This window comes from Acinetobacter colistiniresistens, assembly GCF_024582815.1.
Lineage (GTDB): Bacteria > Pseudomonadota > Gammaproteobacteria > Pseudomonadales > Moraxellaceae > Acinetobacter.
Genome location: NZ_CP102099.1, coordinates 576106 through 633776 on the forward strand (window position 1 = coordinate 576106; position 57671 = coordinate 633776).

The following is a 57671-nucleotide window of genomic DNA, read 5'->3' on the forward strand; positions in this document are numbered from 1 at the left end:
TGTGACTTGGAAACCTTCTGGAATCGCACTGACTTTATCGCCATGACTCATCCACACATGTAACTGGTTTTCACGGTCTTGCAAGTGACCAATCAATTTATCACGAACTAGAATATCAACTTCTGCATAACCAAACTCATGTACTGTACCCGGCTCTACTTTACCGCCAAGCTGTTCAGACATGGTTTGTAAGCCATAACAGATACCCAAAACTGGTACGCCTAATTCAAATACAACTTGCGGCGCGCGTGGGCTTCCTTCTTCATGTACGCTCTCAGGTCCACCTGACAAAATAATCCCGTTCGGATTAAACGCACGAATGTCTTCTTCAGACATATCGAATGCATACATTTCAGAATAGACACCCGCTTCACGTACACGACGTGCAATCAGCTGGCTATATTGAGAGCCGAAATCCAAAATAAGGATACGATCTTCAGTAATTTGAGTATTGGTCGTCATGGTTCATCATAAAGGCAAATGAATTAAGCGCCATATTCTAACATTTTTCACGCTTTGGCGCATCGCAATTCATCATCTATCTCGTTTTTTCCTTAGGCATGTCAATGGGCACTGATATTTAAACTAAAATTCTCAAGTCAAGCACAAAATAAGGAGCGTTCAATCAACAATTCTTGCCCATTCTGCTCAACACAAAGCAAAAATTGGTGCTAAGATGACGAATCGAAAAGGTATTACCAAGGAAAGGTATGCTCTCGGCTACATCGTTGCCTTTTATACGATGCTATGTCCTCACCCAAAGGAATAAATCAAAAGGCAACTACAACTCTAAAGGCCTTGGCTTATCGTCAATGCCCTAAAATATTTTACTATCATCTAACGCTTGCCCGACCACGAGCAACAATTAGGACTTGAAGGACCAATAAAATAATGTTTCAAGAAATGATTGCGGATTTTCAACAGAATTTCTGGTTGTATATTTCAATCCCTTTTATCAGTGGCTTTATTGGTTATGTAACCAAAGTCATTGCCATTCAAATGATGTTTTCACCACTTGAATTTAAAGGATTGCGCTTATTTGGTCTTCCACTCGGATGGCAAGGGATTGTTCCCCGTAAAGCAGAGAAGATGGCCACCACGGCTGTGGAGTTGATGACCTCCAAGCTGATCAAACCCGAAGAAATTTTTGCCCGACTCGACCCCAAACGGATTGCCCAAGAAATTGAAAAACCATTAATGGCAGCCGCTGAGGACATTACCCGCGAAGTGGCACAGCAATACCAACCTGGCTTATGGGAAGGTATGCCGGAGTTTGCACGACAGAAACTAATTAAACGTGTTCAGGCCAAAGCGCCAGAAATTGTTGAACATATCATGAGTGAAGTACAGAAGGATGTTGCCAAGTACTTTGATATCAAACATATGGTGATCAACAATCTGCTCAAAGACAAACGCCTGCTCAATGAAATCTTTAAGAAAGTTGGCAAACAGGAATTCAAATTCTTTAGTAACGTCGGTTTCGTGTTTGGTTTTGCGATTGGTGTAGTGCAAATGCTGTGCTGGATCGTGACTCAAGGTAAATATCCATGGATGCTGCCAATGTTCGGTGGCTTTGTCGGCTTCTTTAGCGACTGGATGGCCTTACAAATGATGTTCCGCCCGTTATACCCAAAAAAGATCATGGGCTACACTTGGCAGGGTTTGTTCATCAAACGTCAGAATGAAGTTGCTGCCGACTATGCTGCATTGATTTCCAAACAATTACTGACTTCACGCAATATGATGGAAGAATTGTTTTCAGGCACACATTCGGACAAAGTCATTGAATTGGTCAGCCGCCAGGTAAAACAAGAAATTGACTTACAGGCAGGTATTGTGCGTCCATTGGTGGTCTATGCCATTGGCGGCGAGAAATATCAGAACCTGAAAGCCGAAGTCGCAGAGCGTATTCTGAAACAGCTTCCAGATACCATGCGCTATGTTGAGTCTTATGCTGAAGATGCCATGAATGTGCGCAATACACTGGTTGAACGTATGCAGAAACTCAGCCCGGAAGAGTTTGAAGGGATGTTACGCCCTGCCTTCAAAGAAGATGAATGGTCACTGATTATTGTTGGTGCGGTGTTGGGTTTCCTCGTTGGGGAAATGCAGATTCATTTTATGCTCTAAACATCTGAGTGATAAAAAAGGAAGCATCTGCTTCCTTTTTTATGCTTTTATCGAGATGTATATTTTTCAATTTTAATCACTTCAATATCGGTTGCTTTATAACGATGGGTATCTACCTCACCCACCAAACGCACATGATCACCGACTTTTAGCCCTGCCTGACGCCAAAGATCATCATCAATTTCTACACTGATCGTACCACTCCGATCTTTAAATTCATAATGATCACTTTGCAGATGCTTTGTGATCTGGCCTGTCAGCGTGACACCCGTTTCATCTGCCAATTTCGCCACTTGGCTCACGGTCACCATATTCTTTGTCGCTTCCTGTAGCAATACATGATCATCCTTACCCGCCCATGTCAGCGTCGAAAGACCAGTGAACACTACGATCCCGCAACCCAAAAGCACTTTTTTCATTATCATGTCCTATTTGTTTTCACCAATTATGATCTAAACAGAAATAAGCACAGATGTCGGCTTTTGTTTGTAAGCAAGCAAATACGATCGGCAAAATTTAGCCCCACTATTCACAGTGGGGCATTAATAGCGGCCTATAGTTTATTTTTCAATCAAATGATCAAGACTAATACGACCTGCACCATAAAGCATTAACATGAAGAAACCACCTGCCATGGCAAAGTTTTTCATAAAGTTAATGGCATCCTCTGCACCACCATGGAAGATAAAGGCGGTGATAATACTAAAAATACCTAAGCCTAAAGATGCAAAACGTGTTTGGAAACCAAACAATAAGGCTAAACCACCACCAAACTCAACCAAGATTACTAGGGGTAACAACGCGCCTGGAACACCCATTGATTCCATATAACCAGCCGTGCCTGCATAGCCCACGATCTTGCCCCATCCAGCAACAAGAAAAATATAAGCCAACAACAAACGCGCAATCAAAGTTACGACATTAGCCACACCAGACTGTGTTACGATATTTTTTACAACAACATTTGGATTAAACATAATCAATTTCCACACTGTTCGTTTTTTAACATGTTAGCAAGTTTATGCATCTTTAATTTTGCAATAAAGTCCTATTTAGTTAACATATCGTTCCTATTTTGCAACAATAACACTATTTTTCTCGCGTCAATCTCCTCTGAATATGTGCTGAAAAGTTACCAATTAATTTGCTTTTTATACTGACTTTCTACAGATGCACTGCTAGGATTTAGTCCACATTCATAGTGTTAACACCTTCATGGAACTGATTGATTTTATTCTGCACGTTGACGAACATCTTTTAGAATTTATTACCAATTATGGTGTATGGATTTATGCCATTTTATTCCTGATTATTTTTGTTGAAACCGGTTTGGTAGTAATGCCTTTCTTACCTGGCGATAGTTTATTATTTGCTGCAGGTGCATTGGCTGCTTCAACAGGTGCAATGGATCCATGGATATTGGGTATTTTACTCTTTCTTGCTGCGGTACTGGGTGATACCTTAAACTATCATATTGGGCGTTATATCGGGCCACGTGTGTTCGAAATTAACTCGCGTTTTATTAATAAACAACATCTTATTAAAACCCAGCAATTCTTTGAACGCCATGGAGGTAAGACCATTATCTTCGCGCGCTTTGTTCCATTTGCACGTACTTTTGCCCCATTTGTTGCGGGTGCAGGTAGTATGAATTATAAGTACTTCCTTAGCTATAATGTCGTTGGTGCATTCTGCTGGATCGCCTCCTTCATCACGCTTGGTTATTTATTTGGTAATATGCCAATCGTGAAAGATAATTTCACCCATCTGATTTTCGGTATTATTATTATCAGTATCTTACCAGGCGTGATTGGCTTTATCCGCCAGAAAATGAAGGGCACGAAAGCCCAATAAGTCGAGCGTTCTGTTAAAAGAAACGTAAGATCATAGGCAGCATACAAATCAGTAATAGCATGGCCGACCCTTTATACAAATGGTCGGCTTTAATTCCAATCAAACTTCCCGCCAGCAATGCACGTCCAAATAACATCCAGAAAATACTAACCGGGATCAGAATAAGACTAAAAATGGCAAAAACCAAAGCAGCTTGCTCAATCGAATTCCACGTTTCACTCGGAAAAACCCCTGAAGCCAGCAGTACTGTTTTTGGATTTTTTAAAGTCGATAAGAATAGCTGTCTTTTACGAATTTGCTGATGATGCTGATCGTGCTTTTGTAGATGTGAACCTTTCCAGAGATGAAAAGCCATCCACAATACGTAGAGTAAACTGAGCGTATGTAAAATCGCGCCAATCGCAGGCCAGATCGGATCAAATAAATGAATGAATAGCGCCCATAAACTAATCCCGTAGAGATAGCCCAACCACTCAATTGGAATAAACGTGATGGTTTTAGGAACACCGTGTTGGTGTGTTGCACTGGCAAGCAAAGCATTGGTTGGACCAGGTATCAATAACACCGCCAACATCGCCAAAACAAAAAACCAACTCTCAATCATAGATATACCGAACAACTAGACATGGGCGCCACCTTAAACGAATTTAGGGCAAAAATACAAATTTGAGCGAGATGCAGGCAAGGGAAAAATCAATGATTTAGTGGATATAATTTTTTAATATATTGAATTTTTTTATTATTTTACGAAACATTTTGCCATAATTTAGTTGCTGACCATCATCCTGACAGATGACGGTCAGTTGTCAAAATCTATGATTTTGGACGTTGTTTGACAATAATCGGGCAGCCTTTAAATTTTGCTGCCTGTACAATCGCATCTTGTTGACCCAGTACATTGGCCAACTCAGTGTTCTTGGTATTCATTGACTGTCCCATATTGAGTGAGATCGATGGGCCAAAGCCCCAACCCCTCTGCCCCAGCCCCCACCAAGCCCAACACCAACGCCCATACCTGTACGTTTTGGCGTTTGTACACCATTTTCAATATAAAGCTGAATACGGTTGTATTCTGCTTGTAACTGTTGGCAATTCAATGCTTGATATTGTGTAGGCGACACATAAGCGGGTTTAACCGTTGATGCACATGCACCCAATAACAGACTCGCTGCCAAAACAGGCATCCAATATAAGCGTTTCATAAGATTCTCTTATTTATTTCTTTGATTCAATCTCATTGAACAGGGTCACATAAGCGACGGTCAATTTATGGTCAGATGCCAAATGAATCAAGGGTAAATTCTTTTGATGTGATTCTTTCATCAAGATCGAGGGGGGTAACATGCTCTCTAGCACTGGTAAACCTTCATCTTTGAGTTGTTGAACCACTTCACGGGGTAGTTTTGCCTGAGATTGGAACTGATTGACCACAATTCCTTCAATCTCCAAGCGATCATTATGATCATCTTGGGTTTCGAGCACATTTTCAATCAAAGTTTGTAACGCACGTTTTGAGAACACATCACAATCGAATGGAATTAATACCCGATCCGCAGAGATCAAAGCAGATAAAGTAAAGAAATTAAATGCAGGGGGTGTATCAATAAAAATCCGGTCATAACGTGCACTCAAGGATTGGATCGAGTCACGCAATTTATAGATTTTATGCTTGCTTTCCAGTGCATGTTCAAGAGCCCCCAAACTTGGACTGGCAGGAATCACATCCAGATTATCAAAAGTAGTACGATGCACATAACTGTCCAAACCTTTACCGCGCGGTGCTTTCAGAATGGAGCCAATAGCATTGCCAAGCAGTCCTTTTTGCTGCGTACTGCCTAAAATATCCTCGAAGAAATTTTCGATGTTTGGCTCTAATGCGGCTTTATCGGCAGAATAGGTTGCATCTTCACCCAAAAGATACTGGCTTGAATTTGCTTGCGGGTCCAGATCAATCACCAAGGTTCTTAAACCTTGCTGCGCACTAATGGCCGCTAAATTCACGGTAATACTTGATTTCCCCACACCGCCTTTCTGGTTAAACACCACACGCGTTAACATAATTTCCCTCTAAATATTTTTGTAAACTGCATGCAGTTTAACCTAGCGCTATAACTATTACTTACACAATGTGTCAAACAATCAGGTAAAAACCGGCTGAATCATGACAAGGCCTAAAATACCGACCAGAGCAACCGTTCCGATTAATAAACCTGCGCGACGTTGTACCAATAAAATGCTGCTGTCCTGCTTGTAGGTTTTGATCAATGAAGACCAGAACACAAAGAACAAAATCACTTTGGCATAGAACCAAGGCTGTACTTCAAAATTGTTCATGCTGAGCAAGATTGCACCCGTCACAATAATCAAGGTCAAAGACAAATGTTGTAAACCAACCAGACCTTTACGGGCTTTCGCATTGGGTTGCTGATCCTGCACACCTACAAATAAAGTCGAAGCACGTAATACAAAAGCAATGATCAATAAGCTCACTGCTGAGATATGCACAATTTTAGTAAGTAAATGAATGTCCATCATCGATTGTTAACCTTTGGGTGCATGTGCGCATTCCGGACTGGCAGGTGCCTCACCCTGCCACTCACTCGGCACATAGGCATGAATCGCTAGCGCGTGGATGCGGCCCGGGCTCATTAACTCAGCAGCAACCGCATAAATTTTTTGATGACGCTGTACCAGACGTAGGCCTTGGAATTCTTCACTGACCACAATCACTTTAAAGTGTGACTCTTTACCAGGAAAATAACCGCCATGTCCTGCCGACTCATTGATTACTTCAAGATGGCTGGGTGCAAGCGTGTTTAAACGTTCAATCAACTGTTGTTCTAAGTTCATCGGTCACTCTGTAAGGTCAGATTGAGATAGCTCATTAGTATACATGAGCGCAATCTGAGGGAAACTTTTGTACAAAAATTTGCTATATCCTGCTCTTTTTGCATGAAAGTGCTTTAATTTTATGCAAATAATCAATTTCTTTGCATAAAATTATTGACCCTATTTTTGCATAATGTATTATACACGGCATGCGGGAATAGCTCAGTTGGTAGAGCATAACCTTGCCAAGGTTGGGGTCGGGAGTTCGAGTCTCCTTTCCCGCTCAAATTTTTTAGTGTAAGTTTTCGTAAAAACTGCTCAATAAGCGGGAATAGCTCAGTTGGTAGAGCATAACCTTGCCAAGGTTGGGGTCGGGAGTTCGAGTCTCCTTTCCCGCTCCAGATTCAAAAAAGCCCTAGTCGAAAGATTAGGGCTTTTTTCTTGTGTTTTACTTCATACCTTATTTTAAATCACGGGTTTATTCGCCTCTACCCACGCTTTAAATCCAGCATCTAGATGTATATCACATTGCGATGCCCTAAAACCTGTACGTCTTCGCCGCTAACGCCGAATGTCTATTAATTTTCTGGGTAACGTCATTCAGAATACTAGCGCATCTTGATGTCAATAAATGGGCATAAATACAATTTAGAGCCAAGATTAATAATGAATCACTCAAACAATCACTAAAATTGAATGCTCCACGTGGAACCTTTTAAATCCTTCAAAAGATTAGATATGGGTTAAGACGTCATAAATGAAAAATATCCATAGAACACCTCTGTTGTTATTTCAAAGAGAAGCTGGATTATATTTTTGATAGTCAAGGACAGCTTGAGATAAATTGTAAACTCCTGCATTAATCTGATGAGCTGGTATTGAGCCAATTCCCAACCTTAAAAAATGTTGATGCTGATTTTCAGCAAAGAAAAACGGCTGTCCTGCTTCTATCAGCACACCAACATTCGCCGCATATTTCGCTAACAGAGCACAATCCATATCACTTTGCGTGTCAATCCAGCATGCAGCTCCCCCATTTAAAGAATAAGGTCTCCATGTAGGGCAGTATTGCTGCAGTGCATGCATCAACTCTGCCCCTCGGTGCTGATGTAATTGAAACTGCCGCCTTAACATTGCATGGTAATAACCTTGGTCTATAAAAAAAGCGAAGACGCGTTGGTTAAATACATTCGGATGTCGTAACATCAAACGACGTAAATGACGTAATTCAACGATTAACTCGGGTGCAGCAACAATGTAGCCAAGCCTTAGCCCAGGTGCTAATGGCTTAGATAAACTCCCGATGTACACCACTCTGCCATGTCGATCTAAGCTTTTTAATGCAGGAATTGTCGTATTTTGAACCAGGATTTGCGCATCATATTCATCCTCAATAATGATGCTATCCTGCTGTTCAGCCAATTGCAGAAGCTTATTACGGCGAGAAGGAGACAATGTGACACCCGTAGGGCACTGCCTTCCAGGCGTCACGTAAATATAATCACAATCGATAGCTTGAGTTAAGGTTACCCCCTCAAGATCAACGTCAAGCGGAACGATATGTGATGTGTGCAGTCTAAAAATATTACGAGCGTCTGGATAGCCTGGATTTTCAACCCCAACGACTTGCTCTCCATGCATGAGTAACCGTGCCAACATATACAATGCATGCTGGCTTCCGACCGTCAGGAGAATTTCATTTTCTCGAGCCAGAATTCCTCGTGTTGGTAAGATATGCTGTCGTATCGCATTAATAAGGTATAGATCATCTCCTTGTTGTGTCATATCCCTTGCCCAAATAGAGGCATCTTTTGCCGATAAAGCTTTAACCGCACACTCACGCCATGCCGAGACCGGAAAAGTTTCCACATCAGGCTGTCCATATATAAATGGATAAGCATAATCCATCCAGTCAATCGGCTTAGTAAGATGTCTTTGCGTAGATGGACGAAGCTGAAAACGAGAATTCCACGAAGTTGCTTTGGATGTTGTTGTGACTGTTTTACTTTCACTACGATCCATCTGGAAACTAGGGTGCACGAAGTGAGCACTTCTTTGCCTAGATTCTAAGATACGCTCAGTCACCAATTGTTGATACGCAATGGTGACCGTATTACGCCCAAGCCCGAGTTGAGTCGCTAAGTATCGAGTGGATGGAACAGCCATTCCCGGTTTTAGATATCCCTGAACCAAAGCGGTAAACATCATCCGACAAATTCGGCCTTGCAAATTTAGACCACTATTTGCAGTATCAGCAAACAAAGCTTCCCATATCTGTGGTGCTAGTGAATTTGTCACTCGTTTGTCCTTTTTGTTAGTGCAATTTATGAGCTAATTTGAAGCCATCATCCTTAAAGTGGTGCTTTTTAGAGATAGAAAAGCTGCATTTCTTTTAATCTGGCATCATTAAAAACTAAGCAAAACACATTCCATAATTAAAATTTATAATTAATCAATATAAAACAATAAATTAAACCAAAAAATATCTGGCTCCATCAAAACCTCAGTTCTGGTACTACGTCGAACACAATGATTTACGTACAGTCCAATCATCAGCCGAGATCTTTAAATATTTGGAGCTATCTAATGAATCCAACTGCACTTCTACAACTCATTACCGAGTTTTCTGCTGCCTGGAACAAACATGATGTTGAAGCCTTAATGGCCTGTATGCATCACGACTGTTGCTTTGAAACGGTTGCAGGCAGTGATGTATTTGGTACTCGCATTCAAGGCTTTGATGCGGTCCGACAAGCATTTGAAAATACCTTTCAATCTTTCCCTGATGCCCAATGGCTGAATGCTAAACACTGGTTAAGTGAAGATGCGCAATTTGGTATTTCAGAAACGACTTTTACTGCAACTGCACCAGATGGTGGACATATTGAAGCCAACATGGTCGATGTCTTTACCTTCAAAGATGGAAAAATCCTAATTAAAAATGCATTCCGTAAAAATCGGCCCGTACAGGTCGCTGCATAAAGGAGCTTGTCTATGAATCAATCGATACAGCATTTGATTGGCGATTCGGATCAGCACATCCCTCCCATTCAAAATGTATTCAATACGTACAATACAAAGTTTGATCCTTTAATCGATCAAGGATTAAAAGGTAATGAACAATATGCCCCCACCTATTGGGTTGCAACTGCTGGCACTCCACCAGAAGATGACGGTCCGCTTCTAGGTGACATCGATGCAGATATTGTGATCATTGGTGGTGGTTTTACTGGTCTTTCTACTGCGCTCACCTTAGCTGAAAAATTTGGAACTGCGCCCTTGGTACTAGAAGCCAATCGTACCGCATGGGGGTGTACTAGCCGTAATGGTGGTCAAGGACAAAATGCGTCTGGTCGCCTCTATCGCTCACAATGGATTGATAAATGGGGACTAGATACTGCAAAACGTCTCGACGCTGAAATCAGAGAGGGTTTTGATTATTTCAAGGAACTCGTGAGTGGTATTGACTGTGATGCACAAGATGGTGGGCATTTATATATTGCTCATCGTGCAAAGAAAATGGCCTTTCTTGAAAATGAGGGCAAAGTCATGCGTGAGGCCTTCGGATATCAAACACGAATATTGGGTCGAGAGCAGCTCCATGAAGAATTCGTAGCAGATCAAGAGGCTGCGGGGGCATTATTCGAACCTGAGGGTGTTGGTGTACACCCATTAAAATTAGCTTTTGGTTATTTAAAGCGTGCCCGTGCAGCAGGTGCAAAAGTACATACATCGACGCCTGTGCTCAATTGGGAAACACGCAACGGTATCCATTACTTACAGACGCCATATGGCATCGTCAAAGCAAAACGTGTTGCTGTTGCGACAGGTGGATATACACCGAATGGTTTACACCCAAGTTTGTCTGGCAAAATCATGCCGATTTTATCTAATTCGATCGTGACTCGACCTTTAACAACACAAGAACTCAAACAGGCTGGATTAAACAGTACAACTTTTATTACGGATACACGCACCTTAAGACACTACTACCGCTTACTCCCAGATGGTTCAGTACAATGTGGCAGCAGAAGTGCGCTTACGGGTGCTGATGCCAACAATCCTGCACACCTTGAAAGATTAAAGGAGGGTCTTTACCGTAAATTTCCTAGCTTACGTGGTATACCGATTGCATATTCTTGGTGGGGGTGGGTTGATGTCAGCCATGACATGATGCCTCGGATCGTACAACCAAATCCTGATGAAACCATTTATTACGCCATCGGTTATGGTGGTAATGGTGTCTCATTTTCAGCAATGGCAGGTCATCGTTTGGCAGAGCGAATCATGGGTATTCAACGTCCTCAATTCGAATTACCTATTTACCAATCACCACTACCATCACATTTATTTCGTCCCTTTAGACGACTGGGTCAAGCCTTGTTATATCGCTGGTATTACTTAAAGGACGAGATGCTTTGAGTGCTATTTCGCAATCAGGCGAACAGTCACGATATAAAAAATTATGAGGGATATGCAGTTATGTATGATTCAAATTCTAATCAAGATTTAAAAAGCACATTGAAGCCTCGGCATGTACAAATGATGGCTCTCGGTGGTGTGATTGGTATGGGCTTATTCGTGGGGAGTTCAGTTGTCATTCAAGCTGCTGGCCCAGCAGCTATTTTGTCATTTTTGATCACAGGTATTTTGATCATTCTGGTCATGAGAATGCTTGGTGAGCTAGCAACCGCTTCTCCCGTTACAGGGTCTTTTTATGCTTATGCCCGTTATGCCTTTAAAGACTCTCCATTTTTATCTCGATTGGCTGGCTTTATGACGGGGTGGATGTATTGGTATTTTTGGGTGATTGTAATCGCGCTTGAAGCCATCGTCGGTGCAAAACTGCTTGCGTATTGGATGCCTGATTTACCTCAATGGATTGTCAGTCTAGTTCTGTTGATCTTACTGACAGCCACCAATCTGTTTTCTGTTCGCTCTTTTGGTGAGTTTGAATTCTGGTTTTCCTCAATTAAAGTTGCTGCGATTACAGTCTTTATTTTCTTGTGTTCTATTTACTTATTCGGCTGGTGGCCAAATCATCAAGCTTCAGGATTTGGAGAGCTCTTCAAACATGGCGGTTTTATGCCAAACGGCTGGGGGCCTGTCTTATCAGGCGCTGTAGCTGCAACAGCGTTCTATTTTGGCGCAGAGATTGTCACCATTGCAGCGGCCGAAACCAAGAATCCCGAAGAATCCGTTGCGAAAGCGACTCAATCTGTTATCACACGGGTTTTGATCTTCTATGTTTGTTCTATTTTCCTCGTGGTTTGTATTGTCCCTTGGAATAGCACTGCGATTGCAACACCTTATGTCAGTGCCTTACAGATATTAAATATTCCCTATGTTGCGGACATTATGAACGGCGTGATTTTAGTTGCGGTGCTCAGCTGTCTAAACTCTGGCGTTTATGCCGCAAGCCGTATGTTATTTGCTTTAACAAAAAATGGGGATGCGCCTCGTAGCCTAACCAAGCTGTCAAAAAATGGAGTTCCTATCCGTGCCATTTTATTTAGCACTCTATTTGGTTATTTTTCGATCTTAGCCTCCTACTTTTCTCCAGACGGCGTATTTCCTTTTCTCGTTGAATCGTATGGAACCGTCGCGCTATTTGTTTATATCATTATTGCCTTTTCTCAAATTCGTTTACGCCGTCATTTAGAACGCGTCGCGCCTGAACGCTTGAAAGTTCGGATGTGGTGTTTTCCTTATCTCAGCTACCTTGCGATCATCGGTATGTTATGTATTTTTGCTGCCATGGCATTTTTACCAAACCTACAGAAAGCCTTTTGGTTCGGGATCGCAAGTGCTGTAATGATGTTCTGTATCTTTATGATTCGTGACTACTTTGAACTACTCAAGCTACGTCATCGTTATCCCCAATTAGATACGTTCATCACCACAAAAAATCACAAAATCTAAGCTCGCTGTCTCTCAACGACCTGCTTCATCGTAGGTCGTCTTGATCAGGAATTCTTTATGTTACTAAAAGATAAGCTCGCTGCTTTGGCAGTGGTGTTCATCTGGGGTATTAACTTTTATTTCATGAAAGTTGGTATAAGTGAAATCAGCCCGATGATGCTTGGATGCCTACGCTATATATTAGTGTTATTGCCAGCCTTGTTTCTTATTCGCATTCCGCAAGTCGGTTGGAAATGGCTTCTGCTTTATGGGCTGATCAGTAACTTTTCCCAATTTGCATTTATGTTTAGTGCAATTGCTACGGGCATGCCTACAGGGTTGGTGGCTTTAGTGGTGCAATCCCAAGCCTTCTTTACTGTCATCATCGCTACTTTTTTTCTCAAAGAGCAGGCGTCTTGGAATCAGTGGTTGGCTATCGTGATAGCGTCATTCGGCTTAGGATTGATTGCTTTAGGACAACAACATAGCCATGTCCCTTTGCTCGGTTTGCTCTTGGTTCTATGTTCAGCTTTCTCTTGGGCATGTGGAAATATTGTCGTCAAACGTATGAAGTCTGTTCATCCAATTGGGTTGGTGGTTTGGGGAAACCTACTCACACCCCTTTGGTTTTTATTATTGGCTATCCAGACCACAGGTTGGCAAGGAGTCATTGCAGATTGGTATGCTTTAAGTTGGAGAGGATTCGGCGCAGCAGCTTTTCTAGCCTATTTTGCAACAATCGTTGGTTATGGTTTATGGATTTATTTATTAACTCGCTATCCTGCGGCAAAAATCAGCCCTCTCTCGCTCTGGGTGCCTGTAATTAGTATGATTTTCGCTTATCTTGTACTCGATGAACATCTGAATGGTTGGCAATGGTTAGGCTCAATCATTGTAATGCTGAGCTTAATGGTTCATTTACTTGGACAAAAGATCAAGGTGTCTTCTATTCGTAGAAAGATGCTACAAAGTTAAATTTGTTCATTGTTCTTTACACAACTTCTTTTCCCCATATCAAGCCGCCTAATAAATTTTAGATTGCTTGATATAAGGTGAGGGTAGATAAAAATCCTATTCGGCAAGACGATTACAAAGGGTCCGTGGCATTCTTATCAAGCTTTAAACGATCTTTACTTTGATAAGGTTGATCTAGTCCGACGCTCTGATCCCGTGGCATAAAGGTGGTAGAGATAATCGCAATCACTGCCATACTGCCAATATATATCATAATCAAATGCGGACTACCGTCACCCACACTCAACAGTTTGGTGGCAATCAGTGGTGCAAGTCCTCCTCCCAACACACCTGCCAACTGTACCGAGATGGAGATACCGCTATAACGGATTTCTGCTGGGAACTGCCGCGCAAACAATTGTGCTTGTGGCGCATACATAATCGGGAACACTACGCCAATCGCCAACACGATTGCAGTCCAGACCAACACAGGGTCTTTGGTATTCAACATGCTAAAAAATGGATAGCTATATAGTGCCAGTACACATAAGCCGAACATGAACATATTGCGTTGCCCGACTTTATCAGACAAATGTCCACATAATGGGGTCATAAACATAATCACAATGGCCCCACAAATAGTGGCAAAGAGGATCTCTTGTCTGGCAATCCCGAGCTGTGTGGTGGTGTAGGCCAAAGTAAAGGTCGAAGCAATATAAAACCAGGCATTTTCAGCCGCGCGCGCCACAATAATGCTGATCAGTTGCTTTGGATGCTTTTTAAAGACCTGTAAAGCAGGGACTTTAACTTTGTCTGCTTGCTGCTTCACTTTTTCAAAATCGGGCGACTCAGGCACTTTAACCCGAATATACCAACCGACTGCCAGTAACACGATACTGGCAAGGAACGGAATCCGCCAACCCCAACTAAACAAAGCCTGCTCAGGCAATAAAGATACCAATCCCAATGCAATCGAAGCCAGCATTAAGCCACCGCCAGTACTGGCTTGAGGCAGACTGCCCCAAAACCCCTTTTTACCTTCTGGCGCATGTTCCACCGCCATCAGTATGGCACCGCCCCACTCGCCTCCCATCGCCATACCTTGCACAAAGCGCAAGATCACCAAACAGATGGCAGCCCAGTAACCGATTGATTCATAGGTCGGTAACAGACCAATCAGGACGGTGGGAATCCCCATCAGCATCAGGGTTAGCAGCAACATCGATTTTCGCCCGATCTTGTCACCAAAATGCCCAAACACCAAACCGCCCAACGGTCGACCGATAAATCCCACCGCATAGGTGGCAAATGCGGCAAGCACACCCGTTAACGGATCAAGGTTAGGGAAAAACAATTTATTAAAAATTAAAGCTGCCGCAGCACCGTAGATAAAAAAGTCATACCACTCAATCGTAGTGCCCACCATACTTGAGATACCCGCCAAGCGATGAGATGACTTTTTAGCAGATGAACCGTTTCCATGTATTGTTTGCATCATCATGTTCCTTTCTTGGATTTTCTTGTTTTATATTCTTTGCGGACCATCAGTCCTGATCATCCGCATTTCAGACGGTTTAATCCTCCTTAGATAAGTCAATATGCATGATTGGATTTAGCTGAGTTTTTCCAGAATCTGTTCCAGCTCTAGATTCCGTTGTTGCCATTGCGGCTGTTTGTCTTTGTCTACAATCAGGGCACGTACCCCTTCAATAAAATCGCCATGATCAAACCAGATATCTTGTAGATCCCGTTCCAGTTGCATACATTGTGCTAAAGACAGGCCACGGCCTAAATGTTGCAGCTTTAAACTGGTTTGTTTGGCAATAGATGACCGCTGCTGCAAGATGCCGAGCATTTTTTCTGCCCAAGGTCGCAACTGTTCATCCTGTTCTTGTGCCAGACTATGTTCAATTTCATCCACATGCTGAAAACCGAAATGCTTGCGTATGCCATCTGCCAACGGTTTCAGTTCACTTTCAGCCGGTCGGGTAATAAAGCAAGCGACAATATGCTCAATATTCTGTTTGCTTAAATTCGGCTCATTGATCAGTGCCTGTTGCAAAGCCTCTAATTTGTCACTCGGCACATGGTAGTCAATCAAGTCCAAATAAAGCGCATCACTGCTGCTGATCTGCTCGCCTGTAAGCGCCAGATACACGCCGATGTCATCCAGTCGAGACAGGAAATGGGTGGCACCAACATCTGGGAAAAAACCAATCGCTGTTTCAGGCATGGCAAATCGAGATTTTTCACTGCTCACCACAATATGACAGGCTTGTGCCAAACCAAAACCACCGCCCAGTACATAACCATCCAGCACAACAACGATAGGTTTTTCATATTCACGCAGCAGGTTCAGCATTTTATATTCGGCGCTAAAATAGCCCGTATAATCAGCCGTATCATTTTTATAACTGTCATACAGATAGCGAATATCGCCACCTGCACAGAAGGCTTTGGGGCTATTCGACTTAATCAAAACCGCTTGAATCGACGCATCATCGCGCCACAATTCCAGTTGATTACAAATGCCCTCAATCATCTCGAGAGACAGTGCATTTAAATGTTTGACACGATCTAAGCTCATCAGGCCAAGACCACCTTTTTGCTCAATCATTAACTGCTGTTCGATATTCATTTTATTGATCTCTTATCGATGATTAAATTTGGCCTGACGTTTTTCCACAAAGGCCTGCATGCCTTCTTTCTGATCGGATGTGGCAAAAATGGAGTGAAACATACGTCGTTCAAAACGTAAGCCTTCGGTCAAATTGACTTCAAAGGCACGATTAATGCTTTCTTTCAGCATCATATTGGCGGTTAAAGAGCGCGCAGCAATGCTTTCTGCGGCTTGCAAGGTCTGTTGCAATAATTCGTGTTTATCAAACACCCGTGCGACCAAACCACTTTGCTCGGCTTCAACCGCACTCATTTGCCGTGCAGTGAGGCACATTTCCATGGCTTTGGCTTTGCCAATCGCATGGGTTAAACGCTGTGTACCGCCAATCCCGGGAATCACCCCCAAGGTAATTTCAGGCAAACCGAACTTGGCATTGTCCGCACAATAGATAAAGTCGCACATCAATGCCAACTCACAGCCGCCACCCAATGCATAACCACTGACTGCAGCAATCAACGGTTTACGGCGTTGCGCAATACGATCGGCCAGATGAAAAAAATCATCAAAATAAATATCGGGAAAGTTGAGCTCGGCCATTTCCTTAATATCAGCCCCTGCAGCAAAGGCTTTTTCTGAACCTGCCAACACCATACAGCCAATCTCGCGATCTTTTTCTAATTCATCTAAAGCCTGATTAACTTCACTGATCAACTCAGTATTTAAGGCATTGAGAGCTTGGGGACGATTCAGGGTAATCAATCCCACGCCATTGCGTTTTTCGAATAAGATGGTTTGCCACTGCATCATGGATTCCTTGTTATATTGTTATAAGCTACGTGCGATCACTAAGCGTTGAATATCGCTAGTGCCTTCATAAATCTGGCAAATTCGGGCATCTCGATAGATCCGTTCAATCGGGAAATCTTTCAGATAGCCATAGCCACCAAACACCTGTAGCGCGGCCGAACAGACACGTTCGGTCATTTCCGAAGCAAATAGCTTGGCCATGGAAGCCTCATTCAAACAAGGTTGCCCTGCTTCTTTAAGACGTGCAGCATAATGCACCAATTGTCGTGCTGCTTCGATCTCGGTCGCCATACTGGCCAGACGGAAAGCGAGTGCCTGATGCTCAAAAATTGGTTTGCCAAAGGTCAGACGCTCTTTGGCGTAGCGCGTGGCTTCTTCCAGTGCTGCACGTGCCAAACCCACCGCCTGTGCCGCAATGCCGATACGTCCGCCTTCCAGATTGGCAAGGGCAATTTTCAGCCCCTCACCTTCCGCACCCAACATCAGGCTTTGATGAATACGCACATCAGTCAGCGCAATCTGGCAAGTATCTGAGGCATGTAAACCCAGTTTCTCTTCGACCCGAATCACTTCGTATCCCGCTGTATCACGTGGCACGAGAAAAGCACTAATACCTTTCTTGCCTGCATTGGGATCAGTCACGGCAAATACGATAATCACCCCAGCATTGTCCCCCGAGGTAATAAACTGCTTGGCGCCATTGAGAATATAGTCATCGCCGTCTTTGACAGCACGGGTTTTAATCGCTGCGGCATCTGAACCGGTATGCGGCTCAGTCAGGGCAAAGGCACCAATCATTTCACCTTGTGCCAAGGGTTTTAAAAAGCGTTCTTTCTGTTCATCGGTACCAAATTTTAAAATCGGCACACAGCCCACCGAGTTATGCACACTCATGATGGTTGAAGTGGCACCATCGGCTGCGGCCACTTCCTCAAGCGCCAGTACATAAGCAAGATTGCCTGTATCGGAACCACCCCATTGTTCAGGAATCAGCATGCCCATAAAGCCAAGCTGTCCCATCTGTGCCAGTGCTGCTCTTGGGAAAGTACCATGCCGATCCCAGTCACTGGCATTCGGTTTAATCTGTTCTTGGGCAAAGCTTTTCGCCATATCTCGAATGAGACCTTGTTCTTCAGTCAATTGCATCTTGTCTTCCCTATCCTACTTTGGCTTGCTGTTTCGCAATTTCCTGATTGCGCAATAAAAAGCGCTGAATTTTGCCGCTTGGGGTTTTTGGCAGTTCAGTGACGAACTCGACCAGTCGCGGATAGGCATGCGCAGACAGACGTTTTTTCACAAACTGACTCAGTTCTTCCGCCAGTTGTTCCAAGGGCTGAATCCCTGCCGATAAAATCACAAACGCTTTCACCACCTCGGTCCGCTCTGGGTCAGGTACTCCAATCACCGCCGCCTCAACCACCGCATCATGTTCCAGCAAGGCACTTTCCACATCAAAAGGGCCAATCCGATAGCCCGAGGTGGTGATCACATCATCACTGCGTCCGACAAAACTCATGCTGCCATCGGCATGCAACTCGGCAGTATCACCCGTCAAATAGTACTGGCCAATAAACGGTGATTTACGGGTTTCATGATAGCCACCAAACCACATCATCGGGGATTGGCTGATATCCACGGCTAAAATCCCCGGCGTATCTGCAGGCAATTCTTCACCCTGTTCATTGACCACGGCTACCCGATAACCTGCACTGGCAAAACCTGCAGAACCAACGCGAACCTCATGGCTTAAGCCATGATGATTACACACCACCATGCCGACTTCAGTTTGCCCATAATGATCATAGATCGGCGCATCCAACACCTGTTTAAACCAGCGGATCACTTCTGGATTCAACGGCTCTCCTGCACTGCTGACCACGCGGAACTGGCCTTTCAGTGCTGCCATCTGGGCAGGATCTGCCGCCATCATCATGCGGTAAGCTGTAGGTGCCCCCGCCAGATTGGTAATCTGATAATCCTTGACAATCTGACACAAACTGTCGGTGCTAAAACCACCGTCATAAAACAAGATGGCATGACCCAAAAATAACGGCCCAGTAATACCGAAGTACAAGCCATATGCCCAACCCGGATCAGCAATATTCCAGAATGAATCCTCTTCCCTTAGACCAACCGCATCTTGCATATAACGCGCAAAGGCCAGCAAGGCTTTTAACGGCACTTCTAATGGTTTGGCGGGGCCCGTGGTTCCCGAGGTAAACATCAATAAAAATGGATCTTGCAGGGTTCGCATCACCAAGTCACAGTGCTCAGGTTGCTGCTGTACTTCATCCCAGAAATTAAAGTCTTCTGGGTTTAACGGTGTGGCTTGCTGATCTGCAACCGTGACAATTGCTGGACAACACTCAACTTCATCGAGTTTGCTGCGGTTACCCATATCCGTCACCACCAACTTACTTTGTGCCAGTTGTAGACGATGCTCGATTGCCTTGGGGCCAAATGCAGTAAACAAAGGTTGATATACCGCACCAATCCGCCATGCCGCGAAAATCGTCACCAACAGCTCAGGTGTTCTCGGCAATAATCCTGAAATACGATCACCTGCTTTTACACCCTGCGATTTTAAGAAATTGGCAAATTGACTCGACCATTGTTGTAACTGGCGAAAGGTATATTGTTCTTTACGACCATCTTTGCCTTGCCAATACAAGGCGATCTTGTCGCCTTGTGCATGGCGATCACAACATTCATAACAGGCATTCAATGCATCGACTGAACCTGACAACATCTGTGTTGCTGTACTTTGCAGATCAAAAGCCTGTACCGCCTCTTGATAATTCAACATCTATATTCCCTCAGTCTGGTTTGATTGTTATTCATGACAGGGTTTAATTTATGGATCAGCCATCCTTTGGCTGTTAGTTTTATGCCTCTGGCGGCAGGTACTGTTGAATAATGCTGGAAAAATCGAGATGCGCGTTACCACGCATGCACATTTGCTGATACAGCTGTTGCACCATCCCACCCAGCACAATCGGTTGTTGAACTTGCCCTGCTGCTTCAACTGCGAGACCTAAATCTTTCAACATCAACTGAGTGGCAAAACCATCTTGATAGCCACGTGAAGCGGGTGCATTTTCGTTAATCTGCGGCCATGGATTACAGACTTCCGAACTCCAGCAGCGACCACTTGAGGTGTTAATCACACCAGCCAAGGCTTTTGGATCAATACCGAGTTTGGCACCGAGTGCCATGCCTTCGGCGACCGCAGCCATAGAGATCCCAAGAATCAGGTTATTGCAGATTTTGGCAATTTGACCTGCACCCACTTCACCACAATGCACCACGTTTTTGCCCATGTGACTGAGTACGGGTTTCACTTCATCAAAAGTCTGATCATTGGCGCCGACCATGAATGTCAAGGTCCCCGCTTGTGCGCCGATGGTACCGCCTGACACAGGCGCATCACAAATATGAATATTTTTACTCTGCGCAACTGTGGCAATGTCTTTGATGGTTTGCGGGTCAATGGTGCTGCTGTCAATACATAAGCTGCCCGCTTTCAGTACGTCCAACACGCCATTTTCACCGAGATAGACTTCTTTGACATGTTTCGCCGCAGGTAACATGCTGATCAGCACATCGGCTTGTTTGGCCGCTGCTTGTGGGCTGTCGCACACTACACCACCCGCCTCGGCAAAGTGCTGAATGGCCACTTCGCTGAGGTCATAACCATAGACTGTAAGTCCGGCTTTAAGCAGGTTGTGGGCCATTCTGCCGCCCATATTGCCTAGACCGATAAAGGCGATATTCATCCATGATCCCCTTAACGTAAATTGATGGTGGTGTTGACACTGCCCACTTCGTGACTGTCTTCAAACCAGCGGCTGGTAATGGTTTTGGTTTGGGTATAGAACTGCACCGCCTGTTTACCATAAGGGCCCAAATCACCCAGTTTAGAACCACGTGAACCGGTAAAGCTAAAGAACGGTACAGGCACAGGAATTGGAATATTAATCCCCACCTGACCGATATCAATCAGGTTCTGGAAAGTACGCGCAGTCGCACCACTTTGCGTAAATAAGCCGACACCGTTACCAAATGGATTGGCATTGATCAGTGCAATTGCCTGTTCCAGCGTATCAACAGAAATAATCGCCAGTACAGGTCCAAAGATTTCTTCTTTATAAATGCGCATATCCGTGCTTACACCACTGAAAATGGTCGCACCGACAAAATTACCGTCCTCATAACCCAACACCTGAACATCACGACCATCCAGCAACAGTTCCGCACCTTGCTCGACTCCGCTATTGATCAAATCCAGTACACGGGCTTTGGCACGTTTTGAAATTACAGGGCCAATATCGGTATTGGGTTCATGCCCTGCATTCACAGTTAGGGTTTTGGCTTTTTCAACCAACTCGGGAATCCAGTGTTTACTTTCACCAACCATCACAGCGACCGACAGTGCCATACAACGTTGCCCTGCGGCACCAAAAGCAGCTCCGACCAAAGCATTTAAGGTTTGTTCTTTATTGGCATCGGGCATCACTGCCACATGGTTTTTCGCCCCCATCATCGACTGCACACGTTTGCCATGCTGCCCTGCAAGGTTATACACATGGGTGCCCACTGCGGTCGAACCAACAAAGGAAATGGCTTTAATATCTGGATGGGTACACAGCCGATCAACCACTTCTTTACCGCCATGCACCACATTCAGCACCCCTGCTGGAATACCGGCCTGAATCGCAAGTTCCACCAACATCATGGTCGAAAGCGGATCTTGTTCAGAAGGCTTCAACACAAAGGTATTGCCACAGACGATCGCCATCGGGAACATCCACAGCGGAATCATGGCGGGGAAATTAAATGGGGTTATCCCCGCACATACGCCCAAAGGCTGCTGTACCGTATAGGTATCAACGCCACGCGCCACACCTTCAACGTATTCACCCATCTGCAAAGTGCCAATCGAACAGGCATGCTCAACCACTTCCAGACCACGTTGAATATCGCCTTCAGCATCGGCCAAGGTCTTACCCTGTTCAGCGGTCAGCACCTGTGCAATCGCTTTCATATTGGCACGAATCAAATCTTGCAGTTTCAGCATGATGCGCATGCGCGCCTGGATCGGGGTTTGACGCCAAGAAGCAAATGCTGCTTGTGCAGACTGAATTGCTGCATCAACTTCTTGCACCGTCGCAAATGGCACACGACCAATCACTTCCTGCGTTGCAGGATTAATAATGTCTTGCCATTGTTGGGTCTCAGATTCGATAAAACTGCCATTAATGAGTAACTTGGCTGTTTCCAATTGAATATTTTGGATTGTGTTCATAACCTCTCCATAGGCCGTATTTTTATTGTGTTCAATGTTCAGAAAATATCGATCGTCGTATTTTCTTTATTCAGGTTTTATTCGAGACTAGCAAAGAAAGCTTTGACCACCAACGCAAATTAATGCACGATCGTTGTGCAAATATGCACATGGACGACCATAACAATGAAAGTGGATTGGGATCATCTACAGTTTTTTTTAGTACTGGCACGTACCAAAACCTTGACCAATGCGGCACGGATCATCGGGGTGGAACACAGTACCGTGGCACGGCGGATTCAGGCCTTAGAGCAAACTTTAGGGGTGACTTTATTTAAGCGTGAAGCCTCGGGTTATGAACTCACGCTGGAAGGCTTGGCGTTGGTGCCACGGGTTGAGCAAATGGAATATGCCTTCTTACAAATTGAAAAGCCTGATCAACCTTTGCAAGGTCGTGTGCGAATTGGCACACCTGAGGGCTTTGGTACCGCCTTTCTGGCACGCTTGTTAGCGGAATTTTCCATACAGTATCCCTCACTCACCATTGACCTGATTCCCGTACCGAAAATGATCAAGCTGTCGCATCGTGAAGCCGATATTGTGGTCTCCATTGAACGACCAACCTCAGGTCCCTATATCATTACGCGACTCTCGGATTATTGTTTAAAAATTTATGGCAGCAAAAGCTATCTGTCTCAGCATCCACCGATTCGGCATTTGCAGGATTTAACTCCACATCGCTTTGTCAATTATATTGATGATCTGGTGTATAGCCCCGAGTTGTACTGTCTGGAACGTTTACCGTTAAAACTGAATGCCAACTTTCGCAGCAGTAGTATTTTAGCGCAGCAAATTGCCGTGAGTGCAGGTGCTGGGCTAGCAATTTTGCCCAAGTTTCTGGCTGATGATAAACCTGAACTGGAGACCGTATTAGAGCAACAGGTACGCTACACGCATACCTTCTGGATGCTGACCTTTGTCGATTTGCAGCATGAACCCCGCATTAAACTGGTCTGGGATTATCTACGCAAACAGGCCGATCAATATCAGCACTTATTGGTGGATTAAACAGAATGACCAGAACATAAAAAAACCGATCAATGGAGATCGGTTTTTTACTCAATAGACATGAACTATTGTGCCAATTCACGCCCCAATTTTTTCATGCGGGGTTTATACATCAGCTGGTAGGTCACTGCCAAAATAACCACCCACAATGGGCTAACATACAGTGCTTTTAAGGTATCTGGTTCAAGTGCCAAAATCACCAATGCAAATAACAAGAAGGCAATCACGATATAAGACATGAATACCCCACCCGGCATTTTAAACTTGGATTGAGCATGTAATTCTGGACGTAATTTACGGTAGCGCAGATAGCACACCATGATCAGACTCCAGACACTAATGAATAGAATCACGCACAGTGAACTGGCTAAAGTGAAAGCCTCAAGGGTATTCGGCACAAAGTATTGCAACACCGCCCCGCCCATGATGAACACACACGAGAAGATCAGACCATTGGCAGGCACAGCACTTTTCGATAAACGACCAAAGGCATTGGGTGCCTGACCATCTTTAGATAAACCAAACAGCATCCGACTGGTCGAGAACACGCCACTGTTCATAGAAGACATCACCGAAGACAATACCACCAAATTCATGATGATCGCTGAGGTCACAATCCCTGCATTCAGGAACAACTCCACAAATGGACTCTTATCGGCACGGATAATGTTCCAAGGTGTCACTGACATCACCACCAATAAGGCCAAGACATAGAACAAAATAATCCGAATCGGAATCGCATTAATGGCCTTTGGCAAATTCTTATGCGGATCTTTGGTTTCAGCAGCGGTAGTTCCTATCAACTCCACACCGACAAAGGCAAAGACTGCGATCTGAAAACCAGCCAAGAAGCCATCCAAACCTTTTGGAAACATACCACCATGCGACCAAACATTACTGAGCGAAGCGACAGCACCATGAGGTGCCTGAAAATGGCTAAAGATCATATAACCACCAACACCAATCAAACCGATAATCGCTAAAATCTTGATCAGGGCAAACCAGAATTCAATTTCACCAAATAGGCGCACGGTGAGCAGGTTTAAGAACAGCACAAACAGCACGCAGCCGGCACTAATGGCGGCCTGTCCGATGGGAGTAAACATGGTGCCTTCGGGCAACCAAAAGGTGAGATAATTAATCACGGCAGCCAGATCGGCAATCCCGACCAGCACCCAGCCCAACCAATAGGTCCAGCCCATGTAATAGCCTGCCCATGGCCCAATCAGGTCATGCGCCATATCGACAAAGGATTTGTAATGCAGGTTGGCAAGTAATAACTCACCCAGTGCGCGCATTAAAAAGAAAAACATGCCACCAATGATCATGTAAATAAACAGAATCGATGGGCCTGCCAAAGAGATGGTTTTGCCTGAGCCCATGAATAGGCCCGTACCAATGGCACCGCCAATGGCGATTAACTGCAAATGGCGATTGGAGAGTTTACGTTGTAAGTCTTGGGGCGACTGTTCGCCTTCTGACTGATGAGATGTAACCGTCATATAAAGTTCCTTTTACTTTTTTCCTAAATGAGTCAGCACTTGATTTATACGCCATACCCGAGCTGTCTTTTAAAGACGGCTGACTCATTTCGATTGCAAGAAAATACGTATCTGACTACGTTTTATCTACTGCAAATACGTTACTTTTCTTCTTTTTATATTTTTAAACAAAAATAAAGCGAATCGCTTTATTTTTGAGCTGCAACGACTGCAATTTCGATTAACCACTTCGGATTGACCAAATCTGCCTGAATGGTGGCACGCGAAGGTGCAACATGGCCTTTTAACCAGTCAATCCAGATAGTATTCACCACAGGGAAATCGGCAAGGTCTTTAATAAATAATTGTGCAGACAATAAACGTGATTTATCTGTTCCTGCGGAAGCCAAAAGTTGTTCAATGGTTGCCAGCACTTCACGGGTTTGCCCTTCAATATCCAGTTCGGCATTTTTAGGCACCTGACCTGATAAATACACCACCTGATTGAATACTGTTACAGCACTCATGACTTCATTGGTATTGAGCTTTTGAATATCTGAATGAGACATAAGAAATCCTTATTCCTGAGTAATAAATGAAACACGTGCAGTCACGCCACACATCAGTTCATAACCGATGGTGCCTGAACCTGCTGCCACCTCATCAATGGCTAAAACTGTACCTGAACTGGACTGGCCCCAAAGTACCACTTCACTGCCAACATCGGCATCGCTGATCGGGCTGAGGTCGACGGCCAACATATCCATGCTGACCCGTCCAATGATTTGGGTGCGAATCCCATTGACCAAAACTGGGGTTCCTGTTGCTGAAATGCGTTGATAACCATCGGCATAGCCACAGGCCACAATTCCGATTCGGATCGGTTGCTCGGCTACATAACTGGAACCATAGCCGACACTTTCCTGCGCATCGAGCTGTTGCACGGCGATAATTTCACTGCGCAAGCTCATGCCCGGAGCAAGGCCCCAGTCCTGAATGGTATGTTTGGGATAATCGGGAGAACTGCCGTACAGCATGATGCCGCCACGTACATAGTCCGATTGTAATTGGGTCTGATATCTTAAAATTGCAGCACTGTTACTGACCGATCTTTCGCCAGGCAAACCTGCAATCGCGGCGTCGAACTGCTGCAGTTGATAGTCAATGCCGGTTTCACCAAAACGGTCACCATCAGCGTCGGAGAAATGCATCATATGAGTGATGCTGGCAATGTTGTCCGACTGGCTCAGCTGCTGCCAAATGTCCCGATATTGTTGCGGCTTGAAACCTAAACGGTTCATACCACTGTTCATTTTCAGGAAAATATCGAACTGGGCTGGATAAGCATGCTGCTGTATCCACGCCACCTGTTGCGTATTGTGCACGGTAAAACTGAGTTGGTATTGGGCACAATCAAACAGGTCTTGGGCCGAGAAAATTCCTTCCAGCAATAGAATTGGGCCTGTCCAACCCAGAGCCCGCAGACGTTTTGCTTCGTCCAGATCGAGCAAGGCAAAGCCATCCGCACTTTTAAAAGATTCGTAAACACGTTCAATGCCATGCCCATAAGCATTGGCTTTAACCACCGCAAACACTTTGCTGTTTGGCATTGCTTGCCTTACCACCGCAAGATTTTGGCGTAAGGCTTGGGCATGGATCACCGCAGTAATTGGACGAGGCATAATTCACTTCCCTGTCTGTGCAATTAAGCAGCGTGTGAATAACGTTGAATCGACAAACCATCCGTGCTGATGTCAGGACGGTGGTTCATGACCAGATCACTGATCAATTTGCCTGAACCACAAGCCATGGTCCAACCTAAAGTCCCGTGTCCCGTATTCAGGAACAGGTTCTTGTACTGGGTTGCACCAATAATCGGCGTGCTGTCTGGGGTCATTGGACGTAGGCCTGTCCAGAATGAAGCTTGAGCTAAATCCCCACCCGGGAACAAGTCCTGTGTCACCATCTCTAAAGTGGCACGACGATCTTCTTTTAAGCCTAGATTAAAACCACTGAGTTCTGCCATGCCCCCAACGCGAATCCGTTGGTCAAAACGTGTCAGTGCGACTTTGTAGGTTTCGTCCAGTACCGTTGATTGTGGTGCAAATTTTGGCTCGACAATCGGAATGGTCAGTGAATACCCTTTCACAGGGTAAACTGGTAAATTCAGTTGCAGTGGTTTTAAGAAATCACGAGAATAGCTACCAAAGGCCAAGACATAACGATCCGCTGTGAGGATTTCACCATTAACCTTGACGCCTTTGATCTCATCGCCTTCAACAATCAGGTTTTCGACATTCTGATCGAACTTAAATTCCACACCCAAATCTTGGGCCAGTTTTGCCAAGGCATTGGTAAATAAATAGCAATCTCCCGTTTCATCATTGGGTAAATGGAGGCCACCGACCAATTTATCGGTATACCCTAAAGCAGGTTCAACACTGGCCAATTCTTGCGCATTGAGTAAAGCGAAGTCGACACCACATTCTTGCAACACTTGAATATCACGTTGTACCGCTTCAAGTTGCGCCTCGCTACGAAACACTTGTAAGGTGCCCTTAGAGCGGTTTTCGTAGTTGATGCCAGTTTGTGCTCTTAAATCACGCAAACAGTCACGACTGTATTCTGCCACACGCATCATGCGTTCTTTGTTCACGGCATAGCTGTGTGGGTTACAGTTTTTCAGCATCTGTGCCATCCACTGCAACTGCCACATACTGCCATCAATATTGATCGCCAATGGCGCATGATGCTGGAACATCCACTTCACGGCTTTGAATGGAATGCCCGGCGCTGCCCACGGGGTTGAATATCCTGGAGAGATTTGGCCTGCATTACCAAAACTGGTTTCTTTGGCAGGCCCTGATTGACGGTCAAGTACCGTCACTTGCGCACCTTGTTGTGCAAGATAATAGGCACTTGCCACACCAATGACGCCACTTCCTAAAACAATTACGCGCATAATAGATCCCTCAAGCACACACTAGGTTATTTAACTAGTATATTTTTGGATCAATAGTTTTTTTCACTGATTTTATCGCTATAATCTAGGTAATTTAATGTTTTCGTCACGGAAAAATTAAAATAAAAGGGAATAAATGATGCGTAAATTAGACCGTATTGATCGCCTGATTTTGGACATTTTGCAACGTGAAGGCCGGATTGCCATCAGTGAATTGGCGTCACGGGTCAACTTATCCACCACGCCTTGCTCAGAGCGGGTCAAGCGTTTGGAACGTGAAGGCATCATCATGGGCTATTACGCCCGTCTCAATCCAGAATATGTGGATCGCAACTTGTTGGTGTTTTTGGAGATCAAACTTTCAGCTAAATCGGGTGATGTATTTGATCAGGTGGCTCGGGATTTAGTCGATATCCCCGAAGTACTGGAATGCCATCTGATCTCAGGTGAGTTTGATTATCTGGTCAAAGCCCGTCTTAAAGAAATGAGTGCCTATCGCCGCCTATTAGGGGATTTACTGAAAAAACTGCCTGCCTCTGCATCCTCGCATAGTTATGTGGTGATGGAAGAGGTGAAAGAGTCGTTATATCTGGATATGGGCGTTTAAAGTCATCTCCCTTACAATAAAAAGCCCGAAATTCCGGGCTTTTTAAATAGCAAAAGGGATTATTCATCTTCATCGTAAATATAGCTCATACAGCCCCAGCCATCATATTCGCCATTAAACTCTTTCGCGATCTTGGTCATCCATTCTTCCAGATCAGCGATGTCTTCATATTCCAGCGTCATATTGACATGAATATTCAGCACCCACAGATCAGACCCGTCCGAGTGCTGCTCTTCCTGAAACAAGGAAATTTTCTGTTCTTGATGTAAAAGATGTAAGGCACATTTTTCAATTTGTTCCTGTTTTTCAAAAACAATGGAAAATTCAACCTCATGTGGCTCATTCAGGTCATTGCCATCTTCAACCATCTGCCACAGTACATTGCCATTATCGTTGTCTGGAAATTGCTCATAGTCACGTGTCATATGCATATCCTTTGTTGTGTTTTGGAATTGGTATTTGGCTATAGAGTAACCGATTTTTATTGCAGTTTTTAGACGTGTGAATAGCAATATTGTAGTCAAAAAATAATCAAGCTAAAACATCCGCTCGCGGCTGTTTAAGATAAACCGATGGAAAGTACCACTTGGTCGAGACAACGAATGCCATTTTCATACATCGGTGTTGGGTAATCTTTAAAAACATCTGGCTCGATATGGGACAGACGGAAGCCACATTTCTGATACAACGCCAATTGGTCCAGACTCGAGTTGCCCGTTTTCACCCATAGGGTCTGGATATTGAGCAGTTTGGCGCTTTCAATGACCTGCTGAATCAATACCTTGGCTAAGCCCTGCCCTTGATAGTGTGGATCTACAGCCAGATTTTTAATTTCAGCTTGCTCATCATCACTTTGCCATAAACAGAGCTGGGCAATTATGTGTGCCTGATCATTCAACATGATAAAGAGCTTTGACTGGAACAGATAGCGCGACACCTGCTCCCAGCTTGGATCGGCATCTAATAAAAGTGCCTTGAGTTGTAGTTGCTGTATCTCGGAGAGTGTTGACCATTCAGCTTGTTGAGGTGCATACATGGACTTGCCTATTGATGGTTCGATTTAGAACTTTACCTGAGAATGAATTTCAACATCATGCAATTTTAACGGATGCTTGAAGGCCAGATAAGCCGCATGCAGCGCCATACGTGTTAAATGGAACTTGGCAGGTTCTGGATGATAAAGCTTATCGCCCATGATCGGATGACCGATATGCATCATATGTACCCGTAATTGATGAGAACGTCCTGTCACCGGCTCTAAACGCACACGGCTCTGGTCAGTTGCTGCATCATATGCCATACACTGAAATAGCGTTTTGGCGGGCTTGCCCAATTCAAAATGCACCATCTGACGCGGACGGTTTTCCCAATCCGTAATCAAGGGTACTTCCACACAGCCTTCTGTCTGAATCTGACCCTGCACCAGTGCTTGATAATATTTTTTGACAGTCCGTGCCTGAAACATTTTACTGATCGCCACTTCCGCATCGCGATGTTTGGCAAACATCAATAGGCCTGAGGTTGCCATATCCAGTCGATGCGTGACTTTGGCCGCAGGATACTGTTCCAAAACCCGTAAATAAGCACTGTCCTGATGTTCTGGTAAACGCCCCATCACCGACAATAGCCCAGCAGGCTTATTGATCACCAGCAAATCTTCATCTTCATAGACGATCTCAAGGGGTGTTTGCGGGGGTGCATAAACAAAGTTGTCATTTAAAGGCATGAGTGCAGCATACATTGAATCAGGTTCTGGATGGGGAACGATTATAGTAGTGTCATTGGCTTTCGCAACATCTCATTTCAATGCGATACCCGCACAATCAAGAGGCTGTCTTTACCCCTTTGCTCAGACCTTGTTGATAATGCTGTTCCAGTGTTGCAATATCCTGATTTAAAAAAGCAATCAGATAATCTTTAACTCGTGCAAGACTCAGTTGTTTAAACGAAATATGCTCTTTACTTTTACGTGTCAGCAAACCAAATAGATCTTTTTTCGCAATGATGGTGGGAATATCACTGTCCAATTTAAATTCAAGCTGTTGTGATTTGGCATAGGCATCCAGAGTAATCACACAGGTCTGTTCAGTACGGTGATCTGTCACAATAAAATGGGTATCTACACCATTGAGTTGCAATTGACGCACCAACTGCTGACGCCACGTCATCTCGTCAAATTTGGTTAAAATGGTTGCCAAATCGAATCTGCCCACATGATCGATTTCATTGTGATTCATTTGATGCGGATAGCGGATTTTAAGCTCGAACTGATTCATCATGCTGTGACCTATTGCTGTCATTTTTTTAATTTTTAAATACGAAGTAATTATATCATTTTGTTTTTTAATATAAAAATATCGACTTATATTCACAATGGCAGGATTTCAGGATTCATTTCACATTCATTTTTATTTTATTGATACAGTTTTTATTATTTAGGTCTGATTATTCTTTTCTATTTACTTAAATTTTTAGGGTATCAAGGGAAAACAGAGGTTGTTTACTTCAACACCTATGACTTTGTAAGCCATAACCTTTGCCTATAAACTTTTGATCTATAGCGTCCTAAGCCGAATCGAGACCTTTTGGGTTCGTACACACTTGCTTTATAAGCGTCGGTGCATGCTACTCTTTTCGATCCCTTTCACACCCTTGAGACATAGTTTAGGCAGATCACGGCGGGATTGTTTTCCTAAAAACAGCTATTTTCGATTATCAATGAAATAATTTTGCACACTGATTGCTAAAAGTTGAAATATTTTCCATATCCAATAAAAACTACGATTTATATTCCGATAAATTCAAATTTACATGTGTATTTTTTCAAATACGGCTTTTAGTTTAGGCCCAAATCACCATAATAGCCGCCACGATCACCAGCCATAGACCTAAATGATCGGTCTTGGCGAGTTTTTCTTTAAAGAAAAAAGCTGAAATCAACAAACTAAATAAAATTTCCACCTGACCCAGCGTTTTGACAATTGCCACGGTCTGCATACTCATGGCACTAAACCAGCCCACTGAAGCCAAAAAGCTACAGATACTGACTCTTAAAGTTAAACCCACACGCTGCCACATTTTATACAGGGTCGGTCGGCTAAAAAATCCGAGATAGATCAACAGTACAATACATTGGAAGCTGATCAAACTGCACAACACCCATGCAGCGCGGTGCAAGAATGGCAATACGCTCAGTTCTAGACTGGCTTCACGCACCAATAGAGAAGTAATGGCAAAACACAGCCCACTACCCAGTCCAATCATCAAGGTTTTCAAGGAGAGATCAGACTGCTGTTTTCCTTTACTCAGTAAAAATACCGCAAATGCACCTATCACCACGCCGACCCAACCCCACGCACTGAGATGTTCCTGTAAGAACAAAACAGCGACCAAAGCCGCCAAAATCGCTTCACTTTTGGCAAGTCCAACCCCAATGGCATAATTTTTTTGTTGAAACAGTCTGACCATCAAGGCCGTGGCATAAATCTGGCTAATCCCGGCAATCACAATATACAGCCAGAATTTATCAGAGAAATGCACGGGTACTGTGACAGGCTGACGCCAATACAGAAAGGCCAAATAACTAAAAGCAAAGATCGGTGAAAAGATAAATCTTGCCAGTGTGGTGCCATAGACATCCACGCTGGTACTGAGTTGTTTTTGAAATGCATTGCGCCAAGCCTGCATAAATGCAGCCATGAGGGTAAATAAAATCCAAGTAAGCATCATAAGCTTGAACGCAATATTGTCAGTGCCGCTAATTTACGCTGTTCTGCTTATTTTTTCGATGGCCATCTTCAGACTCTGCTGTGGTACAGCATATTTTTGGCAAGCAATCCGCCACACCAGACGATGTTGATTCCATCCATCATCTAGAGTTTCTTTTTGCTCATTTCAGCCAGTAAGTCGAGCTGTATTTCCTGAATTTTTGCCAATCGATCCCATTGATGCATCAAAAGGTGATCCATTTTTTCATGTAAATTATGAATTTCCAGTTCTGCTTTAAGATTCACCTTATAGTCATTTTCTGAACGTAAACGGTCTTTGGCTTCCTGACGATTTTGACTCATCATAATAATCGGGGCCTGCACTGCGGCCAAGCAGGACAAAATCAGGTTCAACAGAATAAAGGGATATGGGTCTGCGGGATGTTTCACCATCACAACCGTATTCACTAAAACCCAAATAACCAAAAAACCAGCAAAACAAATCAGGAAGGTCCAACTGCCACCAAATGAGGCGATTTTATCTGCCAATCGTTCGCCAAAGGTCCAGTTTTGATCAAATTTACTTTCTATATTCTTATTAATTAAATCATGGTGTTGCATACTTTGCAGGACATCGTACTCTAAATTTGAAACCTCACCTTGTTCTGAATTTAACAGTGACTGGACATATTGCATACGATACTTGGTTAAATCAGGCAGGCAAATATAGTCTTGCGAACTCCATTCAGGAAACTCCTGTGCAATTTCCTCAGTAATCACCTTACGTATCGTCCCGATTGGGATCAAATTTTTAATAGGAAAACTTTTTTTACAAACGAGGCAAATCCGACATTCTGTTTTTCCATTCATGCTTTATCCTCTCTTTGTGAGATTTATTCATTTATCTGGTTATTGTTATTCAATTTTATCCTGCGGCATCGGGCTGACCGGTGATGCTTTTGTAATCTCAAGTCAAAAATCGTATTTTAGAGTAGCTTTAAGGCAAGATAAAGGGCGAGACCGAATAATAAGATACCGATTTTATACACCGCCATCCCGCCATAATGAATCGCATCAAACTGCTGTTCGGATAAGTTGAACCATTGCCCATGTAGTCGTTTGACCGAGCCTTTTGCAAAGATAAAAGCCAAGAACCAGATGATTAAAACGATATAGTTAAAGAGCGTCATGTAAAGAAAAAACTGTGTGAGCTGGAAAGTGTTCATGACTGTTTCCCTCCATTGGTTATTGTTGTTATTTTAAGCGGTTTTTATGATCTGAAACTTAAAATACTTAGCGCAAATCAATCTCTTTCTCTTGGCAGTTTGAGCGGTGCCAGTGCATGGCAGCAATCATCAAAATAATCACCCGCTCTTAAAAACTTAAATCATCAAAGTCTTTCACTTTGGATAGATAGATCGGTGCCTGATTGATTTTGCTCCATGTTTCTTTAAAGCTTGGATCTTGTTCTGGGTCTTGGCTTAAATTTTCACGAAAAACTTTTTTGCCTGTTAAAAAATTAATACTGGTTTGGCTTTGAATGAGAGGCCCATGATTGCTTGAATCATCATAACCAATCAGGCGTAGGTCTTTGTCTTCCAAGCGAAATAGATAACGCCAATAGCCATAACGTCCATGTGAATAATAAATACTGAGTAAGTTATTTTTAATTTCCATCCATAGCTCAGGTGGAAAATAGACGCCGCCATCTTCATTTTCAGAGCTAAAACAGCTGAGGTTACTGACAATAGGTATGTATTTACCTTTTTCATTGAATAAAACAATGACGCCACGGCGGTTACGATCTAACTGTCCATAATATTCATGATCGACAAAGGCTTTGGGGTCAGTGGCTTTGACAATCAGCACCACATCCTTTAAGCCGTCTTTATTTAGGTCGCCTTCAATGGCTTTAAAAAGTTGGTATTTTGCAGGGAGATAAGCTTTATAGGTGACTTTGTCTTTGCGTAATTGAAGCTCTTCCGCTGTGGGTGGCTCTTGGGCAAATGTTGTATGTGGAAGTACATATAAACTTGTAAAAGCTAATAATGTTGCAAGTATTTGAGTCTTTATCATCTTTTATATCGCTCCATTCAAGTTATTAACGGTGTTCTTGTTTTTATAAGGAATGACTGAGTTTCTCTTGTTTTTTTGCACGAATCCAGCGTGCAGCAACGATAATAAAAACGATCACCAAGACCGCAATCAGCGCAGGCATGATAAAGGCCAGAATCGATAACACAATTGAGCCTATCAACTCACCTGTTGAGATCACAAAATTACCCAACCCACCTGTAGTTGCCGTCGAAACCCCACGTGCTGCAACCGTACTCATTTGCACTACGCCTGCTGTTCCACCACCCACGATTAACGCGGCAGCCCAAGTCGCAAACTGGGACATTTCACCACTACTGACTGCCATTGTGGTCAGTGTACCTGCCACCACAGCCGCTGGTGTGGCAATGCTATCTAACAGGTTATCCACCCACGGCACATAGTAGGCTGCAATTTCACAAATCGTGGCAAAGCCCAACGCCATACAGACCGATGGAAGTGCCAACCATTCAAAGACTTGGGCAGGTTGATACCAACCCATTAAGGTGGCAATACTCATGGCCAAGAGCGGCACAAAGACACGAAAACCACAGGCTGCACTTAGGCCCACGCCAATACACAGTCCTAAAATTGTTTCCATCATGGATTTCCTTTCTATGCCGATGACAGGTCTTGTTATTTACATCTTATTTTTAAGGTAACAAAAAGCCCTATCAAGGGATAGGGCTTTTATTCAAACAGTGGGTAACTGTTTGGTATTTTGCGGCTTAGGCATTCTTACTGTTGAATTGATTGCCAAGGCATTTGGTACACGGAGGTAGACGATCAGTACCAATTTCTAAATAGGTGCGGTGTCCGCATTGAACACAAAAATAGAAGCCTGTTCCAGGTTTTTCGCCAGCAGTGACCATCTTTGTTCTCCATAGATTTTAGAAATGGTATATATACTATAGCGTGATAGTTTTGATTATTTATTGACCTTTCCGACGGGTGGTGATGGCGGAAAGGTGAAGTTTGATGATTATTTAAAATTTAAACGAGTTACAAGGGATTCGATACCCAATTCTCCACACGCAATCCATCAACACGTAAAAACTCTTTTTCATTATTGGTGACCATTACCCAATTATTTGCTCTGGCATGCGCTGCCAACCATAAATCATTAGATCCAATGATCTGACTTCTAGAAGAAAGCGCTTGACGTATTTGTGCATAATGATCCGCAACATCTTCATCTAATTCGGCGACTTGAATCATTGAGGTAAACTCATCAATGACTTTTAATGCTTTTTCTTTGCTTTGACTTTTTTCAGCGCCAAAACGTAGTTCGCCCAAGGTAATCACCGAGATTAAAATATTCCGATTGGGAAGATGTTTTTCAAAATGCTGACGGACACTTTCAGGCTGATGTTTGCTGATATAGATACAAATATTGGTATCCAATAAATATTGTGCCTGCATTAGAATTCTTCTCGTTCTTGTGGTGGTTGATCCACTCTTTCTTCTGCATAAAAATCATCTGGCATTTGTGCCAATACATTGAATAAGTGTTCCGCGGTAATTGGCTTTTCACGTAGGATCACTTCATCACCACGGCGAAATATTTCAACTTCTGTACCTTCAAATCGAAATTCTTTAGGTAAACGAATCGCTTGGCTGCGCCCGGTCATAAAAACTTTTGCGGTAGACATTGTCGCTACTCCAACCGTTTTGATATATACCTTATGATAGATACTATTTGATCATTTTACCAACAAAATTTAATTAAAATAAAAGCACAATACTGACTAACACTATAATCCTTCACTTCAACCCTAAGTATCCTCCTCTTATAAAAAATAAAAGACCCTACACGAAGTAGAGTCTTTTCATCACAATATCAATCACTTTCAGATCAAAGTATTAAGCCACTTGACCTTCTAAAAAGTCTTGCGCAAAACGCTGTAATACACCACCCGCTTCATATACAGAAACTTCTTCTTCTGTATCTAAGCGACAGGTCACAGGCACTTCAACAATCTCTTCCTTACCATCTGCTGTGGCACGCTCAATCACTAAAGTTAAGGTCGAACGCGGTGCAATATTACCAATCACGCTATAAAGCTCAGTACCATCCAGCTTTAAAGTTTTACGGTTTACACCAGCTTTAAACTCAAGCGGTAAAACACCCATACCCACTAAGTTAGTACGATGAATACGCTCAAAACCTTCTGCAACAATCGCTTCCACACCTGCAAGACGAACACCTTTTGCCGCCCAGTCACGACTTGAACCCTGACCATAATCCGCGCCCGCCACAATGATCAACGGTTGCTTACGGTTCATGTAGGTTTCAATCGCTTCCCACATACGCATCACTTCGCCTTCTGGCTCGACACGTGCTTTTGAACCCTGCTTAATGCTGCCGTCTGAACGAACCACCATTTCATTAAACAGTTTCGGATTCGCAAATGTGGCACGTTGTGCCGTTAAATGGTCACCACGATGGGTAGCGTAGGAGTTAAAGTCTTCCTCAGGTACGCCCATTTTGTGCAGGTATTCACCCGCAGCCGAATCCATCAAGATTGCATTGGATGGTGACAAATGATCAGTAGTGATGTTGTCGCCTAAGATCGCCAATGGACGCATATTGGCTAAAGTACGTGGTGCGGCCAACGCCCCTTCCCAATATGGTGGACGGCGGATATAGGTACTTTGCGGACGCCAGTCATATAACGGACTTTCAGCTTGTTCAAATTCGCCCAAGTCAAACATTGGAATATAGACTTTACGGAACTGTTCAGGCTTCACCGCTTCTTTTACCAGCGCATCAATTTCAGCGTCTGAAGGCCAGATATCTTTTAGGTAAATCGGGTTACCGTCTTTATCATGACCTAACGCATCTTTTTCGATGTCAAAACGAATGGTTCCTGCAATTGCATAGGCCACAACCAACGGCGGAGATGCAAGGAATGCCTGTTTTGCATATGGATGGATACGACCATCGAAGTTACGGTTACCCGAAAGCACAGCAGTCGCATACAAATCACGATCGATGATTTCTTGTTGAATCACGGGATCAAGTGCGCCTGACATACCGTTACACGTAGTACATGCATAAGCCACGATACCAAAACCAAGTTTCTCTAGATCGCCCAACACACCCGCTTCTTCAAGATACAGCGCAGCTGCTTTTGAACCCGGTGCAAATGATGATTTTACCCAAGGCTTACGCACCAAGCCGAGTTCATTGGCTTTACGTGCCAACAGACCTGCCGCCACGGTATTACGTGGGTTTGAAGTATTGGTACATGAGGTAATTGCAGCAATGATAATCGCGCCATCTGGCATTAAACCATCGGTACGGTTCTCAACTACACCAGCAATGCCTTTTTCTTTCAAGTCAGCGGTAGACACACGTGCATGCGGATTTGATGGGCCTGCAATATTACGAGTCACTGTTGAAAGGTCAAAACGAAGTACACGTGGGTACTCAGCTTTGGTCATATCAGATGCCCAAAGACCGATTTCTTTAGCATATTGCTCAACCAATGCCACTTGTGCATCTTCACGACCTGTTAGGCGTAAATAGTCGATGGTGTTCTGGTCGATGTAGAACATTGCCGCGGTTGCGCCATATTCTGGGGTCATATTTGAAATGGTGGCACGGTCGCCCACAGACATGCTGTCAGCACCTTCACCGAAGAACTCAAGATATGCACCGACGACACGTTCTTTACGCAAGAACTCGGTTAATGCCAAGACGATATCGGTTGCAGTAATCCCTGCTTGACGCTGACCGATAAATTCAACCCCAATGATGTCTGGCAGACGCATCCAAGACGCGCGACCGAGCATGACATTTTCAGCTTCTAAGCCACCGACACCGACTGAAATCACGCCAAGCGCATCGGTATGTGGCGTATGTGAATCGGTACCAACACAAGTATCTGGGAATGCCAAGCCGTCACGGTTTTGAATCACTGGAGACATTTTCTCCAAGTTGATCTGATGCATAATGCCGTTGCCCGCAGGGATCACGTCGACATTTTTAAAAGCGGTTTTGGTCCACTCAATAAAGTGGAAACGGTCTTCGTTACGACGATCTTCGATTGCACGGTTTTTCTCAAACGCGTCAGGATCAAAGCCACCAAACTCCACTGCCAAAGAGTGATCAACGATCAACTGGGTTGGCACAACGGGGTTCACCTTGGAAGGATCACCGCCTTTGTCTGCAATCGCATCACGCAGACCAGCAAGATCCACCAATGCGGTTTGACCTAAAATGTCGTGACAGACCACGCGCGCTGGATACCATGGAAAATCGGTATCTTGACGGCGTTCAATCAGTTGCTTTAAGTATTCGGTTAAATTTTCTGTATCAGCTTTGCGCACCAGCTGTTCAGCCAACACTTTCGAGGTGTACGGCAAAGTTGCATATGCACCTGGCTGAATATCTTCAACGGCTTGACGCACGTCATAATATTCGAGCTGGGTACCTGCCAGCGGTTTACGATATTTTGTGTTCATTAACCACGCTCCGCCAATGGTTTGAATTCAAGATTTTCAGGGCCAGTATAATTCGCGCTTGGACGAATGATTTTACCGTCTTGACGTTGCTCAATCACATGTGCAGACCAACCCGCAGTACGTGCAATCACGAATAATGGCGTGAACATTGCCGTTGGAACGCCCATCAAGTGATAGCTCACCGCACTGAACCAGTCGAGATTCGGGAACATGTTCTTCACTTCTTTCATCACCGCTTCTAAACGTTCAGCGATCAGATACATCTTGGTATTTTCTTGTGCTTCAGCAAGTTCACGCGCCACTTGCTTGATCACTTCATTACGTGGATCAGAAACGGTATAGACTGGGTGACCAAAACCGATCACCACTTCTTTTTTCTCCACACGGCTACGAATATCTGCTTCTGCTTCATCTGCATTGTCATAACGCTGTTGAATCACAAACGCCACTTCATTTGCACCACCATGTTTAGGGCCACGTAACGCACCGATACCGCCTGTGATTGCCGAGTACATGTCTGAACCTGTCCCTGCCACCACACGTGACGTAAAGGTTGAGGCATTGAACTCATGCTCTGCATACAGAATCAATGAGGTGTGCATGGCTTGAATCCATTCTTCTGATGGTGCTTCACCATGCAATAGATGCAAGAAATGCGCAGCAATCGAATCATCATTGGTTTCAACTTCAATACGACGACCATTGTTACTGAAGTGATACCAGTACAACAACATTGAGCCCAAGCTTGCCATCAATTTATCAGCGATGTCTTTTGCGCCTGCTTCGTTGTGGTCTTCGTGTTCTGGGGTTAAGCAACCCAACACAGAGACACCCGTACGCATTACATCCATTGGGTGTGCAGACGGTGGCAATTGCTCAAGCGCAGTTTTCAATGCAGCAGGTAAGCCACGCAATGCTTTTAATTTTGCTTTATAGGCTTTGAGTTCGGCTTTGTTTGGAAGTTTGCCGTGTACCAGAAGGTGTGCCACTTCTTCAAATTGGCTGCCGACGGCAAGGTCAAGAATGTCATAGCCACGGTAGTGCAAGTCGTTGCCGCTGCGGCCTACGGTACAGAGTGCAGTGTTACCTGCCACTTGTCCGCTGAGGGCAACTGATTTTTTTGGTTTGAAGCCTGTTGTTGTTTCATTACTACTCATAAGATTGTCCTTTTCTGTTCTTTCTATGTGAATTATGAGTTCTAAAATCCCTCCCTAGCCCTCCCTTTGGAAAGGGAGGGAAGTCCCCCTTTTTCAAAGGGGGATTTAGGGGGATTTCTTATTTTGCTTTTTCAAACGATGCATCAAGATATTGTTCAAACGCATGGTAGTTAATGCGTTCATACAGTTCTTGACGGGTTTGCATGGTATCGACCACATTCTTTTGCGTGCCTTCTTTACGCAAAGTCTCATAAACATTTTCTGCGGCCTTATTCATAGCACGGAATGCAGACAGTGGGTAGAGCGCGATGCTGACATGGGCAGAAGCCAATTCTTCCGTCGTAAATAATGGCGTTGAACCAAATTCGGTGATATTGGCTAAAACGGGCACTTTGGTCAGATCAGCAAATTGCTTATACATGGCCAATTCAGTGATCGCTTCTGGGAATAGCATGTCTGCACCTGCTTCGATATAAGCACCCGCACGGTCAATTGCAGCTTGTAAGCCTTCAACTGCAAGCGCATCAGTACGCGCCATGATTACAAAGCTGTCATCGGTACGCGCATCGACCGCAGCTTTAATACGATCGACCATTTCTTGTTGAGTCACGATGGCTTTATTCGGACGATGACCACAACGCTTGGCACCGACTTGGTCTTCGATATGCATCGCAGCAGCACCGAATTTGATCATCGACTTGGTGGTACGTGCGATATTAAACGCAGATGCCCCGAAACCGGTGTCGACATCCACCAACAATGGCAGATCACACACATCGGTAATACGGCGTACATCGGTCAATACATCATCAAGGTTACTGATACCCAAATCAGGTAAGCCCAAAGAACCTGCAGCCACACCACCACCAGATAAGTAGATCGCTTTATAGCCTGCGCGTTTTGCCAATAACGCATGGTTGGCATTGATCGCACCCACCACTTGTAATGGTTTTTCATTTGCGACCGCGTCGCGGAATAGCTGACCAGCAGACTGTTTAGCCATGTTGTTGTTCTCCTTGATTTTGTAGCAATGTTTGCTCAACAATTTTGTAGGATGCATTGATATGACGGTGCATCAGCATTTCGGCAAGCTCACCGTCACCTTCAGCAATCGCATCTAAAATGCGGATATGTTCGTCCCAAGCTTTACTTGGGCGATCTGGGGTATTTGAAAACTGGATTCGATACATCCGGATGAGGTGATACAGCTCATCGCATAACATTTTTTCGAGGGTTTTATTGCCACTGCTTTTGATGATGCAGTAATGGAAATCGTCTTGGCCTTCTTGTAGATAGTAGCCCTTACCTGCTTTAAAGTTTTCATCCTCGGCATGCATCCGCAATACATCACGCAAGGCCAGAATCTGTTTTTTATCAATATGCTGTGCTGCGAGTTTGCAGGCTAAGCCTTCTAAAGAAGCACGAATTTGATAGAGTTCTTGAAACTGCTGTAGCGACAGTGACACCACACGGGCACCGACATGGGCAGTTCGCTCTACCAGTTTCTGCCCTTCCAGACGGTGAATCGCTTCACGTAAAGGCCCGCGACTGATGCCATATATCCGTGCCAGTTCAGGTTCTGAAATCTTGCTGCCCGCAGGAATATGTCCCAATACAATCGCCGACTGAATTTGCTTGAATACGTGTTCCGTCAGGGTCATTCCCTGACTGGTGCTGAGGGCTTGAGGAACAAGGGTATCTTGCATATTGTCGACAATCTCTACAATTTTTATGATTTTATAACCAGATAAAAGAAAAAATGCAATAGGATTGTCGACAGTAAGTTAGACTAGTGCTTTCAATTCTACTGGATTGTGATCACTCAGCGGCTGATCAACACACGGCCAAAAATCTCATATAAAAATAGATAAAACAATAGGTTATGATGTTTAAAATCATCACATAAACCTAAGCTTTGATCGGCTGAGCAGGCTTAGACTGTTCATGCTACGACCATGGTATGACAGCTTGATTGTAGACAATCTTTATAATCAGCTTGTAGCGACAAATTTTGTAAGTAAATACTGCACCAAAATGTAAATAACAGCGTGCTTCATGCAGTCTTTATTGATACATTATTGGGCATCAAAGGTTCCGCTTCTAAAGCGCCGACCTCCCCAGACATCTATGCACTTTGTTGAAGAAAAGGACATTGTTAATGTTTCAACATATCCCACCTTATGCAGGCGATCCGATCCTTTCATTGATGGAACAGTTTAATGCTGATCCACGTGCTGAAAAGGTCAACCTCAGTATTGGTTTGTACTATAACGAAGACAGTATTGTTCCTCAGCTTGATACCATCATCGAAGCGCAAAAACGTATTGCCCCTAAAAATACGCAAACCAAGCTTTATTTACCAATGGAAGGTTTCAAACCTTACCGTGATGCGATTCAAGCCTTATTGTTTGGTGCCAATAGCCCTGCAATTCAACAAGGTCGTGTTGCTACAATTCAAACATTGGGTGGTTCTGGTGCATTAAAAGTCGGTGCAGACTTCTTAAAAACCTACTTCCCAAATTCAGAAGTTTGGGTCAGCCAACCAACTTGGGATAACCACGTTGCCATCTTCAATGGTGCTGGTATCAAGAGCAACTTCTATCCATACTTCGATGCTGAAACACGTGGTGTTGATTTTGATGGCATGTTGTCTACGTTAAAAACATTGCCAGAACAAAGCATTGTGTTATTGCACCCATGCTGCCATAACCCAACAGGTGCAGACTTGAACCCAGCACAATGGGATCAAGTGATTGTGGTATTAAAAGAACGTAACCTGATTCCATTCCTCGACATCGCGTATCAAGGTTTTGGCGATGGTATGGAACAAGATGCTTATGCCATCCGTGCCCTAGACCAAGCAGGTCTGAACTTTATTGTCAGCAACTCGTTCTCAAAAATCTTCTCACTTTACGGTGAGCGTGTTGGCGGTCTGACTTTCGTATGTGACGATGCTGAAGCAGCAAAATGCACATTCGGTCAGTTGAAAGCTACAGTACGTCGTATCTACTCTAGCCCACCAACAACAGGTGCATGGTTGGTTGATCAAGTGTTAAATGACGCTGATCTCAATCAACAATGGCAAGGCGAAGTGAAAGAGATGCGTGAACGTATTATCAAAATGCGTAGCATCTTAAAAGATGAGCTAACTAAAGCCCTTCCTGAGCGTGACTTTAGCTACCTTGTGAATCAAAAAGGCATGTTCAGCTATACAGGTTTAACCGCTGAGCAAGTGGACATTCTTCGTGAAGAATATGCAATCTACTTGGTACGCAGTGGTCGTATCTGTGTTGCAGGCCTGAACATGAATAACGTATACAAAGTTGCCAAAGCTATGGCTGAAGTTTTAGCAAAATCTGCTGCAACCGCTTAAGTTGTAACGATTTAAAAAGGCGCTACGGCGCCTTTTTTATTGCCTGTTTTATTTAAAGTCAGGACTTGGCCTTGCCCCAATACTTCAATTTAGAAGTGTGCCCAATCCCGACATTAAAACAATTATTCGGATCAAGTTTCTGGTAAAAATTGACCAATGCAGGCTTGGCAATATACAAATGACCGACATTATGCTCGGCAGGATATTCTGCACGGCGTGCATCCAACAAATGCCACATTTGATGTTCCATCGCTAAAGGATCATTGCCCTTTTTAAGAATATAATCCTGATGAAACACATGACAGAAAAAGTGTCCATAATAAAGCTTATGCATGATCTGCTGTTCCATCTCCGCAGGCAATTGCTCGACCCACTCACGATCATTACGACGTAAGGCAATGTCCAAAGCCACAATATCCTCAACTTCATCCCGATGGGTATCACGATAACGAATTGCTGCACCTGCCACTGCAAAACGATGCAAAAAGGCTTTACGCCCTTCATCCGCATCACAAAGGAAAAAATTGCCAGAGGGATGGACTTTAAAATAATCTTGTAAAAATTGCTCGGTCTGGGCTTTGCAATTATTTTCAACGCGTAACATCAGATGATGTTCATAACGATCACGATATTCAGTCATCCGTTTGGGTAAATGGCTCGGTAACAAACTAGTGATGGCTTGTAAAAGATGATCAGTCAGTCCTTTGATTTTAAATTTTTCTAAAAAGCCATCGACCTTGTCTTTCAGTGCAAAAGCTTTGGGCACATTGGCCGTGCCAAAGTTCTCAATAAACAAAAAGGTATCTTTGCCATATTTTTCACCAATATGATACGCATCGCGGTGAATATATTCGCCTGCGATCGGCAAGCTTGGCAATGAAGTCAATAAATAACGACGGATCGCAGTCAGGTCGTCGGCATCATTGCTGCCAATATAAAAGACATTGCTCTCTACCTTTTCATAGGTATCCAGACGTACCGCAAACACGCAGACTTTCCCTGCCGAACCTGAGGCTTCAAACAGACGGGATGGATCGGCATTAAAACGTGCAGGGCTATCGGCATCGACTTGGGTGACATCTTGCGCATAACGCTGATCGGATGCCTGTTTTTCTGCATCATCTAAAATATCTGTGGCTTGATATTGCTGCTGTTCTAAACGGGTCAGGATTTCTTCTGGTGTTGCGCCCAAATTCACGCCCAGATGATTCACCAACTCCAGCTGACCTTGGGCATTGACCTGCGCATACAGTGCTAACTCCGTATAAGCAGGACCACGACGTACCAAGGCACCACCTGAGTTATTACACACCCCACCCAATACCGAAGCGCCAATGCAGGAAGAACCAATCACCGAATGCGGCTCACGATCATAGCCTTTCAGTATCTGTTCCAGATTGTCCAAAGTCGCGCCAGGTAAACAAATCACCTGCTGACCGTCATGAATCACCTGAATGCCTTTTAAACGGCGCGTACTCATTACCAACACGGGGCGGTCATAATCATCACCATAGGGGGTTGAACCACCGGTCAGGCCCGTATTGGCCGCTTGCATGATGACAATACAATCTGCTTCAATCGCTGCTTGTAATACCTGCCACTGTTCCAGCAAGGTGCCAGGAATCACCACTGCAAAGACTTTACCCTCACCAAAACGACGACCTTGTCGATACTGGCGGGTACTTTGATCATCACTCAGCACATGTTGCCGCCCAACAATCTGCTGTAAACGATCAATCATCGCTTTGGGAGAAAATGTTTGCATGATGGCTCCTTTGGATCATCCATATAAAATCTAGCTATATCTTATGCATGCTAAAACTAGATCAGCACGGCAGAGTCTTACGGTATATAAGTTATGACGAAAGCAACTCATTCTGTTACTTTGGTTTTGCCCTGAGTGGCGGCTAAAGGCACGCAAGACCAAAGGCAGTCAATTACAGAACCTGTTTATTGCATCCATTTTCAAAGTTATACTGCAAAAACAATATCTTACCAACAAAACACAGGCTGTAAGTGACGTTTAGCACCAGCAACTAATTTCTTAACCTAAGTGGCTACACGTCGGCGGCAAGGATGCCGCCTGTTTCGATGCGGTAGCAAGAACGTACCGTCATCGAAACAAAGGTTTTTGGTTACTTTTTTAAAAAAGTAACGCCAATTAGTGCCTTACATTGAAATTTTCTCGATAAGACTCTGTCTCGCCAATCTCATCAGAAATAGACACACAACGTATTAATACGAAAATTTAGAGTCTCAAAGCCTGTACCAAACAATCCGCATTAATCTCCTGAATCGACTTAGCCCCTGTTAAGGTCATCGCCACACGCATTTCCTTCTCAATCAAATCCAGCAAGTTTGATACCCCTTGCCCACCTGCTGCCGCCAAGGCATAAACAAAGGCACGGCCCAATAACACCGTATCCGCACCCAAGGCCAACATCCGCACCACATCCAGACCATTACGAATGCCAGAGTCTGCCAGAATCGCCAAATCGCCTTTCACTGCATCGGCAATTGCAGGCAAAGCACGTGCAGAAGACAGCACCCCATCCAGTTGCCGCCCACCATGATTGGAGACTACGATGCCATCTGCACCAAAACGGACTGCATCTTTAGCATCCTCAGGGTCCAGAATACCCTTAATCACCATCGGACCATCCCAAAACTCACGAATCCACTCCAGATCTTTCCATGAAATCGACGGATCGAAATTAGAACCTAACCAGCCGATATAATCTTCAAGCCCAGTCGGTTTACCTAAGTATTTCGAGATATTGCCCAAATCATGCGGACGACCACACATCCCGACATTCCATGCCCAATGCGGATGAAACATAGACTGCATATAACGACGCATCGCCGCATTTGGACCACTCATCCCTGAATGCGCATCGCGATAGCGCGCACCCGGCACTGGCATATCCACGGTAAACACTAGTGTTGAACAACCTGCCGCTTTCGCACGTTCCAAGGCATTACGCATAAAGCCACGATCACGCAACACGTACAGCTGGAACCACATTGGACGCTGAATTGCAGGTGCCACTTCTTCAATCGGACAGACGGAAACCGTTGATAAAGTAAATGGAATACCCTTTTGATCTGCTGCTACCGCTGCTTGTACTTCACCACGACGTGCGTACATACCAGTTAAGCCCACAGGTGCTAATGCCACTGGCATCGACAGAGTTTCATTAAACAGTTTGGTTTCCAGACTCAGTGCGGACATGTCATTCAATACCCGTTGACGCAAGGCAATCTCAGAAAGATCCTGTACATTGCGCTTTAAGGTATGTTCAGAATAGGCACCGCCATCGATATAGTGAAATAAAAATGGCGGTAAACGACGCTGTGCCGCAGCACGATAATCATTGCCAGAAGAAATAATCATTTTAAGTCCACTCTCGTTAAACGTGTTGCACGTTTCTGGCGCGCTTCGTCTTCGCCCAGAGCACGTACATGATTAATCACAAATTCAATATGCCCACACACCGCCTGGCGCGCAGCCTCGGGATCTTGACGATCAATCGCATCCATCACCTGAAAATGCTGCTCACTGAGCAAGTCACCATTGACAGGATGGTTATAAACTTTGTTACGCCCGAGCAAGACGTTGTATTGCAACAAGTCAAACAAACCGCGCATCATCTGGATCAACACAATATTGTGTGAAGCTTCCGCAATCGCCAGATGAAATTCTGCATCTGCAACCGCCGCTCGGGCTGAATCGCCTGCATTTTGATAACGGCTGATCTCATCAAAATAATGATGGATTTTGGCACGATCTTCAGCGGTTGAACGCAATGCCGCATAACATGCCGTGCCGCCTTCCAGTAATAAACGGGCTTCTTGTACATCAAAACGATACAGTGGATCTTCTTCAATCAAAGGACTGATCGGATTGACGATGAGCTGTTGCGGCCATTGCTCAGGTAACTGTTGGATATAAGTGCCATCACCACGGCGGCTACTGAGCACGCCCTGACTATTCAACTGTTGGATCGCTTCACGCAAGGACGGACGAGATACGCCTAAGCTGGTCGCCAGTTGACGCTCGGCAGGTAAGCGATCACCTTGTTTCATCTGGCGTTGCTCAATGAGTGCCTGTAATTTCATGACCACTTGATCGGAGATTCTCATCACATTTCCTTGATTAGCGTTATGGAATCATCCACGGCACCAGATAAGCCTGAACCGTGACGATGATGCCGACAAAGACAGTAAATATGATGCTATGTTTTACCGTGAAACGAAACAAGTCTGACTCTTTTCCAACCAAACCCACCGCGGCACAGGCAATCGCAATCGATTGCGGTGAAATCATCTTGCCCGTTACGCCTCCACTGGTATTGGCAGCTACCAGCAGCACTTCTGGAATCCCAATTTGCTGTGCCGTGGTCGCCTGCAAAGCCGAGAACAAGGCATTGGATGAGGTATCGGAACCCGTCAGGAAGACACCCAACCAACCCAAAAATGGAGAGAAGAAAGTAAAGGCATGGCCAGTATGTGAAAGTGCCAGAGCCAGTGTCGCAGACAGGCCTGAGTAATTGGCAATAAAGGCAAAGGCCAATACCATGCCAATCGAATAAATCGGGGTTTTTAATTCATTTAATGTTTCCGCAAAAGTACTGACCGCATCACGGGTTTTCATTTTCAGAAAAATGATGGTGATGATGGCCGCAATAAAAATAGCCGTACCTGTGGCAGAGAACCAGTCAAATTTATAGATCGCTTCATAGGCCGTGGTTTCTGGCACAATCGGCGGCATTTTTTCCACCAGTTTATGCAGATACGGGACTTCGATTTTAAACATCCAGTCCGCCAAGGCACCGTTTTTGGCAAACAGCGCTTTAAACGGTTGGATACTCCAAATCGTCACCATCACGGTTAAAATCATAAACGGCGACCATGCTTTAGCAATCTGGGCAATGCTATAGCACTGTTGAGATGAAGCCGCTTGGTTTGCTGCTTGTTCATCGGTCATGTCAAAACGGAAAATATGCTTTGGTTTCCAGACGCGGAACAATAGGGTCAGGCTGACCAATGAGGCAATCGCAGCGGTAATATCAGGCAATTCTGGCCCTAGAAAATTCGAGGTCAGGTATTGCGCAATAGCAAAAGCACTACCACCGACCAGTACCGCTGGCCAAGTTTCTTTCACACCACGCCAGCCATCCATGATCGCCATAATCCAGAACAGCACAATAATGGTTAAAAAAGGCAACTGGCGACCGACCATCTGGCTGATTTCCATGGTCTCTACACCCGACACTTGCCCTGCCACAATAATTGGAATCCCCATCGCACCAAAGGCCACAGGTGCCGTATTCACGATCAGACAAAGACCCGCAGCATATAGCGGTTTAAAACCTAAACCGACCAACAGGGCTGCGGTAATCGCCACAGGCGCACCAAAACCTGCTGCGCCTTCTAAAAAGGTACCAAAGGCAAAACCGACCAAGAGCATCTGCAAACGCTGATCTTCAGTGATCGACAAAATACTGGAACGAATCACATCGAACTGCCCAGTCTTCACCGAAATTTTATACAGAAATACCGCCCCGATAATAATCCACGAAATCGGCCACAAACCGTAAAAAAAACCATAAACAACAGAAGCAAATGCCATTTCAGCTGGCATTTGATAAGAAAACAGCGCTATCAGCAAAGCAATAATCACGGTACAAGTCCCCGCGACACTGCCTTTCATACGAAACACTGCCAAAGCTAAAAAGAAGAAAATAATCGGGATCAGCGCAACGGCACTGGATAACCAAATATTATTGAAAGGATCATAAAGTTGTTGCCACACATTAAGCATTCTCATCTCCTTGAAATGCTGGGCGTCATTTTGTTTTCACTTCGATATTTAATGAATCTTTTTAATATTGGTATGACCAATATTAAACAAATAAGCAAATCCCACCTATTTGCAATCTAAATCCATCTTAATTGTATGAATTATCAGGCGCAACCCCACTATCACACCAATAATTGGTATGACCAATAATAATTAAAATCAAATCAATCCTTTTCTGTTACTGTGGGCTTTCAGCATTCGACTAAAGTCTGATAAAAAATATCCCGAGCAGTATTCCATTGGTGTACTTCGGGTTACCAATCGCGAAAGACAAAACTATAAATATGACTTTTAGACGATATCTGTATAATCTGTTCACAACTCAAAACAGCAATTGAATTGAACAATATGACGCAACTGACTTGCTTTAAAGCCTACGATATTCGCGGCAAACTCGGTACTGAACTGAATGAAGAGATTGCTTATAACATTGGTCGTGCCTATGGGCAGATCTATCAACCGAAAACCGTGGTGATTGGTTGTGATATCCGTTTAAGTAGCGAAGGCTTAAAACAGGCCACGATTCGTGGTTTGAATGATGCAGGCGTGGATGTACTTGATCTCGGTATGACTGGGACGGAAGAAGTCTATTTCGCGGCCTTCCATCTGGATGTACAAGGTGGCATTGAAGTCACAGCCAGCCATAATCCAATGGATTATAACGGGATGAAATTGGTGCGTGAGAATGCACGTCCAATCAGTGCAGAGACGGGTTTAAAAGAGATTAAAGCACTGGCGGAATCTGGACAATTCGCAGAAGTTGCCGAAAAAGGTACAACGCAAAACTATAATATTTTACCTGAATTCATTGAGCACCTTCTGACCTATATTGATCCACAGAAAATCAAACCGCTTAAACTGGTCGTGAATGCAGGCAATGGCGCAGCAGGTCATGTGATTGATGCCATCGAACAAAAATTCCAGCAACTGAATATTCCCGTAGAATTTATCAAAATTCACCATGAAGCCGATGGCACGTTCCCAAATGGCATTCCCAACCCAATCTTGATTGAAAACCGAGATAGTACCCGTGATGCAGTGCTTCAGCATCAAGCGGATATGGGCATTGCCTGGGATGGCGACTTTGACCGTTGCTTCCTGTTTGATGAAAAAGGGCAATTTATCGAAGGTTATTACATCGTTGGTTTATTAGCACAGGCCTTCCTGATCAAACAGGCTGGTGAAAAGATTGTGCATGATCCACGTTTGGTCTGGAATACCTTTGACATCGTCGATCAATACCAAGGCATCGCAGTACAGTCTAAATCTGGACATGCGTTTATTAAGGATGTCATGCGTGAACACAATGCCGTGTACGGCGGGGAAATGAGCGCACATCACTATTTCCGTGATTTTGCTTACTGTGATAGTGGCATGATTCCTTGGTTGCTCGCCATCGCTCTGCTCTCAGAAACGGGACAATCACTTTCAACATTGGTTGAAAACATGATTGCCAAATTCCCATGCAGCGGTGAAATCAACTTTAAAGTGGCAGACACGCAAAAGACTGTACAAAAAATCTTTGACCATTATGCCGACCAAAATCCACAGGTCGATCGTACTGATGGCGTCAGCCTTGATTTTGGCGCATGGCGTTTAAATGTTCGTGCTTCCAATACTGAACCATTATTGCGCTTAAATATTGAGAGCCGCGCCGATCAAAATCCGCAACCGATGCAGCATTATGTTGATGAATTAACTGGGTTAATTCAGGGTTAATTCAGCCCAATAAAAAAGGAGCATATTGCTCCTTTTTTATTGCTTTGCTATTCAGTTAAAGCCGTTGGGATTCTGTTTCTGCCAATTCCAGCTATCCGCCAGCATATCTTCCAAGGTATATTGAGGCTGCCAACCGAGCTCGCTCAATGCACGCGTGTTGTCTGCAAATGAAGTGGCAACATCGCCTGCACGACGTGGTGCAAATTCAAATGCAACAGGCACACCATTGATTTGTTCAAAGGTGTTTTTGACTTGTAATACGGACGAGCCATTGCCCGTCCCAATGTTCCAAGCACGACAGCCTTGTGTCGATAAGCGATTATTCAAAGCACACAGATGAGCATTGGCCAGATCCACCACATGGATATAATCACGAACACCAGTCCCATCTACAGTGTCATAATCATTGCCATAAATTGCCAGCTTTTCACGACGACCGACTGCGACTTGTGTAACATACGGCATGAGATTATTTGGAATCCCCTGCGGATCTTCACCAATCTGACCGCTTTTATGGGCACCGACAGGGTTAAAATAACGAAGTAAAGCAATCGACCACCGCGAGTCTGCCTGTGCCAGTTTTTGCAGCATTTGCTCGACAATCAGTTTGGTATAACCATAATTGTTATTTGGCATACCTGTTGGCATCTCTTCATTTAACGGAGAACTATTGGCTTCATCATATACCGTTGCAGATGAACTAAATACCAAGTTAAATACGCCAGCACGTTCCATCGCCTTGACCAATTGAGCACTGCCAGCAATGTTATTATCAAAATAAGTCAATGGGATCTGCTGACTCTCGCCTACCGCTTTTAAACCCGCAAAATGGATCACAGCATCAATCGAATGATCCTGAAAAACTTGGTCCAAGCCTTTTTGGTCACGAATATCACCCTTCACAAAAACCAGTGTTTTATTCGCCAACCGTTGTACACGAATTAGTGACTCTTCACAGCTATTCGAGAGATTGTCAAAAACAATAACCTCATGACCTGCATGAAGTAGTTCTAAGCAGGTATGCGAACCAATATAACCCGCTCCACCTGTTACTAAGATCTTAGCCATCTATTTTTCCTAATAATATTTTAAGTAGACCTTGCGTCGATGTATCAAAAGTAGATACATCATCCTGCTCACGATTTAAAATCGGCAAAAGTTGATTGGCAATCTCTTTACCTTTTTCAACCCCCCATTGGTCAAAGGGATTAATATTCCAGAGTACCGATTGCACGAATACTTTATGTTCATACATCGCGATCAGCATCCCTAAACTATAAGGATTTAGTTCTTTGAGTAAAATGGTGGAGCTCGGTTGATTGCCTTCATATTGTTTATAAGCTGGTAAGTCTTTCAATTCATCAGCTGCCAATGCCTGATTACCAAAAGCCAATAAGCGCGACTGTGCTAAACAATTTGATAAGGCCAAATGATGCTGCTCAACCAAGGCCTCTGCACTTTCAGCGTAGGTAAATTGATTGGCATTATAACGTTTTACAGGAGCAATAAAGTCACAACTAACCGAATGGGTGCCTTGATGAAGTAACTGATAAAAGGCATGTTGTGCATTCGGCCCTACCTCACCCCAAACAATTGGGCAAGTAGCCGAGCTGACCTTTTCACCATTGCGTTGAACCGACTTACCATTCGATTCCATTTCAAGTTGCTGTAAATATGCTGCAAAATATTTGAGTCGCCCATCATAAGGCAATACTGCATGAGTCTGGATATCCAGAAAATTATTATTCCAGGCACCTAAAAGACCCATCAGGACAGGAATATTTTGCTGAAATGGTGCGGTCTGAAAATGCTGATCAATGGCATGCGCTCCTGCAAGCAGTTGCTTAAAGCCCTCTACACCAATGGTCAGTGCAATTGGTAAGCCAATACATGACCAGAGCGAATAACGGCCGCCAACCCAATCCCAGAGCAACAGTTGCTTATCAGCAGCAATGCCCCATTCCGTCATTTTTTCAGGCTTAGTTGAAACCCCAATAAAATGATTTTGCAGAATCTTCTCATTATGGCCCAATGCCTTTTCTAGCCATTGACGTACGGTCTGTGCATTAGAAAGCGTATCAATGGTACCAAATGATTTTGACGAGATAATAAATAAAGTTGTTTCAGGACGAAGCTGATGTAGCAATTCCGATAGCTGACTACCGTCCATCGTTGAAACGAAATGTACATCTAAAGGCTTTGTGGTTGTAACTTTAAAATCGGACAGTGCATGTGTCACCATCAATGGTCCTAAATCGGACCCACCGACTCCAATATTGACCACATCCTGAATCACTTCACCTGTCGCACCACGATACTGCCCCGCATGGATTTTATCCACCAAGGCATACATACGCTCAAGCTGTTGGTGTACCGCTTGATTAATCTCGGAAAAGTTTTCGCTTGATAGAGGTAAACGCAGAGCCCAATGCATCGCGGCCCGATGCTCAGTGTAATTCACCTGCTCTGATGAAAATAACTTTTTGATCCATGGTCTCAGATCTTGGGCCTGTGCCAGATCAACCAGACCATTTAAAATAGTCTGGTCAATCCGATGCTTGCTAAAGTCTAGAACAATTTGATCATATTCAACCGAAAAACGTTTAAAGCGAGTAGGATCAGCTTCGAATAATGTTTTTAGATGGGTCTCTTTAAACTGCTTTTGTAAAGAGGACAAATGCTTAAGCACCTCAGCTGGCGCCTTGATTGCAAAAGGTTGAGTCTGCTTGATCATCATTATCGTCCCACCCCCATATATGCAAAACCTTGCGCTTTAACATAATCTGGGTCATAAATATTGCGACCATCCAAAATTAAAGGATGCGCCATAAGCCGTTCAAGTTGCTTAAATTCGGGGCTCCAATATTGTTTCCAAGCGGTCAGTATACAAAGACCTTGTACATTTCTCACTGCATCATACTGATCTTCGCACAGGACTAAGTCATCACGTTGCCCATACATCGATCTAATTTCATCTAATGCCTGAGGGTCATGAAGATAAACTGTTACCCCTTGCGCCCAAAGTGCAGCCAGCATTTGGTGAATCGGTGATTGTTGAATACTGGAGGTATTTTCTTTAAAAGATGCCCCCCAAATCGCAATGGATTTACCTTGCAAGTCACCGTGGTAATAATTCCAGAACTTACGAAACAGGATTTCTTTTTGCTGCTCGTTAATTTCCCAGACTTGGCCTAGCAATTGGCTTTTCACCCCAGTATTTGCCACCGTATTAGAAAGTGTCAAAATATCATGAGAAAAGTTTTCACCGCCAAATCCAGCACCTGGCGCTAAGTAAGCTGAACCAATCCGGTTATCTGCCGCCATGCCCCGTCGCACTGAAGCAATATCAATCCCAAGCTTTTCAGCCACCACAGCCAAGTCATTGATATAACTGATCCGTGTCGCCAACATGCCTGAAATACTGAGTTTGGTAAATTCAGCATCTAGAATTGGCATAAACAGATATTGCTGTTCCAGAGGGAAAAAAGGTCGAAGCAGTTCTTTTACTTTAATCTGAACATCTGTCTGGGTACACCCTACAATCAGTTGTTTGGCTTGAGTTAAACTATGTAAAGCATTTCCTTCTTGAATCGTATCGGGTAAATAGACCCAATCATCCTCGGATAGAATCTGCTGAAAACGCTCAGTGCCTTGTAAACCAAAGGTTGACGCATTAATCATGAGTTTAGGATGAATAATCGGTCTCTGTTTTAACGACTGCAAAAGTTGAAAAACTTGCTGCTCTTGCGTCTGATTAAAACTAAACAGATAAACATCAATATCGAGTGGAATACCGTCCAGATCACGATAACTCAGAAACCTGCTACTTAATTGCTTTTCTAATAACTGGCTAACATGCTCATCATGAAATGAATGTTGCTGCCCTTCTACCGTCATATCCAGTTGCGAACACCAATAAACAAAGTGCCCAGATTCAGACAATAATGCAGACATGACGCCTGCATATAAAGTATTACCAAAAATTGCAACTTTCATTAATATTTGCTCCCCAATCTAGAGAGCCAACTCTTGGATTAAGCTCTTAAAATCTGTGCCTAGTATTGGATGTTCAATACCATAATGTAGTACGGCTTTTAAATATCCAAGCTTATTCCCACAATCAAAAGTCTGACCGACCATACGATAAGCCTCAACTGCTTCTATTTTTTGTAAGGCTGCGATTGCATCGGTAAGCTGAATCTCATTCCCAGCACCGAGTGGGGTATTTTCCAGCAGCCCTATAATTTGAGATGGTAAAATATAGCGCCCGACTACAGATAAATTTGAAGGCGCTGTGCCTACTGCAGGTTTTTCTACAATACCTTGCATGACAATACTTTCACCTTCATGCGGTGATGCAATAACATCCACAATACCATATTGGTCAACCAAATGGTCTGGCACTGCTTCTACCATAATTTGTGCAGCTTGCGATTGTTCAAATCGTTGAATCATCAAGGATAAATCATTTTTATGGCTTTTATTTTTTACGAGTACATCTGGTAATAACACAGCAAAGGCTTCATCACCGACAATATCTTTAGCACAAAGTACCGCATGTCCAAGCCCTAAAGGTTGTGGTTGACGAACACTCACGACACTGACATGTTTTGGTAAAATATCAGTAATTTCTTTAAGTAGATCAAATTTCTTTTTTTGCTCTAAGGTTGTTTCCAACTCAAAATTACGATCAAAATAGTTCTCAATCGACACTTTAGAAGAATGCGTGACCAAAATAATTTGTTCAATACCCGCTTCAACCGCTTCACGCACCACATACTCAATCGCAGGGCGATCGACAACAGTGACCATTTCCTTTGGAATCGATTTACTTGCTGGTAGGAATCGTGTACCTAAGCCTGCGACTGGTAAAATTGCTTTTTTGATCATCATCATTATTACTTAAAAACAAATAGTTACTTTACAGATTGGTCAATATTATTTTGAGGTTCATTACCTTTAAATAATGAAGGGCCAACATGGCCTGGAGCATTAATCCCTTCTCTTCTTAACATAACTTTAACAGTCTGGAACATCAATTTAAAGTCAACCCAAGTATTGTGATTATCAACATACCACACATCACATTTGAATCTTTCTTCATAATCAAGTTCATTACGACCACTCACTTGAGCCAGTCCCGTCATTCCAGGGCGAACTTCCAAACGACGTGCTTGTTCTGGAGAGTATAGTTCAACAAAATCTTTCAACATTGGACGAGGCCCCACCACACTCATATCGCCTTTTAATACGTTAATAAGTTGTGGCATTTCATCTAAGCTAGTAGATCGCAATTTCTGCCCAAAAGACGTGATACGAGCCTCATCTGGCAATGGATTTCCTTGCGCGTCGAAGGCATCCTTCATTGAGCGGAACTTAATCATTTTAAAAAGTTTGCCGTTCTTACCTGGCCGCTCTTGAAAAAAGAATATAGGGGAGCCTAAATTTTTACGCACTTTATAAGCAACAAATAAAAATATAGGTGAAAGCAAAATCAGTGCTATAGAAGCAATAAAAATATCAACTAGTCTTTTCATTTAGATCTTTTAAACCCATGATCTCTATAAGTTTGGAGTTCACTTTTTCAGCATCAAATTTTTCTTGCGCTATTTCATAGCTCTTCAATCCCATTTTATTCACTTGCCCAGGATTTTCTATAAAGTAACACATTTTATCTGCTAAAGCTTCTGGATTCCATTTAGGAACCAGAAAACCATTGACACCATCTACAACAGTTTCACGACATCCAGGTACATCTGTAGTAATAATTGGTCGCCCTATAGCCATCGCCTCTTGAGTACTACGCGGAACACCTTCTCGATATGATGGCAGAACAAATATGCTTGTTTCTGTTATCCAATCTTGTACATTTGTAACATAACCAGGATACTCAAACAATTGCTCTTCAATAAGGCGATCTAATTCCTCTTGTTTTAAAGCCCCCATATTTTGCGAATCTATCGCACCTAATATTGTAAAATGAGCTTGAGGATACTTTTGCTTTACCAACCTCATCGCATCGATCAATTCAAAAATACCTTTCTCTTTTAACAATCGCCCAATAAACAAAAATTTTATAGGATTAATAGGCACTTCTGAAAATGGATATTGATTTAAATTCAGACCTATCCCTCCAAGGATATGTACTTCAGGTACATTTAAACCATATACTTTCATTAAATCATGCTGATCATCTGCCGTTAAAAAAATCATTTTATCTAGACATGGAAATGCCATACGATATAGTAATACTTGAATATTACGAATAAGTTTCGTTTTAAATTTCTGCCTTTCTGGTTGCTCTGTAAAGGTATATCCTAGCCCTTCTAACATTCCAATAATCAAGGGCACGTTAGCTGCCTTTGCCGCCATACTGCCGTAAATTACAGGTTTTGCAAAATAAGAAAATGCTATATTTGGCTGAATAGCCGATAATATCTTTTTCAACTGTAGAAAAGATTGAATATCTGCAAATGGGTTTAAACCACCTCTACTCAATTGATAGGTGATTGGTATTGCACCTAAAGCCTTTATTTTCAATAGACATTGATCAGTATATTCGGACGTCAGTGCATATACTGTATGTCCTTGTTGAATTAAAAACCTGATCAAATCTGCTCGAAAACCATAAAAACTCGCACCTGTTGTACCAATTAATGCAATTCTTTTAGATCCCATATAGCTTCAACCATTTTTGTACTGAACTGTCCAAAGAAAAATATTCCTCAACTCGGTTTCTTGCATCTCTATTATTCTTTGTTTTATCAGTTTCTTCTAACACCAAAACATCA

56 protein-coding genes, 2 tRNA genes and 1 pseudogene (2 of these 59 only partly in view) are annotated in these 57671 nt (G+C 43.7%); 12 read left to right on the forward strand and 47 right to left on the reverse strand.

What is annotated here, in order from left to right:
• Positions 1–462, reverse strand: partial view of a glutamine-hydrolyzing GMP synthase gene (guaA, locus tag NQU59_RS02725; RefSeq protein ID WP_005240472.1) — the beginning only. 1107 nt of this gene lie to the left of the window's left edge; 462 of the gene's 1569 nt are visible here — the first part of the coding sequence; its start codon is at positions 460–462; its stop codon lies off the left edge, out of view.
• A gap of 441 nt (positions 463–903) precedes the next feature.
• Here guaA and NQU59_RS02730 point away from each other — a divergent pair, with 441 nt between their 5' ends.
• Positions 904–2130 (forward strand): DUF445 family protein, encoded by a 1227-nt coding sequence (locus tag NQU59_RS02730; protein WP_171057836.1) that lies wholly within the window; start codon positions 904–906, stop codon positions 2128–2130.
• A 47-nt stretch (positions 2131–2177) separates the two neighbouring features.
• On the opposite strand, the gene NQU59_RS02735 is transcribed toward NQU59_RS02730, so the two are convergent.
• Together NQU59_RS02735 and NQU59_RS02740 are read right to left on the reverse strand one after the other, a co-directional pair.
• The gene (locus NQU59_RS02735) at positions 2178–2549 is read right to left on the reverse strand and encodes a NirD/YgiW/YdeI family stress tolerance protein (protein ID WP_005240475.1); all 372 of its coding nucleotides are present in this window, start codon (positions 2547–2549) and stop codon (positions 2178–2180) included.
• 141 nt (positions 2550–2690) lie between these two features.
• Entirely contained in the window at positions 2691–3107 is a 417-nt protein-coding gene (locus tag NQU59_RS02740; RefSeq protein ID WP_005240476.1) for a DoxX family protein, read from the reverse strand.
• A gap of 238 nt (positions 3108–3345) precedes the next feature.
• Between NQU59_RS02740 and NQU59_RS02745 the strand changes: the two genes are divergently transcribed.
• Positions 3346–3984: a DedA family protein gene (locus NQU59_RS02745; RefSeq protein WP_005240478.1), complete on the forward strand. Its 639-nt coding sequence runs from the start codon at positions 3346–3348 to the stop codon at positions 3982–3984.
• Positions 3985–3997: 13 nt separating this feature from the next.
• Here NQU59_RS02745 and NQU59_RS02750 read toward each other — a convergent pair whose 3' ends face one another.
• The 5 genes and pseudogenes from NQU59_RS02750 to NQU59_RS02770 all read right to left on the reverse strand — a co-directional run bounded on the left by NQU59_RS02750 (position 3998) and on the right by NQU59_RS02770 (position 6834).
• Complete coding sequence (locus tag NQU59_RS02750; RefSeq protein WP_005240480.1) at positions 3998–4588, reverse strand: LysE family translocator; 591 nt, start codon at positions 4586–4588, stop codon at positions 3998–4000.
• A gap of 209 nt (positions 4589–4797) precedes the next feature.
• Positions 4798–5186 (reverse strand): annotated as a pseudogene (locus NQU59_RS02755) (hypothetical protein).
• 13 nt (positions 5187–5199) lie between these two features.
• Positions 5200–6042, reverse strand: a complete 843-nt coding sequence (locus NQU59_RS02760; RefSeq protein ID WP_005240485.1) for a ParA family protein — start codon at positions 6040–6042, stop codon at positions 5200–5202.
• Between the two features lie 81 nt (positions 6043–6123).
• On the reverse strand, positions 6124–6516 hold the full coding sequence (locus tag NQU59_RS02765; RefSeq protein WP_010589820.1) for a SirB2 family protein: 393 nt from the start codon (positions 6514–6516) through the stop codon (positions 6124–6126).
• Positions 6517–6525: 9 nt separating this feature from the next.
• Positions 6526–6834 (reverse strand): BolA family protein, encoded by a 309-nt coding sequence (locus NQU59_RS02770; RefSeq protein ID WP_096911055.1) that lies wholly within the window; start codon positions 6832–6834, stop codon positions 6526–6528.
• A gap of 190 nt (positions 6835–7024) precedes the next feature.
• On the opposite strand from NQU59_RS02770, the gene NQU59_RS02775 reads away from it, so the two are divergent.
• A tRNA-Gly gene (locus tag NQU59_RS02775) sits at positions 7025–7097 on the forward strand.
• A gap of 41 nt (positions 7098–7138) precedes the next feature.
• Positions 7139–7214: transfer RNA gene (locus tag NQU59_RS02780), tRNA-Gly, on the forward strand.
• A gap of 391 nt (positions 7215–7605) precedes the next feature.
• On the opposite strand, the gene NQU59_RS02785 is transcribed toward NQU59_RS02780, so the two are convergent.
• A complete protein-coding gene (locus NQU59_RS02785; protein ID WP_257064897.1) occupies positions 7606–9111 on the reverse strand; it encodes an aminotransferase-like domain-containing protein in 1506 nt (501 codons plus the stop codon).
• Between the two features lie 288 nt (positions 9112–9399).
• Between NQU59_RS02785 and NQU59_RS02790 the strand changes: the two genes are divergently transcribed.
• Genes NQU59_RS02790 through NQU59_RS02805 form a run of 4 tightly spaced genes read left to right on the forward strand, consistent with a single transcriptional unit; the run spans position 9400 to position 13689 of the window.
• Positions 9400–9795, forward strand: coding sequence for a nuclear transport factor 2 family protein (locus tag NQU59_RS02790; RefSeq protein WP_005240492.1), 396 nt, complete (start codon positions 9400–9402; stop codon positions 9793–9795).
• Positions 9796–9807: 12 nt separating this feature from the next.
• The gene (locus NQU59_RS02795; protein WP_257064901.1) at positions 9808–11235 is read left to right on the forward strand and encodes an NAD(P)/FAD-dependent oxidoreductase; all 1428 of its coding nucleotides are present in this window, start codon (positions 9808–9810) and stop codon (positions 11233–11235) included.
• 60 nt (positions 11236–11295) lie between these two features.
• The gene (locus tag NQU59_RS02800; RefSeq protein ID WP_257064902.1) at positions 11296–12735 is read left to right on the forward strand and encodes an amino acid permease; all 1440 of its coding nucleotides are present in this window, start codon (positions 11296–11298) and stop codon (positions 12733–12735) included.
• Positions 12736–12792: 57 nt separating this feature from the next.
• Complete coding sequence (locus NQU59_RS02805) at positions 12793–13689, forward strand: EamA family transporter (RefSeq protein ID WP_257064904.1); 897 nt, start codon at positions 12793–12795, stop codon at positions 13687–13689.
• A gap of 112 nt (positions 13690–13801) precedes the next feature.
• Here NQU59_RS02805 and NQU59_RS02810 read toward each other — a convergent pair whose 3' ends face one another.
• From NQU59_RS02810 to NQU59_RS02840, 7 genes are all read right to left on the reverse strand, one after another.
• The gene (locus NQU59_RS02810) at positions 13802–15163 is read right to left on the reverse strand and encodes an MFS transporter (protein WP_257064905.1); all 1362 of its coding nucleotides are present in this window, start codon (positions 15161–15163) and stop codon (positions 13802–13804) included.
• A 117-nt stretch (positions 15164–15280) separates the two neighbouring features.
• On the reverse strand, positions 15281–16306 hold the full coding sequence (locus NQU59_RS02815) for an enoyl-CoA hydratase/isomerase family protein (protein WP_257064906.1): 1026 nt from the start codon (positions 16304–16306) through the stop codon (positions 15281–15283).
• 12 nt (positions 16307–16318) lie between these two features.
• A complete protein-coding gene (locus NQU59_RS02820) occupies positions 16319–17092 on the reverse strand; it encodes an enoyl-CoA hydratase (protein ID WP_257066123.1) in 774 nt (257 codons plus the stop codon).
• Positions 17093–17113: 21 nt separating this feature from the next.
• On the reverse strand, positions 17114–18241 hold the full coding sequence (locus tag NQU59_RS02825; RefSeq protein WP_257064907.1) for an acyl-CoA dehydrogenase family protein: 1128 nt from the start codon (positions 18239–18241) through the stop codon (positions 17114–17116).
• A 10-nt stretch (positions 18242–18251) separates the two neighbouring features.
• Positions 18252–19901, reverse strand: a complete 1650-nt coding sequence (locus NQU59_RS02830) for an AMP-binding protein (RefSeq protein WP_257064910.1) — start codon at positions 19899–19901, stop codon at positions 18252–18254.
• 79 nt (positions 19902–19980) lie between these two features.
• The gene (gene mmsB / locus NQU59_RS02835; RefSeq protein WP_257064912.1) at positions 19981–20871 is read right to left on the reverse strand and encodes a 3-hydroxyisobutyrate dehydrogenase; all 891 of its coding nucleotides are present in this window, start codon (positions 20869–20871) and stop codon (positions 19981–19983) included.
• Between the two features lie 11 nt (positions 20872–20882).
• Complete coding sequence (locus NQU59_RS02840) at positions 20883–22400, reverse strand: CoA-acylating methylmalonate-semialdehyde dehydrogenase (RefSeq protein ID WP_257064915.1); 1518 nt, start codon at positions 22398–22400, stop codon at positions 20883–20885.
• A gap of 165 nt (positions 22401–22565) precedes the next feature.
• On the opposite strand from NQU59_RS02840, the gene NQU59_RS02845 reads away from it, so the two are divergent.
• Positions 22566–23447, forward strand: a complete 882-nt coding sequence (locus tag NQU59_RS02845) for a LysR family transcriptional regulator (RefSeq protein WP_257064917.1) — start codon at positions 22566–22568, stop codon at positions 23445–23447.
• 65 nt (positions 23448–23512) lie between these two features.
• On the opposite strand, the gene NQU59_RS02850 is transcribed toward NQU59_RS02845, so the two are convergent.
• The 4 genes from NQU59_RS02850 to NQU59_RS02865 form a co-directional block, all read right to left on the reverse strand.
• Entirely contained in the window at positions 23513–24949 is a 1437-nt protein-coding gene (locus NQU59_RS02850; protein WP_070076768.1) for an amino acid permease, read from the reverse strand.
• 188 nt (positions 24950–25137) lie between these two features.
• Positions 25138–25497 (reverse strand): RidA family protein, encoded by a 360-nt coding sequence (locus tag NQU59_RS02855; protein WP_144583630.1) that lies wholly within the window; start codon positions 25495–25497, stop codon positions 25138–25140.
• Positions 25498–25506: 9 nt separating this feature from the next.
• Positions 25507–26610, reverse strand: a complete 1104-nt coding sequence (gene alr / locus NQU59_RS02860) for an alanine racemase (protein ID WP_257064924.1) — start codon at positions 26608–26610, stop codon at positions 25507–25509.
• 23 nt (positions 26611–26633) lie between these two features.
• Positions 26634–27890 (reverse strand): D-amino acid dehydrogenase, encoded by a 1257-nt coding sequence (locus tag NQU59_RS02865; protein ID WP_005240523.1) that lies wholly within the window; start codon positions 27888–27890, stop codon positions 26634–26636.
• Between the two features lie 139 nt (positions 27891–28029).
• Between NQU59_RS02865 and NQU59_RS02870 the strand changes: the two genes are divergently transcribed.
• On the forward strand, positions 28030–28497 hold the full coding sequence (locus NQU59_RS02870) for an Lrp/AsnC ligand binding domain-containing protein (protein ID WP_004773316.1): 468 nt from the start codon (positions 28030–28032) through the stop codon (positions 28495–28497).
• 59 nt (positions 28498–28556) lie between these two features.
• Here NQU59_RS02870 and NQU59_RS02875 read toward each other — a convergent pair whose 3' ends face one another.
• From NQU59_RS02875 to NQU59_RS02950, 16 genes are all read right to left on the reverse strand, one after another.
• Positions 28557–28922, reverse strand: coding sequence for a ribonuclease E inhibitor RraB (locus tag NQU59_RS02875; protein ID WP_005240526.1), 366 nt, complete (start codon positions 28920–28922; stop codon positions 28557–28559).
• Positions 28923–29056: 134 nt separating this feature from the next.
• Complete coding sequence (locus NQU59_RS02880; RefSeq protein ID WP_005240528.1) at positions 29057–29533, reverse strand: GNAT family N-acetyltransferase; 477 nt, start codon at positions 29531–29533, stop codon at positions 29057–29059.
• A 24-nt stretch (positions 29534–29557) separates the two neighbouring features.
• Complete coding sequence (locus NQU59_RS02885) at positions 29558–30223, reverse strand: pseudouridine synthase (protein WP_257066125.1); 666 nt, start codon at positions 30221–30223, stop codon at positions 29558–29560.
• A 97-nt stretch (positions 30224–30320) separates the two neighbouring features.
• Positions 30321–30773: a hypothetical protein gene (locus NQU59_RS02890; protein ID WP_032879537.1), complete on the reverse strand. Its 453-nt coding sequence runs from the start codon at positions 30771–30773 to the stop codon at positions 30321–30323.
• Positions 30774–31338: 565 nt separating this feature from the next.
• Positions 31339–32226, reverse strand: coding sequence for a DMT family transporter (locus NQU59_RS02895; protein ID WP_257064925.1), 888 nt, complete (start codon positions 32224–32226; stop codon positions 31339–31341).
• A gap of 143 nt (positions 32227–32369) precedes the next feature.
• Positions 32370–33074 (reverse strand): DUF1003 domain-containing protein, encoded by a 705-nt coding sequence (locus tag NQU59_RS02900; RefSeq protein ID WP_144583637.1) that lies wholly within the window; start codon positions 33072–33074, stop codon positions 32370–32372.
• Between the two features lie 116 nt (positions 33075–33190).
• A complete protein-coding gene (locus NQU59_RS02905) occupies positions 33191–33430 on the reverse strand; it encodes a DUF6868 family protein (RefSeq protein WP_257064927.1) in 240 nt (79 codons plus the stop codon).
• A gap of 148 nt (positions 33431–33578) precedes the next feature.
• Complete coding sequence (locus NQU59_RS02910) at positions 33579–34280, reverse strand: hypothetical protein (RefSeq protein ID WP_257064928.1); 702 nt, start codon at positions 34278–34280, stop codon at positions 33579–33581.
• A gap of 43 nt (positions 34281–34323) precedes the next feature.
• Entirely contained in the window at positions 34324–34899 is a 576-nt protein-coding gene (locus NQU59_RS02915) for a DUF4126 domain-containing protein (protein ID WP_257066129.1), read from the reverse strand.
• Positions 34900–35026: 127 nt separating this feature from the next.
• The gene (locus tag NQU59_RS02920; RefSeq protein ID WP_004637424.1) at positions 35027–35170 is read right to left on the reverse strand and encodes a zinc ribbon-containing protein; all 144 of its coding nucleotides are present in this window, start codon (positions 35168–35170) and stop codon (positions 35027–35029) included.
• Positions 35171–35300: 130 nt separating this feature from the next.
• Entirely contained in the window at positions 35301–35720 is a 420-nt protein-coding gene (vapC, locus tag NQU59_RS02925; RefSeq protein ID WP_257064929.1) for a type II toxin-antitoxin system tRNA(fMet)-specific endonuclease VapC, read from the reverse strand.
• Complete coding sequence (locus NQU59_RS02930) at positions 35720–35950, reverse strand: antitoxin (protein ID WP_016653313.1); 231 nt, start codon at positions 35948–35950, stop codon at positions 35720–35722. Before NQU59_RS02930 ends, vapC begins: the two co-directional genes overlap by 1 nt.
• A gap of 211 nt (positions 35951–36161) precedes the next feature.
• Positions 36162–38768 carry a Fe/S-dependent 2-methylisocitrate dehydratase AcnD gene (acnD, locus tag NQU59_RS02935; protein WP_257064934.1) on the reverse strand — a complete coding sequence of 869 codons (2607 nt, stop codon included), beginning with the start codon at positions 38766–38768 and terminating at the stop codon, positions 36162–36164.
• Positions 38768–39925 carry a bifunctional 2-methylcitrate synthase/citrate synthase gene (gene prpC / locus NQU59_RS02940; protein WP_005240547.1) on the reverse strand — a complete coding sequence of 386 codons (1158 nt, stop codon included), beginning with the start codon at positions 39923–39925 and terminating at the stop codon, positions 38768–38770. Before prpC ends, acnD begins: the two co-directional genes overlap by 1 nt.
• A 118-nt stretch (positions 39926–40043) precedes the next feature.
• Positions 40044–40928, reverse strand: a complete 885-nt coding sequence (gene prpB, locus NQU59_RS02945) for a methylisocitrate lyase (RefSeq protein ID WP_257064935.1) — start codon at positions 40926–40928, stop codon at positions 40044–40046.
• Entirely contained in the window at positions 40921–41631 is a 711-nt protein-coding gene (locus tag NQU59_RS02950; protein ID WP_005186499.1) for a GntR family transcriptional regulator, read from the reverse strand. The genes prpB and NQU59_RS02950 overlap by 8 nt, the downstream gene beginning before the upstream one ends.
• Positions 41632–42083: 452 nt before the next feature.
• Between NQU59_RS02950 and NQU59_RS02955 the strand changes: the two genes are divergently transcribed.
• Positions 42084–43298: an amino acid aminotransferase gene (locus NQU59_RS02955; RefSeq protein WP_257064938.1), complete on the forward strand. Its 1215-nt coding sequence runs from the start codon at positions 42084–42086 to the stop codon at positions 43296–43298.
• A gap of 58 nt (positions 43299–43356) precedes the next feature.
• Here the strand turns inward: NQU59_RS02955 and dld are convergent, their stop codons facing one another.
• From dld to lldP, 4 genes are all read right to left on the reverse strand, one after another.
• Positions 43357–45063, reverse strand: coding sequence for a D-lactate dehydrogenase (gene dld, locus NQU59_RS02960; RefSeq protein ID WP_257064940.1), 1707 nt, complete (start codon positions 45061–45063; stop codon positions 43357–43359).
• A gap of 483 nt (positions 45064–45546) precedes the next feature.
• Positions 45547–46692 (reverse strand): FMN-dependent L-lactate dehydrogenase LldD, encoded by a 1146-nt coding sequence (gene lldD, locus NQU59_RS02965; RefSeq protein WP_005240556.1) that lies wholly within the window; start codon positions 46690–46692, stop codon positions 45547–45549.
• Entirely contained in the window at positions 46689–47441 is a 753-nt protein-coding gene (gene lldR, locus NQU59_RS02970) for a transcriptional regulator LldR (RefSeq protein WP_257064943.1), read from the reverse strand. The genes lldD and lldR overlap by 4 nt, the downstream gene beginning before the upstream one ends.
• A 19-nt stretch (positions 47442–47460) precedes the next feature.
• Complete coding sequence (lldP, locus tag NQU59_RS02975) at positions 47461–49128, reverse strand: L-lactate permease (RefSeq protein WP_257064946.1); 1668 nt, start codon at positions 49126–49128, stop codon at positions 47461–47463.
• Positions 49129–49509: 381 nt separating this feature from the next.
• On the opposite strand from lldP, the gene NQU59_RS02980 reads away from it, so the two are divergent.
• A complete protein-coding gene (locus NQU59_RS02980; protein ID WP_257064949.1) occupies positions 49510–50880 on the forward strand; it encodes a phosphomannomutase CpsG in 1371 nt (456 codons plus the stop codon).
• A gap of 51 nt (positions 50881–50931) precedes the next feature.
• Here NQU59_RS02980 and galE read toward each other — a convergent pair whose 3' ends face one another.
• The 7 genes in view from galE to NQU59_RS18725 are tightly spaced (at most 26 nt apart) and all read right to left on the reverse strand, a layout consistent with a single transcriptional unit that may run on beyond the window.
• Positions 50932–51948: a UDP-glucose 4-epimerase GalE gene (gene galE, locus NQU59_RS02985; protein WP_257064950.1), complete on the reverse strand. Its 1017-nt coding sequence runs from the start codon at positions 51946–51948 to the stop codon at positions 50932–50934.
• Positions 51941–53617, reverse strand: coding sequence for a glucose-6-phosphate isomerase (gene pgi, locus NQU59_RS02990; RefSeq protein WP_373462967.1), 1677 nt, complete (start codon positions 53615–53617; stop codon positions 51941–51943). Before pgi ends, galE begins: the two co-directional genes overlap by 8 nt.
• Positions 53617–54876, reverse strand: a complete 1260-nt coding sequence (locus NQU59_RS02995; protein WP_257064956.1) for a nucleotide sugar dehydrogenase — start codon at positions 54874–54876, stop codon at positions 53617–53619. The genes pgi and NQU59_RS02995 overlap by 1 nt, the downstream gene beginning before the upstream one ends.
• Before the next feature lie 18 nt (positions 54877–54894).
• The gene (galU, locus tag NQU59_RS03000) at positions 54895–55770 is read right to left on the reverse strand and encodes a UTP--glucose-1-phosphate uridylyltransferase GalU (protein ID WP_257066133.1); all 876 of its coding nucleotides are present in this window, start codon (positions 55768–55770) and stop codon (positions 54895–54897) included.
• A gap of 26 nt (positions 55771–55796) precedes the next feature.
• Positions 55797–56417 (reverse strand): sugar transferase, encoded by a 621-nt coding sequence (locus tag NQU59_RS03005; RefSeq protein WP_257064958.1) that lies wholly within the window; start codon positions 56415–56417, stop codon positions 55797–55799.
• Positions 56401–57558 (reverse strand): glycosyltransferase family 4 protein, encoded by a 1158-nt coding sequence (locus tag NQU59_RS03010; protein WP_257064960.1) that lies wholly within the window; start codon positions 57556–57558, stop codon positions 56401–56403. Before NQU59_RS03010 ends, NQU59_RS03005 begins: the two co-directional genes overlap by 17 nt.
• Positions 57548–57671: the end of a glycosyltransferase gene (locus NQU59_RS18725; protein ID WP_306436577.1), read on the reverse strand. 407 nt of this gene lie beyond the right edge of the window; only the last 124 of its 531 coding nucleotides appear in the window; the start codon falls outside the window, past its right edge; it ends in the stop codon at positions 57548–57550. The genes NQU59_RS03010 and NQU59_RS18725 overlap by 11 nt, the downstream gene beginning before the upstream one ends.

Bases quoted from the DNA above. Each gene is read 5' to 3' on its own strand.
- NQU59_RS02730 (WP_171057836.1), top strand. From the start codon at position 904: ATGATTGCGGATTTTCAACAGAATTTCTGGTTGTATATTTCAATCCCT.
- NQU59_RS02735 (WP_005240475.1), bottom strand. From the start codon at position 2,549: ATGAAAAAAGTGCTTTTGGGTTGCGGGATCGTAGTGTTCACTGGTCTT.
- NQU59_RS02740 (WP_005240476.1), bottom strand. From the start codon at position 3,107: ATGTTTAATCCAAATGTTGTTGTAAAAAATATCGTAACACAGTCTGGT.
- NQU59_RS02745 (WP_005240478.1), top strand. From the start codon at position 3,346: ATGGAACTGATTGATTTTATTCTGCACGTTGACGAACATCTTTTAGAA.
- NQU59_RS02750 (WP_005240480.1), bottom strand. From the start codon at position 4,588: ATGATTGAGAGTTGGTTTTTTGTTTTGGCGATGTTGGCGGTGTTATTG.
- NQU59_RS02760 (WP_005240485.1), bottom strand. From the start codon at position 6,042: ATGTTAACGCGTGTGGTGTTTAACCAGAAAGGCGGTGTGGGGAAATCA.
- NQU59_RS02765 (WP_010589820.1), bottom strand. From the start codon at position 6,516: ATGGACATTCATTTACTTACTAAAATTGTGCATATCTCAGCAGTGAGC.
- NQU59_RS02770 (WP_096911055.1), bottom strand. From the start codon at position 6,834: ATGAACTTAGAACAACAGTTGATTGAACGTTTAAACACGCTTGCACCC.
- NQU59_RS02790 (WP_005240492.1), top strand. From the start codon at position 9,400: ATGAATCCAACTGCACTTCTACAACTCATTACCGAGTTTTCTGCTGCC.
- NQU59_RS02795 (WP_257064901.1), top strand. From the start codon at position 9,808: ATGAATCAATCGATACAGCATTTGATTGGCGATTCGGATCAGCACATC.
- NQU59_RS02800 (WP_257064902.1), top strand. From the start codon at position 11,296: ATGTATGATTCAAATTCTAATCAAGATTTAAAAAGCACATTGAAGCCT.
- NQU59_RS02805 (WP_257064904.1), top strand. From the start codon at position 12,793: ATGTTACTAAAAGATAAGCTCGCTGCTTTGGCAGTGGTGTTCATCTGG.
- NQU59_RS02810 (WP_257064905.1), bottom strand. From the start codon at position 15,163: ATGCAAACAATACATGGAAACGGTTCATCTGCTAAAAAGTCATCTCAT.
- NQU59_RS02815 (WP_257064906.1), bottom strand. From the start codon at position 16,306: ATGAATATCGAACAGCAGTTAATGATTGAGCAAAAAGGTGGTCTTGGC.
- NQU59_RS02820 (WP_257066123.1), bottom strand. From the start codon at position 17,092: ATGCAGTGGCAAACCATCTTATTCGAAAAACGCAATGGCGTGGGATTG.
- NQU59_RS02825 (WP_257064907.1), bottom strand. From the start codon at position 18,241: ATGCAATTGACTGAAGAACAAGGTCTCATTCGAGATATGGCGAAAAGC.
- NQU59_RS02830 (WP_257064910.1), bottom strand. From the start codon at position 19,901: ATGTTGAATTATCAAGAGGCGGTACAGGCTTTTGATCTGCAAAGTACA.
- mmsB (WP_257064912.1), bottom strand. From the start codon at position 20,871: ATGAATATCGCCTTTATCGGTCTAGGCAATATGGGCGGCAGAATGGCC.
- NQU59_RS02840 (WP_257064915.1), bottom strand. From the start codon at position 22,400: ATGAACACAATCCAAAATATTCAATTGGAAACAGCCAAGTTACTCATT.
- NQU59_RS02845 (WP_257064917.1), top strand. From the start codon at position 22,566: ATGAAAGTGGATTGGGATCATCTACAGTTTTTTTTAGTACTGGCACGT.
- NQU59_RS02850 (WP_070076768.1), bottom strand. From the start codon at position 24,949: ATGACGGTTACATCTCATCAGTCAGAAGGCGAACAGTCGCCCCAAGAC.
- NQU59_RS02855 (WP_144583630.1), bottom strand. From the start codon at position 25,497: ATGTCTCATTCAGATATTCAAAAGCTCAATACCAATGAAGTCATGAGT.
- alr (WP_257064924.1), bottom strand. From the start codon at position 26,610: ATGCCTCGTCCAATTACTGCGGTGATCCATGCCCAAGCCTTACGCCAA.
- NQU59_RS02865 (WP_005240523.1), bottom strand. From the start codon at position 27,890: ATGCGCGTAATTGTTTTAGGAAGTGGCGTCATTGGTGTGGCAAGTGCC.
- NQU59_RS02870 (WP_004773316.1), top strand. From the start codon at position 28,030: ATGCGTAAATTAGACCGTATTGATCGCCTGATTTTGGACATTTTGCAA.
- NQU59_RS02875 (WP_005240526.1), bottom strand. From the start codon at position 28,922: ATGACACGTGACTATGAGCAATTTCCAGACAACGATAATGGCAATGTA.
- NQU59_RS02880 (WP_005240528.1), bottom strand. From the start codon at position 29,533: ATGTATGCACCTCAACAAGCTGAATGGTCAACACTCTCCGAGATACAG.
- NQU59_RS02885 (WP_257066125.1), bottom strand. From the start codon at position 30,223: ATGCCTTTAAATGACAACTTTGTTTATGCACCCCCGCAAACACCCCTT.
- NQU59_RS02890 (WP_032879537.1), bottom strand. From the start codon at position 30,773: ATGAATCAGTTCGAGCTTAAAATCCGCTATCCGCATCAAATGAATCAC.
- NQU59_RS02895 (WP_257064925.1), bottom strand. From the start codon at position 32,226: ATGATGCTTACTTGGATTTTATTTACCCTCATGGCTGCATTTATGCAG.
- NQU59_RS02900 (WP_144583637.1), bottom strand. From the start codon at position 33,074: ATGAATGGAAAAACAGAATGTCGGATTTGCCTCGTTTGTAAAAAAAGT.
- NQU59_RS02905 (WP_257064927.1), bottom strand. From the start codon at position 33,430: ATGAACACTTTCCAGCTCACACAGTTTTTTCTTTACATGACGCTCTTT.
- NQU59_RS02910 (WP_257064928.1), bottom strand. From the start codon at position 34,280: ATGATAAAGACTCAAATACTTGCAACATTATTAGCTTTTACAAGTTTA.
- NQU59_RS02915 (WP_257066129.1), bottom strand. From the start codon at position 34,899: ATGGAAACAATTTTAGGACTGTGTATTGGCGTGGGCCTAAGTGCAGCC.
- NQU59_RS02920 (WP_004637424.1), bottom strand. From the start codon at position 35,170: ATGGTCACTGCTGGCGAAAAACCTGGAACAGGCTTCTATTTTTGTGTT.
- vapC (WP_257064929.1), bottom strand. From the start codon at position 35,720: ATGCAGGCACAATATTTATTGGATACCAATATTTGTATCTATATCAGC.
- NQU59_RS02930 (WP_016653313.1), bottom strand. From the start codon at position 35,950: ATGTCTACCGCAAAAGTTTTTATGACCGGGCGCAGCCAAGCGATTCGT.
- acnD (WP_257064934.1), bottom strand. From the start codon at position 38,768: ATGAACACAAAATATCGTAAACCGCTGGCAGGTACCCAGCTCGAATAT.
- prpC (WP_005240547.1), bottom strand. From the start codon at position 39,925: ATGAGTAGTAATGAAACAACAACAGGCTTCAAACCAAAAAAATCAGTT.
- prpB (WP_257064935.1), bottom strand. From the start codon at position 40,928: ATGGCTAAACAGTCTGCTGGTCAGCTATTCCGCGACGCGGTCGCAAAT.
- NQU59_RS02950 (WP_005186499.1), bottom strand. From the start codon at position 41,631: ATGCAAGATACCCTTGTTCCTCAAGCCCTCAGCACCAGTCAGGGAATG.
- NQU59_RS02955 (WP_257064938.1), top strand. From the start codon at position 42,084: ATGTTTCAACATATCCCACCTTATGCAGGCGATCCGATCCTTTCATTG.
- dld (WP_257064940.1), bottom strand. From the start codon at position 45,063: ATGCAAACATTTTCTCCCAAAGCGATGATTGATCGTTTACAGCAGATT.
- lldD (WP_005240556.1), bottom strand. From the start codon at position 46,692: ATGATTATTTCTTCTGGCAATGATTATCGTGCTGCGGCACAGCGTCGT.
- lldR (WP_257064943.1), bottom strand. From the start codon at position 47,441: ATGAGAATCTCCGATCAAGTGGTCATGAAATTACAGGCACTCATTGAG.
- lldP (WP_257064946.1), bottom strand. From the start codon at position 49,128: ATGAGAATGCTTAATGTGTGGCAACAACTTTATGATCCTTTCAATAAT.
- NQU59_RS02980 (WP_257064949.1), top strand. From the start codon at position 49,510: ATGACGCAACTGACTTGCTTTAAAGCCTACGATATTCGCGGCAAACTC.
- galE (WP_257064950.1), bottom strand. From the start codon at position 51,948: ATGGCTAAGATCTTAGTAACAGGTGGAGCGGGTTATATTGGTTCGCAT.
- pgi (WP_373462967.1), bottom strand. From the start codon at position 53,617: ATGATGATCAAGCAGACTCAACCTTTTGCAATCAAGGCGCCAGCTGAG.
- NQU59_RS02995 (WP_257064956.1), bottom strand. From the start codon at position 54,876: ATGAAAGTTGCAATTTTTGGTAATACTTTATATGCAGGCGTCATGTCT.
- galU (WP_257066133.1), bottom strand. From the start codon at position 55,770: ATGATCAAAAAAGCAATTTTACCAGTCGCAGGCTTAGGTACACGATTC.
- NQU59_RS03005 (WP_257064958.1), bottom strand. From the start codon at position 56,417: ATGAAAAGACTAGTTGATATTTTTATTGCTTCTATAGCACTGATTTTG.
- NQU59_RS03010 (WP_257064960.1), bottom strand. From the start codon at position 57,558: ATGGGATCTAAAAGAATTGCATTAATTGGTACAACAGGTGCGAGTTTT.